Source organism: Brevundimonas sp. PAMC22021 (assembly GCF_019443405.1).
Taxonomy (GTDB): Bacteria; Pseudomonadota; Alphaproteobacteria; order Caulobacterales; family Caulobacteraceae; genus Brevundimonas.
This window is the reverse complement of record NZ_CP080376.1, coordinates 57672-114487: the sequence shown is the minus strand read 5'-3', so window position 1 is coordinate 114487 and position 56816 is coordinate 57672. Positions and strand designations below refer to the sequence as shown.

Genomic DNA, 56816 nt, shown 5'->3' with positions numbered 1-56816 from the left:
AGGTCGAAGAGACGCCGGCCGTCGGGCTGCCGCAGGTAGTAGGTGCGCTTGGGCGTCGCCCAGGCGATCAGTTCAAGCTGACGACGATTGAGGCCGAACATCCGGTAGAGGTCCGCCGAGGCGGGCTCGAGGGCGCGGGGGTTCGGCAGAAAGATTTGTGTCGGGCAGCTCTCGATCAGGGCCGAAGCGATCGATGAGCGGACAATGTCGTCCAGCGACTGGGTGGCGAACACCACCGCCACCGCCCTCTTGCGGAGCGTCTTCAGCCATTCCCGAATACGAGCCGCAAAGGCCGTCTCGCCCAGGAAGAGCCAGGCCTCGTCCAGGATCAGCAGCGTCGGACGCCCGTCAAAGCCCCGTTCGATCTCATGGAAGAGCGCGCCGAGCACCGGGGCGACCGCGGACGGCGTGGCCATCAGGCCCTCCAGTTCGAAGCACTCGAAGGCGCTGGGGACCTCGTCCTCCGTCGCCACGCCATCGACCAGAGCGCCGTGCGGCCCTTTGAGGGTCAGCGGCTCCAGGGCGGCAGCGACCGCCTTGTTCTGGACCAGGGCCGAGAAGACCGTCAGGGTCCGCTGGCTGACAGGAGCCTGAGCCAGGGCGCCCAACGCCGCCCAGAGCTCCTCGCGGATTTGCGGCGTTGGCTCCAGACCCGCCAGGCGGATCGCATCGGCCAGCCATTCGGCGGCCCAGGCCCGCTCCGCATCGTCCTCGATCCGCGCCAGCGGCTGAAGGGCGAGGTCGCCGCCCGGCTGCAGCGGGCGCCACCGGCCGCCCGCTGCAAGCGCGGCGGCCCGCGCGCTTCGGCCCTTGTCAAAGGCCACGACCCGCGCCCCCGGATATCGAAACCACTGCAGCGCCAGAAAGGCGAGAAGCGCGCTTTTCCCCGAACCGGTCGGGCCAACCACCATGGCATGGCCCACGTCGCCGACGTGCAGGGCCAGCCGGAAGGGGGTCGAGCCGCTGGTGCGCGCCACCAGCAGGGGCGCGGATTCCAGCCTGGGATCCGCCGTTGGACCGGCCCAGGCCGCCGACACCGGCAGGAGGTCGGCCAGGTTGAGCGTCGAAACCAGAGGGCGGCGCACATCGGCGTAGGGTTCGCCCGGGAGGGAACCTAGCCACGCCTCGACGGCGTTCAGGTCCTCGATGCGCGCCACAAAGCCTTGGGCGTTGAGCGCGGTCTCCACCGCGCGCGCCTGCTCTGCGACCCGGCCCGGATCACGGGCCATCAGCGTGACCGTGGTTGTCAGATATCCAAAGGCGCAGGCGTCCGACCCAAGGGCTTCCAGAGCGCCGTCGCACTCTTCTGTCTTTGCCGCCGCATCGGTGTCGAGAAGGGGAACCTCTTCCTTGGTGATGGCTTCGCGCAGCAGAACGCCGACCCCCTTGCGCTTGGCGAACCAGCGCTTGCGCAGCTTGATCAGCTCGGTCTCGGCGTCGGCCTTGTCCAGGCCGATCCAGCGCGCACTCCACCGATAGGCGAACGGCAGGGCGCCCAGGGCGTCCAGAAGACCCGGCCGGGTGCTGGACGGGAGCCCGCGCACCGAGACGACCTTGAGCGTTTGTCCGTCCAGCGTGGGAGAAACCCCGCCCAGCAACGGCGCATCCGCCAGCCAGGCGTCAAGGAACATGGGCGTGGCTGGACGCGCCAGCTCAACGTCTCGGGGCGAGACGCAGTCGTGCAGCCAGGTCAGAAGGTCGCTGTCGTCAAGGAGCGCGACCTCGGGGAGGGCGTCGGCGAGCAGATCGATGATCAGCGCGGTTTCGCGCTCAAAGGCGTCCAGGGCGGTGCGCCAGTCCCGATCCGCCGGGGCCGCGCCGTCGAACAGCAGGCGCTCGATGCGGCGCGTCTCATCGGCTGGCGGCAGCCAGGTCAGTGCGGCGCGGTAGTCGGTCTCATACGCGGGCTCGCTGGTCTCGAACAGCGACCGGCGCTCGGCGTCCACCAGCCAGGCGGCGGCGACGTCGAAGTCGCTTCGTGGATAAGCCTGGGCAGGGCGACGCCGTGCGTCGACATGCAGGCACCATCCGCTGCCCAGCCGCTTCAGGGCGTTGTTCAGGCGGGCTCGGACCGACATGAGCTCCAGGTCCGACGCGGATTCCAGGTCGGGACCGCGGAACCGCAGGCCTCGCGTGAAGGAGCCGTCCTTGTTCAGGACCACGCCAGGCGCCACCAGGGCCGCCCAGGGGAGATGGTCGGCCAGGAGCGCGGGCCTGCGGCGATGCTCATCAAGAAAGCGCATGCTCAGACCTCAAGCATCGAGGTGGCCCGGAAGGGCCAGATGGCGCCGCAACACCTCAAAGAACCGCGTGTCCGTGCGAGCGGCGTAGAGGCCGATCGCATGGGCGACCGCCCACCACAGAAGGCCCAGCCACCAGATCCGAAGCGCCAGGCCGAGCACCACGGCGACGGTGCCCATCAGGATGGCGTAGTCGCGCGGCATGCCGGCCAAGGTCATCGGTTCGGTCAGCGCCGCAGCGATGGGGAGCTCCCAGCCCGCGGGACGGACATCGGTCAGGGGCTCCGCCATCACGCGATCTCCGCCCCGCCGGCGAAGCCGAAGAACTGCAGAAAAAACGTCGAGGCGGCAAAGGCGATTGAAAGGCCGAACAGTATGCCCAGGCCCCGCCGCATCGAGGATCCATTCTCGCTCATCGCCACGCCGGCGCCGAAGAGCACAACCGCCACGACGGCCGCTGCCTGGACTACCGGTCCGGTGATCGACTCCACGATCTGCTGGAGCGGCCCCTCCCAGGGCATGCCGGTTCCGCCCGCCAGAGCCGGCGCGGCGAAGGCCAGGCCGCAAATCACCGTCGCAGCCGACAGGCCGCGTTGAAGAAGGCGTTGCATTATCTGTATTCCTGAAGTCGAAGCGCAAGACAAGCGCCAACAGCCATCAGACAACTCAAGTATTCCTAGAGCGTCAACCGGATCGGTGAATATATTCGCTGAGCTGTTTGCTCTTCCCCTGTTCGCCACACACGTGGTGCGATCAGGCCGCCGGATCAGAGGTCATCGCCGACCTTCCGAATGGGGCTTAAGGCGGCGTCGGTACTGGTAAATTTTACGCCTCGCTACGGGATTGCCCGCACTGAGACATCGTCAATGGACGCTCAGCTGCCGTCGAGACCATCCCAGCCGAGACGAAACTCGCGACGTGCGCCCCGCCCCTGTCGTGAGCGAAAATAGGGGAATACACATTTCGTCATGCCTGGATGGCCGGGAAAGACGCCTTGATCGGCTGCGTTCCGAGCTGTTCAGGGGCAGAGGTCACACTGTAATCGCTGGCAGACGATCAAGCGCTCTTTCCTAAACTGAGGCGACGCGCGGCCGCTATCCGTGGCCAGCACATCCCAGGTTGGGCACCCGTGGCGGATGTTTCCAGCGTCTCAGCGGTTGAGGATTGTCGGCACGGGCATGGTGATCATCAGCCTAAGCATGGCTGAGACGAAACCGCCGTTCGGACTCTCTGTATTGACGCATGTACCTTTGACGTCGAAGGCCCACGCGCAAGCGCGCGGTGTAGGCCTCACATAGCCTCTCTGAGAGCGCGTCCATCAACTTGAGCATCAGCCCCAAGCGCATCCCGGCCGGGGCAGTTCCGCCGCTAACCACCTTCCCGACTCAAGGCCCGCCGAGGAGCGCGGCTTTTTTACTCGGCTGTTCCTGCGCAGGAACGTTCGCGTCACCTTCGGTGCGGTCCCGGAACAGCGCCGCGCGGACCAGCAGGATCAGCGTCACGGGCGTGGTCACGGTTAGGAACAGGCCGATCAAGATCTCGCGCGGCATCAACCGCCGCTCGGTCAGGGTGAAATAGACAACGGAGGCGATCAGCACGAGCGCCATGCCAAGCGTGGCGCCGAGGGTTGGCGCGTGCACACGCTCGTAGAACGTCCTGAGCTGGAACAGCCCGATCGTTCCGATCAGCGACAGTCCGGAGCCCGCAACCGCCAGGGCGACCACCGTGAAGGCCGCCCACAGCGGCAGGTCCGCGTCCGTCATTCGATCACCTCGCCGCGCATCATGAATTTGGACAAGGCAACGGTCGCGGCGAAGCCCAACATGCCGATGATCAAGGCCGCTTCGAAATACAGGGGGCTGCTGGTCCGTACCCCGAAAACGACGATCAGCAGCATGCCGTTCAGGTAGAGCGTGTCCATGCCCAGCACCCGATCCTGCGCGCGGGGGCCCCGCACGATCCGCCAGGCGGCCATGCCCATGGCGCAGACCAGCAGCAGCTGCGCAAGGCCCAGCCCCCAGAAGAGAACCGACGCGCTCATTCGAAAACCTCGATCAACCGCCGCTCATATCTGTCCTTGATCAGTCGCACCCAGGTCTCCTCGTCGACCAGATCGAGCACGTGAAGCAGCAAGCGACCGGACGCGGCCTCGTATTCGACCCACAGGGTGCCCGGCGTGCTGGTCAGGATGATCGCCAGAACCGCCAATCCATAGCGGTCACGAAGGTCCAGCGGCACATGGATAAAGCCCGAAACCCGCTTCTTCCGCCGTCCCATCAGGATGATCTGCGCGACCGCGGCATTGGATCTCAGGACATCCACACTCACAAAGGCGGCCAGCGTCAGGATCGTCAACGGCCGACGCACCCTCACCGGCTCGGCGCCCAAGAGCCGCATCGCCTGCGGCGCAAGAATCGCGGCCAGGGCGGCGAGCACCAGCGACGGCGGCGCGACCGAGGCGCTCAGCAAAATCGAGGCCACAAACAGGCTCAGCGACAGCAGGGGGTGGGGCAGGATCGCCCTCACCGGCCGCCTCCCCCCAGCACCGCCTGCACATAGGCTTGCGGACGCCACAGCCAATCCGCCGTCTGCTCGGCGTAAATGAGGGCGGGTCCGCCTGCGATCGCCAGCACCACGCAGGCGCCGAGCAGGCCGGCCAGCGCCGTGAACTCCGCTGCGCCCACCACCAGCGGCGGGGCCTCCGCCTCACGCGTCCAGAGGGCGGCCACGCCTGAACGGGTCAGGCCGATCAGGGCGCCCAGGCTGGACAACGACAGGATCGCTATCACCAACCATCCCGCCAGGCTGCCCGCTCGCGCCAGAGCGTCGATCATGGCCAGCTTGCCAATGAAGCCTGACAGAGGCGGCAGGCCTGCAATCATCAGCACGCAAACCAGATAGGCGCCGGCGACCCCGGCGACCGCCGCCGGGATGATCAAGCCTGGTTCGTTGCGTTCCTGATCAGCGAACGGGTCCCGGTATTCGTCATCAAACACCGCGCGGTGCGCGCCGACGTCCGGCTCGGCGCCGCGCTGGAGAATTTCGGCCAGCAGGAACAGGGCGGCGCAGGCCAGGGTCGAGCCGACCAGATAGAAGAGTGCGCCGCTCAGCGCCGCCGCGCCTCCGACGCCGACGATCGCAAGAACAGTGCCGGACGACACGATCACCGCATGACCGGCGGCGCGGGCCAGGTCGCGCGATGCGAGCAGACCCGCTGTTCCGAACGCCACCGTGGCCAGTCCACCCGCCAGCAGCCAGCCTTGGCCGAACCCCGCGGACGCGCCGGCCGCAGGGCCGAACAGCAGAAGGCTCAGGCGGATGACCACATAGACGCCGACCTTGGACAGGATCGCAAACACCGCCGCCGCCGGCGCGCTGGCTGCGGCGTAGGTCGGCGTGAGCCAAAAGCCCGTCGGCCACATGGCGCACTTGATCAGAAAGGCCGTTCCCAGCACCGCCGCGCCGACATGGAAAAGCCCTCGGTCGGTTTCGGTGATGGTGGGGATGCGCACGGCCAGGTCGGCCATGTTCAGCGTGCCCGTCACGCCGTAAATCAGGCTGACGCCGATCAGGAACAGCAAGGATGCTGTCAGATTGACGGCGATATAGGCAAGACTGGCGCGAATGCGCGCCTGTCCCGAGCCGTGCAGGACCAGGCCGTAAGACGCCGCCAGCATGATCTCGAAGAAGACAAACAGGTTGAACAGATCGCCCGTCAGGACAGCGCCGTTTACCCCCATGATCAGAAGCAGGAACAGGGAATGGAAACGCGGTCCCGCCCGATCCCACCGCGCCATGGCGAAGATCAGCGCACAGGCCCCCAGCACGCCCGCCAGCGCGATCATCAGCGTCGACAGCCGATCCGCAACCAGCACGATCCCGTAAGGCGCCGCCCAGGCGCCCAGCCGATAGATCCGTGTGACGTCTGCGCTTCCGCCGGCGCCGGTCGCGCTTTCGTGCAGCAGGATCAGCGCCATGACCACCACCGTCGCCATGGCCGCAAGGCTTAACCCGGTCTTCAGCCTGCGTCGCCGCTCGGCAAACAGGAGCATCGCCGCAGCCACCGCTAGCGGCAGTACGATCGGCCCGATGATGAGATGGTCGTGCCAGCCAATCATGCGTCCGGCTCCCGCCCATCTACATGGTCGCTCCCCGTCGCGCCGCGGGCCGCCAACAGCACGACCAGGAACAGGGCTGTCAGGGCGAAGCTGATCACGATAGCCGTCAGCACCAGCGCCTGAGGCGTGGGGTCCGCATACAGCGCCGGGTCGGCGGCGCCTTCCCGAGACACGGGCGGCGTGCCCGACTTCAGCCGCCCCATGGCGAAGATGAAGATGTTCACCGCATAGGACAGCAGCGACAGGCCGATAATGACCTGAAACGTGCGCGGACGCAGCAACAGCCAGACGCCGGAGGCAGCCAGCACGCCGATGGCGATGGCGAGCACCAGCTCCATCATGACTTTTCGCCTTCCCTGGTTGTTTCGCGTGGCTTGCGCAACGATTGGTGCGCCAGCGCGATCAGCGCCAGGACGGTCGCGCCCACCACCAGAACCACCACGCCAAGGTCGAACGCCACTGCGCTGGCCACGGGCACGCGCCCCAGCAGCGGCAAATCGGCATATTGGAACCATGAGGTCAGGAACGGGTAGCCGAACAGCCAGGAGCCTGCTCCGCTCACGACCGCGATCAGCAGGCCCAACCCGACCCACGCCACCGGCCGGATCGCCAGCCTCGCCTCAACCCGACGGGCGCCGGACGCCATGTACTGGAGCACAAAGGCGATCGCAATCGCAACGCCCGCCGCAAAACCGCCGCCGGGCAGGTCGTGACCGCGCAGGAACAGGTGAGCGGCGAACAGGAGGATGAAGGGAAACATCCACTGCATGACCACGCGCGGGACCAGCAGCGTGTCCTTCAGGGTGTCTCCCTCGCTGCGATCATCCCTGCGCCTGTCCGACGCGTCCTGCACCCGCTTCTGGCCAGGATCGGCGAGGGTGTCGCTTGCCGGCCTGAAGCGGCGCAACAGGGCGAACACCGTCAAGCCGACAATGCCCAGGACGGCGATCTCGCCGAAGGTGTCAAAGGCGCGGAAGTCGACCAGGATGACGTTGACGATGTTGCGCCCGCCTGCCTCGGCATAGGCGTTCTCGACAAAGAACCGGGACAGTCCCTCGACGGCCGGCCTCGTCATCACGGCATAGGCGACGATCGCGAGCGCCAGCCCCGCCGCCACCGCGATCCCCAGATCAACGCGCCGCCTGCGGCGCGAGCGTCGTTCCAACGCCGGCGGCAGGCGGATGGCCTCCACACGCTTGGGCAGCCAGCGCAAACCCAGCAGCAGCAGCACGGTGGTGACCACCTCCACCAGCAGCTGCGTCATGGCGAGGTCCGGCGCCGAGAGCCACAGGAACGACAAGCAGCTGGCGATCCCGGCGCCCCCCATCAGCACGACCGCGGCTAGTCGGTGATACTTGGCCTGCCAGGCCGCGCCCACGGCGCACGCGCCGCCGATGAACCACAAGATGGCGAAGCTGGTCTCCATCAGTCCAGGAGGCGAGATGGGCGCGATCGGCCCCATCCCGCCGGCGACCAGCGCCAAGCCGCCAGCCGTCAGCGCCACCAGCACGATGGCGCGAAGCTGCGGCTGCATCTGCGTTGCGCCCGCCAACCGCACAAGGCCCCGCGCGCCGCGAACCAGGCCCGACATGGCCCTTTCAAACAGCCATCCGCCGTTCAGCCGCCGCCAGTTCCAAGGTCCGCCGTGCGAATTGGCGTTAATGCGTGCGCCGAAAGCGACATAGAGCGCGACCCCGCCCAGCAGCGCGATCACGCTGAGCAGCAGCGGCAGGTTGAAGCCATGCCACAGCGCCAAGCTGTAATAAGGCAGGTCGAAGCCCAGGACGGACACCGCCGCGCTCTTCAGGAACGGCCCGACCGTCACCGCCGGAAAGACGCCCACCACCAGGCACAGCGCGACCAGCACCTCGACGGGACGCCGCATCCAGGCGGGTGGTTCGTGAGGGGTGCGATCCAGCTTGGTCGGGGCCGGCCCGAAGAAGGTGTTGTGGATGAAGCGCAGCGAGTAGAGGACGCTGAAGGCGCTGGCGAGCGTCGCCAACACTGGAAGAGCGAAGCTGAACACGTCCGCGTTTGCGCCCGCGACCGCCTCGGCCAGGAACATTTCCTTGGACAGAAAGCCGTTCAGCAGCGGCACGCCGGCCATGGCCGCCGCCGCCACCATGGCCAGCGTCGCGGTAAAGGGCATGAAGCGGAACAGGCCGCTGAGGCGTCGCATGTCGCGCGACCCCGCCTCGTGGTCGATGATGCCGGCCGCCATGAACAGAGACGCCTTGAAGGTGGCGTGGTTGACGGTGTGGAAGATGGCCGCGATCGCTCCCAACGGCGTGCCCAAGCCCAGCAGCAGCACGATCAAACCGAGGTGGCTGATGGTGGAATAGGCAAGCAGGCCCTTGAGATCGTGCTGGAAGATCGCGCACCATGCGCCCAGCAGCAGCGTGGCGAGCCCTGCGCCGCCGACAATCAGATACCAGGCTTCACTTCCCGCCATGACCGGCCAGAAGCGGATTAGCAAAAACACTCCCGCCTTTACCATTGTTGCGGAATGCAGATAGGCGCTGACCGGCGTCGGAGCGGCCATGGCGCGGGGCAGCCAGAAGTGAAACGGGAACTGCGCGCTCTTGGTCATGGCGCCCAGCAGCAGCAGCAGCAGAGCCGGCAGGTACAGCGGACTGGCCTGGATCGCCTCGCGCGAGGCCAGCACGACATCCAGGTCGTAGCTGCCGACAATCCGGCCGATGATGATCATGCCGACCAGCAGCGCCAACCCGCCCGCGGCCGTCATCGTCAGCGCCATGCGCGCGCCTTCCCGCGCCGCGGGGTTCTGGTGCCAGTAGCCGATCAGCAGAAAGGAAAAGAGGCTGGTCAGCTCCCAGAACACCACCAGCTGGATCAGGTTGCCCGACAGCACAACCCCCTGCATCGCCCCCATGAAGGCGAGCAGGAAGGAGAAAAAGCGCGGCACTGGGTCCTTGGGCGACATGTAGTAGCGCGCGTACAGCACCACCAAGGCGCCGATGCCCAGGATTAGGGCGCTGAACAACCAGGACAAACCGTCCAACCGCAGCACGATGTTGACGCCCAGCGACGGCAGCCAGGCGACCTCGTGCCTGAGCGTCTCTCCATCCTGGAACAGCGGCCAAAGCGCCGTCAGACAAGCGAGGCTGAGCAGGGCCACGACCCAGGACAGGATCGCCGCCGCCGTTCGCGCATGACGCGGCAGACACGCCGCAGCGACGGCGCCGCAGAACGGAAGACCAAGAACAACAATCAGCAGCAGACTGATGGACATGGAGACGCCTCGTCTCCTTCTGGAAAACAGCTAGGGAAGGCCAACGCGCTCTCAACCGCGTGGTTCAGCAATGCTTAGCCCTATCACCAGCGTCCGGCCCTGCGTAACCTGCCTGTCAGCGCGGTCTAAGATGTCGCGGCACACCGGCCCCACGCCTAAGTTCATAGCTTACGAGATAGACGGACGCGCGCCCGAAGCTGAATAAGGCGAGGCTCTTGATGAGTCGCATGGGGTCGCCGCCGGATAAACCGACGGCGATCCACGGACCGGTCTGGTGAGGGAATCTTTGATTTCCACGGCCGGCTCGGTGACCTGGCGCGAAGCCCAAGGCACCGGAGAGATGCTGGAACGGTCGGCGCAGAAGCGCTTGGATGGGGTTCCAGAAAGGTGACGCGCTGCCCGTTCCCGACGAGGACGGCGCGGCTATAAGTTGACACCTTCAAGAAGAGCTGTCGGGATTAGCGCCACCCTCGCGCCGTATGTCGAAGAAGATTCGGCGGCGTTGATCACCGAAACGCCTGTTCGCTGATCGCCGCTGCAGGCCCGCCATGCCCCAGTCGCGCACATCAAGGCCCGCGCGATATCCGGACGTTTCAACTTCATCTTCCGAGATGGTCGCAGGGTGTTCGAGGTTGGTGCGGATGCACCTACAGGTCCTCATCTCCGCCATCCGCCAGGTCGGACGCGTCGTACAGGTAGTCGAGCAGTTCGCCCCGCTTGCGGTCGAGGGCGGCGCAAAGGCGCGCAAGGGTGCGGAAGCGGATGCCCTTCACCTTGCCGGAGCGGAACAGCAACAGCTGGGTTTCGCTGAGCCCGACCTGTAGTGCCAGGTCGCGCGCTTTGAGGCCCTTGGCGACGATCAATCCGTCGAGGGTGACGCGAACCGGCATCAGATCATATCGCCCTGTGCGGCCTACATGGCGCCGGCCTGCTCTATACCCGCCCGAAGAGAAACAGCGCACCTCCGATCATGCCGAGCGTTATGCCCGCAACATCGAAGTGAAGATGACCGCCGCGCGTGTGCTCAAGCAGGCGCAGCAGGTTGGTGGCGACGAAGACGCTGAAGACACCGCCGGCGCCCAAGGACAGGCCGACCTGCCTAAGCGCAACCGCCACTGTGGGTGCGAAGAGGCGGCCGCGCGACAGATGCTCAACGGTTCCGTTCCATCCTCACCAACGTCGCCGCAAGACCATGCGTTAATCTCCACTGCCGAGCCAGCGATCACGGTCCTGCAAGCCTTGATCGCCCTGACCTTTGTTCGAACCCGCCATGGCTTGACCGCTTTCGCCCTTTTATTCGCCGCCGCCTTCATGCGGGTCGTCGCTCAGGGCCTCAGCTTCATCCTGCCGAACGACGAGGCGCGCGTCAGCACGTGGCTGGGGATTGGCTTTTGGACCCTGCCCATCCTCGTCTCTCTCGCTCTGATCGCCTGCACGATCTGGGCCTCGCAGAGGCTGGGACTGACTTGGCGCTTCAACGCCATGGCCTATCTGGTCGCGAGCCTTGCTGTCAGCGCCATCGTAGGCGCTGACATGGGGATCGGACACTGAGGTCGCGGCCTCAATCCGCGCCGTGGTGCGAACAAAGGCCCTTGGCGCTTGACGTCCCCCCGGGCGCGTTATCGAGGTTGGCGGCAGATTAACCATCAGGGCTGCACTATCGCCTCTGACGTGTCCGCGTCGGGGGCTGACCTATGCGTTCGAACATCCGGGGCTGGCTGTGCTCCGCCTCGTTGGTGGTGCTCGCCGCAGGCCTTTCTGAACCGGTCGCGGCGCAGACCGCTTTCGACGTTGCAGGCGCCCCTCTGAGCTTTGCCGGCAGCGGGACCGGCACGGGCACCGGCGTGGGCTCGTCCCGGGACTACGCCAACGTCATCAACATCGGCGGCGTCCAGATCGACGCCCGCGTCACGCTGACGAACCTCGACCGAGCGACGCTGACGACCTTTGACTCAACAAGCCAGCCCTACGCCCAGTCCTCGTTTCTCCAGCCCAATCTGCAGCTCTCCGCCGCTGGCGGCAGCGCGACCTTCCGCATCGACTTCCTTTCGAACGGACAACCCGTCGAGCTGCAGAACTTCTACACCAACACCTACGATCTGGACGGGTCGGGCGGCAGCGCTGGCGGACGCCAGTATACCGACTTCAATGGGTTCGCCAGCTTCTCGCTGGCCACGGGCACCCAAGTCGTCCGACAGAGCGTAGGTGGAGGCACCCGCTTTATCACCACCATCGGCAGCAACCAGAACTTCGTTGAGGGTAGCGACGACTTCAATAGGATACGCGCCCGGGTCTTCTATACCAGCGCCTCCAGCGTCACCGTTTCGCTCGGCGACACGGGCGCGAGCGGCGCCGCCTACTTCGGCCTCGATTTCAGCATCGGCTACAACTTCAACAATGTGGTGGCCGACACCACGGCTCCGGTCGTGGCTGCCGGCCAGACCTTTTCCTATGTCGAAGATCGACCCGCCAACGCGGCGATCGGGACAGTAGCCGCCTCCGACGCCATCGGGGTCACCGCCTATCGGTTCGCCCCCACCGGAACCCAGACCAGCAGCGACGGCTACTACGCCATCAACTCCGCCGGCCAGGTACGGCTGACCCCGGCGGGCGCGTCGGCTGGCGTTCCTCAGAACGATTACGACACAGCGCCAAACAGCTTCACCTATGCGGTTCAGGCCGGCGACGCAGCGGGCAACTGGTCGAGCGCTATCGATCTCACCTTCAACGTCACGGCCGCTGCGCCGATCATCACAGGGCCCAGCGCCGGCGCCGGCGCGGCGTCGTCCTCGGTGTCGGTCAACGAGAACCAGACAACGGCGGCGGCCTTTGGCGCCAACCGATCCGTGACCTGGTCGATCACCGGCGGCGCTGACGCCGCCAAATTCGCAATCAACAGCACGGGCGGTGCGCTGACCTTTGTCGCAGCGCCAGACTTTGAAGACCCCTCCGACGCCAACACCGACAACATCTATGCTCTGGTGGTTACAGCGACCGATGCGGGCGGGCTCACCGCAAGTCAGACGGTAGCCGTCACAGTCCTCGACGTCATGGACGCCGCACCCGTCATCACCGGCCCCAGCGGCGACGCAGGGGCAGCTGCCGCGGCGACCTCGGTGGACGAAAACCAGACGGCGGTCGCCACGCTGAACGCGGATCAGACGGTCACCTGGTCGATCACCGGAGGGGCGGACGCGAGCCGCTTCGCGATCGATCCCGCAACCGGCGTCGTCACCTTTGTCGCCGCACCCGACTACGAAGCTCCCACAGATGCGAATGTGGACAACGCCTACGTGCTGGCCGTCACCGCGACCGGCGCCGGCGGGCTGACCGCGACCCAGACGGTGACCGTCACGGTTCGCGATCTGCTCGACACCGCGCCCATCATCACCGGCCCCAGCGGCGGTGCGGGGGCAGCTGCCGCGGCGACCTTGGTCGACGAAAACCAGACGGCGGTCGCCGCGCTGAGCGCGGATCAGACGGTCACCTGGTCGATCACCGGAGGAGCGGACGCGAGCCGCTTCGCCATCGATGCCGCAACCGGCGTCATCACCTTTGTTGCGGCGCCTGACTACGAAGCGCCGACAGACGCGAATGTGGACAACGCCTATGTGCTGGCCGTCACCGCGACCGGAACCGGCGGATTGACCACAAGCCAGACGCTGACCGTCACGGTTCGCGATCTCCTCGACACCGCACCTGTCATCACCGGCCCCAGCGGCGGCGCGGGCGCCGCGAGCTCAGCGACGTCGGTCAACGAAAACCAGACGGCGGTCGCCACGCTGGGCGCGGATCAGACGGTCACCTGGTCGATCGCCGGCGGCGACGATGATAGCCGGTTCGCCATCGACCCCGCGACGGGAGCCATCACCTTTGTGTCCGCCCCTGATTACGAGGCCCCAACGGACACGGGCGCAAACAACAGCTATCTGCTCGTCGTCACCGCAACAGGAGCAGGCGGACGGACCGGGAGCCAGACGCTGACCGTCTCGGTGGTGGACGTTCTGGACGGCTCTCCCGTCATCACCGGTCCAGGCGGGGGCGCCGGAGCGTCGACGTCGGCCGTGTCGGTCAACGAGAACCAGACGGCGGCGGCGACCCTCAGCGTCGATCGACCGGTCACCTGGTCCATCACCGGAGGCGCTGATGCGGGCAAGTTCACGGTCAACGGCGCGACCGGCGCTCTGACCTTTGTCTCGGCTCCAGACTATGAAGCGCCAACTGATGCAGACGCTGATAATGCCTACGTCGTGATCGTCTCCGCAACGGGCGCGAACGGGGCGACGGCGGCTCAGACCCTGACCGTCACGATTCTCGATCTTCTCGACACCGCACCCGTTCTCACCGGCCCCAGCGGCGGCGCGGGCGCGACGAGCTCGGCCACATCGGTCAACGAGAACCAGGCGACGGTCGCCACGCTGACAGCGGATCAAGCCGTCGCCTGGTCGATCACCGGCGGCGTCGACGCGGCGCGATTTGCGATCGACGCCGCGACAGGCTCCATCACCTTTATCGCGGCAGCCGACTATGAGGCGCCCGCTGATGCTGACGGCGACAACATCTACCGGCTCGCCGTCACCGGCACTGGGGTCGGGGGTTTGACGTCCACCCAGACCGTGACCATCACAGTGCTGGACGTGCTGGAGGGCTCGCCCATTATCACCGGTCCTGGCGGGAGCACGGGAGCGGCGACTTCGGCGGTGTCCGTGAACGAGAACCAGTCGGCCACCACGACCTTCAGCGCCAATCGACCGGTGACCTGGTCGATCTCCGGCGGCGCCGACGCCGGCAAGTTCACCATCGACGCCACCGGCGCGCTGACCTTTGTCTCGGCGCCCGACTACGAAGCGCCGGCAGATGCAAACTCCGACAACGCCTATGTCGTGATCGTCTCCGCGACCGACACCAACGGGGCGACGGCTGCTCAAACCGCCACCGTCACGGTGCTGGACGTGCTGGAGGGCTCGCCCATCATCACCGGCCCAGGGGGGAGCGCCGGCGCGTCGGCGTCGGTGGTGTCCGTGAACGAGAACCAGTCGGCCACCACGACCTTCAGCGCCAATCGACCGGTGACCTGGTCGATCTCCGGCGGCGCCGACGCCGGCAAGTTCACCATCGACGCCACCGGCGCGCTGACCTTTGTCTCGGCGCCCGACTACGAAGCGCCGGCAGATGCAAACTCCGACAACGCCTATGTCGTGACCGTCTCCGCGACCGACACCAACGGGGCGACGGCTGCTCAAACCGCGACCGTCACGGTGCTGGACGTGCTGGAGGGCTCGCCCATCATCACCGGCCCAGGGGGGAGCGCCGGCGCGTCGGCGTCGGTGGTGTCCGTTGATGAGAACCAGACAGCGGCAGCGACCTTCAACGCCAATCGACCGGTGACCTGGTCGATCTCCGGTGGCGCTGACGCCGGCAAGTTCACGATTGACGGGGCGACCGGCGTGCTGAGTTTTGTCTCGACGCCAGACTTTGAAGCACCAGCCGATGCTGACGGCGACAATGCCTACCTCGTGCGTGTGACCGCGACCGACGCCAATGGGACGGCGGCCACGCAAGCGCTCACCGTCACAGTCCTGAACATCATAGACACCGCACCGGTCATAAGCGGCCCCAGCGGCGGCGCAGGCGCGGCCAACGCGGCGACGTCCGTTGATGAGAACCAGACGGCGGTGACCACGCTAAGCGCGGATACGGCTGTGACCTGGTCGATCACCGGGGGCGTCGACGCCAGTGCGTTCGCGATCGATCCGGCGACGGGTGTGATCAGCTTCATGGCGCCGCCGGACTTCGAAGGGCCGACGGACGCTGACGCTGACAACGACTATCTGCTGAACGCCACAGCGACTGGAGCCGGTGGCCAGACGTCGGCTCAGATCGTCACCGTCACCGTTCAGGACGTGCTGGAAGGACTGCCCGTCATCACGGCGCCCGGAGCGGCTCCGGGGGCCTCAGTCGCGTCCCTCTCGATCAAAGAGGGCGTAACGCCGGTGACGACTCTCGGCGCCAGCCGGGCGGTCACATGGTCGATCTCCGGCGGCCCCGACGCCGGACGTTTCGCCATCGAAGCCGCCACGGGCGGGCTGACGTTTGTATCCGCACCGGACTTCGAGGCGCCTGCCGACGACGACGTCGACAACGTCTACGTCGTCGTCGCCAGCGCGACCGACGCCGGAGGCGTCGCCGCCCTGACCCTGAACGTCACGGTTTTGGACGTGATCGACACCCCTCCGGTCATCACCGCTCCCGACGGCGCAGCTGCTCCGTCAAACACCGCAATCCGGGTCGATGAGACCGCGACCACGGTTGCTGCCTTCAACGCCAACCGGCGCGTGACCTGGTCGATCAGCGGCGGTCCGGACGCCGCCAGGTTCCTGATCGACGCTTCGACCGGCGCCTTAGCGTTCGTCGCTGTCCCCGACTTCGAAGCTCCGCAGGACGCCGACGCAGACAACGTCTACCTGATCACCGTCACAGCAACGGACGATGCCGGCCTGAGCACGAGCCAGGCTGTCACCGTCACGGTCGCGGACCTGAACGACAACCCGCCGGAAATCACCACGTCCGAGGGACCGCTCTTGGAAGGCGCGGTGCTCAGCGTGGAAGACGGATCGCTCCGGGTCGTCCTTCTGGGCGCCGACGCATCGGTGCGGTGGTCCATCGCCGGAGGCGCGGACGCTGCGCGCTTCACCATCGACCCGGGCACAGGCGAGTTGAAGTTCATCGCTGCGCCCGACTTCGACGCTCCGGCGGACGCCGACGGCGACAATGACTACACCCTGGTCATCCTGGCTACAGGCGCATCAAGCGGCGTCGCTCGGCGCGGGGTCATCGTTCGCGTCCAGGCCGTGGACATCACCGGACCGGTGATCACGGGACCCGACGGAGCCCTGGGCGCCGCGACATCGGAGATATCGATCCGGGAAGGCACTCAGTCGCTCGGGCGCTTCCTTTCCAACGAGCCCGCCCGTTGGTCGTTAGACGGCGAGGCGGACGCCGCGCTGTTCGCCATGGATCCGACCACAGGCGCGCTCAGCTTCATCGCCGCGCCCGATTACGAGAACCCGGGCGATCTCGATCGCGACAACACCTATCGCCTGGTTGTTCGGGCGACCGATGCGCTCGGCAACGCCAGCCAGCAGACGGTCGCCGTGCGCGTCACCGACGTTGACGAAGTCAGCGCGCGGTTCGCCGCCTTCAGCGGGCAGTTGCGCGGCGAAATCCGCAGCTACGCCTTCCGCAGTCTTGGCGACATGCTGGCGTTCAACGAAGGTCTGGTGCGGCAAGGCTCGGAATGTCACAGCACACCCGAGGCCGGCACGCTCGGTCGCGGGATGCGTGCCGATCAGACCCACCAGGAGACGTGGCTCGACTGGAACCGGACGCGCTGCGACCAAACGTACCGTCTGTTCACCAACGCCGCCGTTTCGGTGAGCCACACAGATGGCGGCTGGAGCCGCCGAGGGTTGGGTTCGGTTCGCGTCGAACGCGCTCTCAAGCCGAACGTCACGGTTGGCGTGGGTCTTCTGGGCAGCTTCGCGAGCGATGAACTTCCCGGCTTCATCGACAGTGAAATCTCCGACCACTCGCTGCAGGCGAACGGCTATGTGGGAGTGCGCCTCGCAGAGAACCTGAGAGCCGGCGCCTTCGCCGGGATCGGGCGGGGTTGGTACGACCTGCAGATGACCGAGGCCGGACTTGCGGTGTCGGGCGAGACGCGCGCGGACCGACGCCTTTACGGCGCGATGCTGAGCGGCGATGTTCACCTTGCCGGCGTCAAGCTGACCACCGACGCCATCCTCTCGCGCGCCAAGGAAGACCTCGGCGTCATGGATGTGGTCGCGTCCGCCGACGGTGAGGCGCGCGACATCGAGTTCGCCCTTGGGGATGTCGATATGACCCGGCTGAGCATCCCCGTCACGAGCGAGTTCGCGCTGCCGCATCGTGAGGGGTCGGACTGGCGGACGCTGTTCAGCCTGAGCCCGGGCCTGCTCTGCGAAGACACCTCCGCCGACGGGTCCGTGCTGGTCTGCGGTTATCAGTTCGGAGGCAGGCTGAACGCCGAAGGCCGCCGAGGCGGGCTGCACTTCGACTACCGCTGGGAGTCCGTGAACGATAGGAACCGCAGCATCTTCGGCCTTGGCTACGGGGCTCGCTTCGGACCTGACAGCACCGCAGAGTGGGGTCTGGATCTCACCAGCGGGATTGCCGAGGACCAGGTCGATCACAGGGCGATGTTCAACCTCCGCCTCAGCCGCTAGACGCGATCAAGCCGCTGCGGCGCCGACTCTGATGCAGTGAGGGTGCGATTGCACGCTCGTCTCAACCGGAGCGCGGCTTGCAAACCGCTCCGAACCGAACATCGGTTCACGCCCTGTCGCGAGACGCATCGACCTAAGTAAAGCTGGCCCCATGGAGACGCCGGAAGACCTCAGGCTCCATCGGGAACATGGAGAACGGAGCCCAGCGGTTCCTCACCATCGCCGTCTACATCCCCTTCCACACAGAACGAGACCTCACGCGCCGACCACCCTCCGCCTCTACCGGAGGCGGCGCAGGCTGCTTGGGCGGCCGCTGCCGGATGGGCTGATGCGGGGGCAGGTTGTGACCTGAGGGCGCCATCGCGACAGGCCTCTGCAGCCTGGGGATCGTCGAGCCTCCGCGGGGTAAGAGCCGGAGGGCGACGCGGCGTTAACTCGTACCTGCTAAGCCTTCGCGACGACCCCACCGCAAAGAGCGTCTATGCCGCGTCGGCGACTGTCATTGCTGCGCCAGGTGCAAGGCGCATGTTCACGAGCCCTTGGCGCAGCGGGAGAGCCTGCGCGCCCGGCCGCGCTCGTCGTCGGCCGCAGATTGCTGCAAGACCGTCGTGGCAACATCGCGCTGAAGTTCGCGCTGGTGGCCCCCGTCGTGGTTCTGCTGACGGTTGGATCGATTGAGTTGGCGAGCGTGCGCGCGGATCAGCAGCGGCTGCAAGGCGTGGCTGACAGCGCGGCTCTGGCGGGCGCCAACGAGCTTCACCTGGGGGTGGCGTCCAGCGCCCCGATCGAACGGGCCCGCGCCTTTGTCGCCGCGCAACTCGCTTCGCTCCCGCGGCCGCCCAAAGCAACGGTGGGAGTCGCGGTGGTCGAACGGGGCTCCGGCGGACGCGGGTTGCGGGTCGAGATCGCCGCCAAGCGAATGTCCTTCTTCGGCAACATGCTTCCACCGGGAGGATGGGACATCGGGGTCCAGGCCACCGCCAGCTCCATGGGCATGGCGCCGCTCTGCGTACTGGGTCACGGCCAGGGCGTAGGCGACGCCCTGAAGATGGAGGGCTCCGCGCAGCTGAAGTCGCCCGCCTGCATGGTGCAGTCGAATGACCGCATCAAGGTGGCCGCCTCCAGCCGCATCTTCGCGGCGATCACGCAGTCCGTCGGACGCGCCACGGGTCAGATCCAGCCCGCCGCGCAGACTGGCGCGCCTCCGATCGCCGACCCGTACCTGGACATGAAGATCACCGTGCCGGGCGCCTGCACCAGTTCCAAGGTCGTGAAGGTCGACAAGAGCCGGTCCCTTGCTCCGGGCATTCACTGCGACGACTACGTCGTCTCCGGCAAGAACGTGGTGCTGACGCTGCAGGCGGGCGACCACTATTTCGTCAACAGCCGCCTTGAGATGAAGTCGGACTCCACGCTAGCGGGACAGGATGTCGCGTTGGTGTTTGATCGTTCCAGCTTCGACTTTCTGGACAAGTCGCAGGTCACCCTCGGCGGCCGTCGCTCCGGGTCTCTGGCGGGCTTTGTCATCGTCGGACTTCGACCGAAGACGGCCTGGTGCAAGCCCAAGCCTGGGGCGGAAGACGATGATGACGACGAAGACGACGATGATGAGGACGACGACGACGATGATGATGGGCCGCCCAAGCCGTCGCGGCCAAAGGACTGTCGCCTCGGCAGCGAGTTCAAGATGGCCAGCGACAACGTCAAGGCGCTGAACGGCGTGATCTACATGCCGTCTTCAAAGTTGATCGTGGAAGGCAAGAACCAGGTTGCCGGGACATCGGACTGGACCGTGATGATCACCGAACAGCTGGAAATCCGCGGCTCCCCGATCCTGGTCATCAATGCGGACTACAGCGGCTCGCTGGTGCCGGTTCCCGACGGCGTCGGATGGCGCTCGAGCGCGGTTCGTCTGGTGGGATGATCCCGCCCTTGGGAGTGCTGTCGGTGATCTAGTCTAAACGCCACGTCGGGATTTTACTTCATCGCACTTCATCGATGACGGTTACCGCCGCAATTGCATCCCCTCTCGCCCTCAGCCTAGCTGAGCCCGAACTTCCGCCGCTTTGAGGATCATCCTTATCATCTATCGCCTCCACGTCCGCCGCGGTCTGTCCAACACGGTCGAACTCTTGCCGGGCGTAGATGATCGGGATGCCATCGAACTTGCGCGCCTGTACGTCCTGTCCGATCCGTCCATCAGCCACGCCGCACTCCACGGCGTCGATGGAAACCACCTGGCTGACCCTTTTGACGATTGATCGGTGGATATGCGGGGGTTTGCGGAACTTCGGGCAAGCGCGCGGCGCCCGACAAACCGCGGTTCAGGCGCTGACCATGGCGCGCCGGACGAGACGTCGCGATCACCAGCGCGCTGGACGCTTGAACGCCCTGATCGACCCCTGATCCAACCCCTCCCCCAATCGGAGACGCGACCCAAGGGTTGAGGAAGACATTACGGAGCACCTTCCATCAGGCGCAGAGGCTGGCCCGCTCACAGACCAACCTTCCGACATTTGCCTCGGACTTCGCTGAAGCATGTAGGTCAGGCTTCATGGTTTCAGCATCTCCAAGCTGGTAGCGAAGAGCCCCTCCCCGTGCATAGCCCGGGAGGGCCTCCGCCATTGAGGCTCCGACTGCGCTGGCGCTGCAAGGCGCCAGTACCCGACATCGGCTTTGGCCCTGAGAGGCCCCAGTTACCTCTGGTGCGCGTGAGTGTTCTCTGGGCGGTCGGGAACCCTATGGCAGCCGGTCGACAACGGAAGCTCTCCCCGCCCGCTTCGCAGGCGCCGTGATGGAGTCCGGGATGCGTCGTTCAGCGTTGGACGGCAGAGATCCTGCGACTCGCCTGCCGAGCTTCACCGTGCGATATTTGGCTTGGAAGGTCGAACGGCAGGCAGGGTGTCAGACCTGTCAGCATGATCCGAGGCAGACTCCATGGACTACAGCCTGCACCTGTACGCCGGCTCGGTTTTATCGGTCGAGATGATCGACGCCGGTTGTGATGAGGACGCTTGCGAACTTGGACGGATGCGGATGCTTCTGACCACGGCTTACAAGCGCGTTGACGTTCGTAAAACCGGCGACCTTCTAGCCAGCTTCACCCGCGACAGTGACGCTTGAGACTGGATATGGGTCTCGACCATTAAACGGCCCGCTTCAGCGGTTCCGGCTTCTTTCCATCGGGCAGTTTTTTCCGGAGATGGCTATGTACAACATGATCGTCGAAGGGCTTGGAAATAAAGGTCGCGCAATCCGGCATCTCGCCTGCTTCCGGTTTCCGACGCCCGCTGGCCACGACAATCTCAAGCTCCGGCCATTTCTCAGCCGCGTACCGCGCAAGGGCGAAGCCGTCGGTTGAACCTGGCATTTCGACGTCCGAAAACAGCAGGATCACATTAGCCCCGAACTCTTCCAAGACGAGCTTCGCCTCGTCACCATCCCCGGCTTCGTAGGTGCGAAAGCCCGCGTCTTGGAGTATCTGCGCGGCATCGATGCGGATGATCGCATCGTCATCAACGACAAGAGCGTACGGGTTCGTCGACAGGACCATGCTGCTCACTCTTGGATGATGGTCATAGCCAAGAGGTCGAAGGCCGTCGCGGTTCCAAAGAAACCATCTAGTCAGCGCAAGGGGGCTTTCTGAGCAGTTACCGCTGGGTCCCGGTTTTGAGCAGCGCGACTTCGTCGCGGATCTCGAGCGTGGCGGCCGCCAGCCACGAGGCGAGATCCGACCATCTTTGGACCAGGCTGTGCGCGGCCTCGACGTAAGTCGCATCGACGTTGGCTCTGACCACAAGCCGCTCCATTTCAGCGGAAAGCTCTTTGAGGGCTTGGGCGCGGCCAGCCAGCACCGCAGCGCGGTAGGCCGTTGAGTCGGTATCCATAGCGGTGGCGCCGGCGACAAGGGGCCATGTCGACGCCTTCAGATCCGGAACAGCGTTAGGCCTCTCTCGAGCGCAGGACAAGCGCGGTGCCACAGAGGACCTATACACAAGCCACCCGTCTCCCTCTATGCAGGATGATCTAGGTCTGTGAGGTCCGGTTCGACCTTGCGCGGACGCGCATGGACAGGCTGCCTTGCTCCTCGTCGAAAGCCTCGTTCACGGGCTGATTGCGCGGCGGGTGATCACTAACGCCGATGCTGTCGAGATCGTGGATGTCGCAGCGGAAGTGACAGCCGACCTCGGAATGGACCAGGGCGACCTGCCTGCGAAGCGGCGACGATCGATGGATCTTCTGGATGCTGTGGGCGCGAGGCTACGTATGGACATCCCGCAAGGGTGACATCCGATTAGCGGCCAGGCGGAAAGCGGCCGACCCTGACCTGATCCTAAGCCTGATGGATGTGCGAGCCCGCCTGCACGCGACTCCTGGGCCAAACATGCCTGCTGAACCGCCTAAGCCTTCGTCGGTCGGCCCCCCCTGAAAGCCCCCCGGTCAACCCGGTCGATCTGCTCAGACCTCTTGAGGGTCTCGTTCAACCGCCTTCGAGATCGCCTGCCAACATGCTCCAGACTCGACGACTGCGGGCTAGGCACGGTCTTGAGCGCGGTTCGCACGTTGGATGGTTGCGCGTGTTTCGCCTCGGGGCCTGCTGGCGGGCGGTTACGGCTGTCCTTCGTCAGGCGCCGGCTACAGCGGCGTCAGGAGCCGCTTCGACCGATCCGGCAGAGGCTGTGGTGGCGCGAATGCGATTGCGGCTCATACCCCGGCCATGACGGCGTGAGGTCGCCGCCACACAACTGGTGAGCGCGAGCGGCTCGCGGGCTCAGACCCGGGCACTAGCAACGGACATTCACCGTCCGTTCAATGCGGACATTCAGCCTGCCGGGCCGATGTCCGTTGCGATGGGACTGTGAGCGTCTTCGCCCCCTGCGCTGACGCCATCTGAACGGCTAGGGGCAGCGCGTCCGAGCTCAACGCGGCGATGTCCGGCCTGACTCCGACCCCTTCCCACCCATGGGCGGCTTTGGGATGACGCCGCCTGAGATGATCGGGATCGGGCAGGTCATGACCTGCGGGCTTTAAGCTGACGGCGCTGCGCATGGTTCAGCAAGCGAGGACCCAGTCATCTGCAGATCGGTCGTCGCAGGGTTTGGCTGTTGATGCTGTTCGGAGCCGCCGCGGTGCTGGCCATCTTGATCCTGCTGCTGACCCTGAATCAGGCCGCCAGCGCCGGCGACTGACCTTGGCGGGCTCTGCCCTCCACCACAGCCTGCCTCGCGCACGGCCCATTCCGGAGGGTCATTAGGTAGGTGGCGGCCCGCTTTGAGCTTACCGGAACAACGCGGGCCGCCGAGGGGAGAGAGCTGTCACACCATCCGACCGCTGACACTCTCGCACAAGCGAAGGCCGATCGCACCCTCAACATGGAGCCCATATTGTCCCAAGGTGAAGATTGCACCAGACCGGCCGAGCGAGCATCGCTGCGCGGGTTTTAGATAGAGGCCGGGCCATGCCTGACGGGAGGAGGACGCTTGTCGCATCCTGCCTGACGCAGGCGGGCGACAAGGACCAAGCGAGCGACTGGACGACGTGGCGGCCGCCCGCTCGATGCGAAAGCTACGGGCCGCCGGCAAGAACTGAATGCTGTGACGGATATGCGGGGGCGGTTCTGGTCAGAGGCTCGACGGCTATTCGCATCTTTGATGAGGTGACGGCCCGGCTGAATCAAGCTTGGGGCGGACAAGCCCGGGCGCGTCGCCGGTGATGATGCAGATCCATCGGCGAGCGGCGAGCGGCGAGCTGAGCACGGCCTGACTGGAGCGTGAAGACTAGAACAACGCAGCGAGACAGCCGGCCAAGCCAACAATCCCGGCGAAGCTCCACAGCCGCAAAGCGCTCTCGCCTCGATGGCGGCGACGGCGACGGGAAACGGCAGTCGGCATAACGCCCTCCTGAGCAGCCCCCCCCCCCCGGCTGAGCGCATGACGCGCCCGACGTGGTTACCCCGACGTTAACGGATGAGTCGCGGCCTTTCGCGCCTTCAGGTTCAGCGAGAGCTCCACGCATTCACGTTCTGCCTCTGCCGATGGTGATGAATTCGAACCCGGAGCTGAGCCCTATCGCCATGGTGTCGATGATGGCGCCGAGGACGATCCCGCCAGCAACCGCGAGCGGGCACGGGATGATCCTGCGGGTCCTGTCGACCCTGTCCGAGACCTGTCCGTTCGGCCAATAAGTTCCGAGCCAACCCTGACACGAAACGTGCGGACGCCTAACGCCCCACGTTTCGCTTCATCCAAGCCATGTAGAGCCGGAACAGCCAACTTCCTTCGCTCACGGGCTTGGACTGGCGCGCAGACAAACGCCGGCGCCGTCTCTTCGACAACAGTCTCAACATAGCCTTCCCGCCCGTCCGACGTGAGTCGCAGGTGCTCGTGAGCACTGTGCGCTCACAACCCATCACCAGACAGTCGGGAGATCAACCACGATCTATGTCCTGGGCGTACCGTCGCGCGCCAATCTCAAAGCTATGAAGCCGTCCTGATCGGTGAAAACCTTCAGGCGGGTCAATCAGGCGACCGAGCCGTCGCGAACGAGACGAACTCAGCGTGAGCATGTCGCTGCTTCGCTGGGAGCGGTCATACAGACCACGCTGTAAATACAACGCTCCACGCGCGAGCCGGAGGTCTGCGTCTGTGCGCGGCGCCTACTTCGCAGACCAAACTGTTGCGGATGTTGGACTTTCGAGCTGTTGCGGCCTTCGAACGTGGTCAACCTCAATCCGAGCCGGGTCCGCGTTATCCGAAGATCGCGAATCTCCTGTCTCCGATGTGATCACTGCTCAAGGGTCGGTTGCCTCATTTGGAACCGACGCCCCAGAGAACATCCGCCCTCTCAGTTGACGCTGGCGTGCCAGGGCTCGCAGGCCACAGAAGCGATCCTGCGGGAAAGGCGAAGGCGCCACTGCAAGGCCCGCTCGGAGCATAGCCGCTCGCGTAGCGATTACGCGCTTCGTCGACATACCCGGCGTCGGAACAATCAGCTGCGATACGGTGTCTCTTGGGCCCGCAGCCACGGTGCTTTTCTGGCTGTGAGCCCTGAGTCCTGAGCCTAGCGATTCGTTGTTCTCGTAGGACGCGGTTCGACACACACGTCCCATCATCAGAATTCCTCCCAGCCGTCCTCGAGCTTGTGGGAAACGACCTGGAGCTGCGGCTTCAGAGCGGTGACGCCGCGGTTGATGGTCTTCATCGCCCGCGCCATGCGGCCTTCAGGCCTGGACGCGGCCGGACGAACCGGGGCGGCCGAGGCGCGCATTGGTGCGGCCGCAGCATGGGTCTGGCCGATGCGGAAGCGGGCGACCGAGGCCTGCAGCGCGTCGGCTTCCTGGGCGAGCGAGTGGCTGGCGGCGGTGGACTGTTCGACCATGGCGGCGTTCTGCTGGGTCACCTGGTCCATCTGGTTGACGGCGGTGTTGACCTGCTGGAGGCCCGTCGCCTGCTCGCTGGCCGAGGCGGCGATCTCGGACACCAGGCTGTCGATCTCGGCCACGCGATCCACGATGCGCTGCAGCGACTGACCGGTCTGACCGACCAGCTTGACGCCCTGATCGACCTGGCCGGTCGAGGCCGAAATCAGAGTTTTGATCTCCTTGGCCGCTTCCGCCGAACGCTGGGCCAGGGCCCGGACCTCGGAGGCGACAACCGCAAAGCCGCGCCCGGCGTCGCCGGCCCGAGCGGCCTCCACCCCGGCGTTCAACGCCAGCAGGTTGGTCTGGAAGGCGATCTCGTCGATCACGCCGATGATCTGGCTGATCTGGGCCGAGGAGCTCTCGATCGCGGTCATGGCGGCGACGGCGTCGCGCACCACATTGCCGCTGGTCTCCGCGTCGCCGCGTGCGGCCTGGACGACGTTGGAGGCCTGCTTGGCGCCCGAGGCCGTCTTGTTCACCGTGGCGGTGATCTGGTCCAGGGCGGCGGCGGTTTCCTCGAGGCTGGCGGCCTGCTGCTCGGTGCGGCGCGACAGGTCGTCGGAGGCCTGGCTGATCTCGCCGGCGCCCGAGCGGATGCCCGCCACGTTCTGCACCACCACGGCGACCGCCTGCTGCAGCTGGGCGATGGCCGAGTTGAAGTCGGCCTTCAGCTGTTCGGCGCGGGGCGCGACCTCCACCGTCATGCGGTGCGTCAGGTCGCCCTCGGCCATGGCCGACAGGCCGGAGGCCAGGGCGCCCAGGGCGACGCGGTCCTCCTCGGCGATCCGGGCCTTTTCGGCCTCGTTGGCGGCCCGCTCCTGCTCGGACAGCGAACGCTGCGACAGAGCCTCGGCCTCGACGCGCTTCTTTTCGATGGCGGCGTCGCGGAAGGCCAGAACGGCCTGTCCCATCAGGCCGAACTCGTCCTTGCGACCGGCCAGCGGCACTTGGATGGAGGTATCCCCATCCTTCAGCTTCTTCATGTCGCCAATGGTCGTCAGGATGGGGCGGGCGATGCCGCGCGTCAGCGCCAGACCGGCGAACAGCGCGATCAGGCACGCCAAGGGGAGGCCAATAGCCAGACTGGTCAAGGCCGCTTGAACGGCTTCATTCGACTTCTCACGGACAATTCCGAGATGTTCTGAGGCCTTGCTCTTGATCACGTCCACGGCTTCTTCGACCGGCACGATGAAGCGGTCGGCCGGGCCGTCAGGCGCGACCATGGCGCGGGCCTGTTCACGCGTGGCGGCGTCACGAGATAGCTGAACCACCGGGTTGCGAACGTTGACCCACCAAGCGTCGGCCGCAGCCTCGGCAGCATCAGCGGCGGCGATCACGTCCGCCGAGCCTTTCTCGCGCACCTCGGCCAACGCCTTCTTGAACTCGGCGCGATGGCCGTCAAGCCGCTCTAAGTAATAAGGATCCTGCGACAGCAGAAAGCCGCGTATAGAGTTTTCCTGCTTCGCCAGCCTTAACTCCGCAATGTCGGCGGCGGCGGAGATCGCATTGGCGGTGGTGCGGGTCTTAGTGGCGCTTCCCACTGTGAACAGGCTCATGCCGATTACGGCGCCCATGATAGCCATGGCGCCAAGCACCACGGCGAAGGCGACAAACAACTTCCGCCCAACGGGCAGGTTGGTCAAGTTATTCACGAACGAGTTCCCCTTACTCCGCCTTCTGCAGGCGCTACATGTTGACGCCAAGCTTCAGTGGCTGCCGGTCCGGCTACGATCGCGTGGCTGTGACAGCCAAAGGAACGCAGATCTGGCGAGCCGCCACTCCCCCTGAAGCTCTGGAGACAAGGCCCGCTAGGGCTTCACGTCCTTCAACGAACGGATGTACACGTACTTAGCTAACGGACATTTACCGCGGAGGATTTGACCGGGCCATTGCGAGTCCGAGCACTCAGGAGTCCAACTGAGTGCTCACCGGCTGCGCTTCCTCGCTGACCCCGCGGTGGCATCTGGACAGCCGATGGGACGTCGATCACATCTGCGCATGACATACGGGCTCTTGAGGCTCGTTTAGGGCGCGCGCTGAAATTTGAGCAGCATATCGATGTGACGTTTTCTTTCCTCCCGTCTCGAACTTTTCATTTGTCCGCTTTCGGCGTGTGCAAGATCGGGAGGGCAAGGCGAGCGCGATCTTGGACGCCGATGCGTCCTCGTCTAGCTTCGGTCGTTTGCGATCCGGAGGTCCCATGACCGCAGACGCCGCGCCTTCTTCCGACTTTGTGGCGCTCACCGCGCACATCGTCAGCGCCTTCGTGGCGAACAACTCGGTGGCCGTCGGCGACCTACCGGACCTGATCGTTTCGACCTATGCGGCTTTCTCCGGCCTTGGCGCCGAGGCCGGAACGGCCAAGCAAGACGTGGGCCCCGCCCCGGCCGTCTCGCTGCGCAAGTCGTTGGCCAGTCGCGAGCACATCATCTCGCTGATCGACGGCAAGCCCTACAAGTCCCTCAAGCGGCATCTCTCCGCCCACGGCCTGACGCTCAAAGCGTACCGCGAACGCTACGGGCTTCCCGCCAGCTATCCTATGGTCGCCCCGGCTTTTTCGGAGCGTCGCCGCGAGGTCGCCAAGCAGCTCGGTCTCGGCCGCAAGCCCCGCGCCGCCGCCGCGCTCGCCGAGGCTCCGCGCAAGCCGCGCACCAAGGCGGCCAAGCCGGAGCCATCAGCATGACTGCCTGGTGTTTCCCGACATCCGGCCCCCTCGCGGGCGCGGCCATGGCTCTCGCTGCGTGCGTCGATCAGCCAGCCAGACCGGCGGACGCCGGCACGCTCCTGCCGGTTCCGCTGCCGACCCCGGCCGTGACGATGGCGGCGGATCCGCCGCCGCCCTTCACCTATTGGGCGCCCGAAGGCGCGACAATCCGAACCCATCCGCGCGAACCGACCATCTGGATCGCAGAAACGCCGGATGGGGACCGCAAATTCTACTTCGGCGATCAATGCCTGGCTTCGGAGCGCCAGGGTTGGATCGGGCAGCCGGTGGACGCCCTGCCCGAACCGGCCGAGGGTTCGGTCTGGCGCATCGGCTGCTCCACCTGCGAGCAGACTTCCGACCTCAGGCGCGACCGGCTGAACATCTCCTTCGACGAGACCTCGCGCCTGATCGTCGACGTGAGCTGCGGCTAACCGGTGAGGTTCTAGATCATGCGGACAAAACTTCCGGCATCCTGCATCGTCGTGGGCGCCGCGACCGCGCTCGGCGCCTGCACCGCGCCCGAAACAGCCGCGACCGCACCGATGCGAGAGCCGGCCCCAGCGACGGCGGCCATTGCGGCTCGCACCCCATCGGCAGATCAGTGCCGTGCGTCGGAACGCCAGGTCTGGGTCGGGCAGTCGGTTCACAGCCTGCCCGAGCAGCCCGAAAGCGAGACCTGGCGCGTCGTCTGCACGACCTGCGACAGGACCGACGACTACCGGCCCGAGCGCCTGAACGTCGAGTTCGATGACGCCACCCGCCGGATCGTCAAGGTGAGCTGCGGCTAGCAATCCCTCAATGGCGGGGCTTCAGCCTAGCGCGCAAGCGCGAGCCAGTCGTTCACTGCTGAACGGCCATCATCCTTCCGATGCCGCGGAAAAGGTCACAGCTTCGATCTTGTTGCCTTCGGGATCCAGGATGAAGGCGCCGTAAGAGTTCGGATCATACTTCGGCCGGAGGCCCAGGACGCCAACATCCGTTCCGCAATGCTCGAGCGCGGTCCGATAGAAGCGGTCTACCATCTCCCGGTCGGCCGCCTCGAAGGCGATGTCGGCGACAACGATCGGCCCCAGAGACTGGGCATGGCTAGAAGAATACCCAGACGGTAAGGAGGTCGAGCGGAACGACTTTTACCTTCGCGCCTCTATCCAGCTCGCTGCGGGATCGTCAGCATTGAGCTGTGCTGGAGTTGGATGGATGCTCCGCCTTGAGGATCGGCCGCCAGCTTCAAAAGCACGATTTCACAGGTATGACTACGCTTGCGTGGAGACCGCTCGGCGTCCAGGTGAGCTTAAGGACGCCGCCGAGTTGCCGTTCGATGATGCTTGCAACCATCCGCAGACCGAAGCTCGGCTGAACCGCTCGCTTGAAGGCCACGCCGGTTTCAAGCCAACTTAGATGGGCGCATTCACCATCGTCCGTTGCAAAACACGTAATCTCCAGCATGCCTCCGGGAAAGGACAGGGCGCCGTGCCGCGCAGCGTTGCTAGCGAGTTCATGAACAACGAGGCTGACGGCCTGAACGATCTCTGCAGGTAGGGGAGTTGCATCACCCGACACTTTGATGCGGTCCTGCGGAAGCAGTGCAAGTTCGGCGTCGATGACAGCCGTCAAGGGCATCGGAGACCAGCCTCCACGCGCGAGCAGGTGATGCGCCCGAGCCAGAGCGCCGACACGCCCTTGCACCGCGAGCGCATATTGCTCCGGGTTTGAGGCGTCGCTTTGCCGCATGAAGCTGTCAACAATCATCAGGGCATTGAGGGCGCGGTGATCCACTTCACGGAGCAGCGCCTTCTCAACCTGGGCGAGATCTTGGGCACGACGCTGCGCGGTCATGTCCATCTGCGATCCCAAATAGTACAGCACATCGCCGTCTTCAGCGAGCACGGGGCTGATGGACAGTCGATTCCAGAATGATGTCCCATCTTTCCGGTAGTTCAGAATGTCGGTTGTGACATGCCCATTGTACGCCAGACATTTCGCGAGCAGCTGTACGTGCGCCGGATCAGTTTCCGGCCCCTGCATGAATCGACCATTCCGCCCGAGCACTTCGTCAGCAGAATAGCCGGTCAAGTCCAAAAACGCCTGATTGGCCCAGACGATCGGATTGTCCGGCAGCCGCGGATCGCTGACGGTCATCGGCATACGCGTACGCTCGACCGCTATCACCGCCAAGTCACTGCGGTCGAAAAGCGCTGCGCTCGTGGCTGCGGCGGGTTCGTCTTTACGAATACAATTCTGATGCATCGAGGCGCGGCTACAGCAACACAGATTTTCTCCAACGGTGGATCGTCCGAAGGGTTCACCTTGGCGTCGCCTTTACGGCGACGTGCTTGCCCATTTTCCATGTCGCGGTAGAGGCGGCTTCTCGATCTATCGAAGCTAAGATTCGGGGGGTCTATTCTGGCAATGACGCCGTTGAGCCTATAGCAGAGCTTGTAGTCGAAGAGGCTCGCCTGCACGAAAGCGTCAGAGCGCGTTTGAAAAGCGCCACGTCACGCTTCCGACGCGGGACTCTGGATGAGGCGCGGCCGAGTTGACGCTTTCGTGCCGAGGGCTTTCGTCAAAGGACTTCGGCCGGGCGTTCACGCCGACCGATCAGGCAACGAACGCGCCGCCGCCTTGGCGTCTTTTCAATGAACAGCCAACCCGCTCTCATAACCGCCAACCCGCTCTCAGCGGTGTGATCGAGGGGGAGGAACCCTGGACGGCGGGACGTGGTTTCAGCCGTGCTGTTGGCTGACCAAAGGAGGAGAAGGCGGGGAAAATCGGCGCAGCGGAACGTGCGTTTCAGCTCGCGCAAACAGGGGCGTACTCGGTTTCAGCCGATGTTCGACAAGCGCTGCTGAAAGAGGGCTATCCGGCGTCGGACGTCGCCGCACTTTCAAGGCCGAACATGCGCCGAGACCTCATCACGGCCTGTCGCTCAGCGGGGGCTGACGGCGCTTCTCGCCTCATAAGAGCCGAGCGTGTTGACCTTAACGCTTAGCAGCGGGGCTCGGCTGGAGCAGGGCGAACCTTCAGCAGCGGGTGAGCTCAGGCGCGTCCCGCTCATTGTTGATCTTAGCTGAAGGTCTGTACGTATGGCCAAGCGCTTGAGCGCATGGTCGTCAACAACCGGGGTCGGCCGACGTTATCCAACCCGTTCGCGGGAGATCGCGGGTCTGCAACTGAGATGGGACAGGTCCGCTTAGTTGGCATGTCCTTGGTCATGTCAGCGGAAGACGCGGTTCTTGATGAGTTCTGGCGCGTGCGCTTCGGCGAGCCCATTCCGATCTTGGGAGCGACTGAAATCGCAGTGCGTATTCTTCAACTCAATGAGCAAGAGCTGCAAGCCTTGCGCTCGACTCGGCAAACAGCCGACTCGTGCGTGTCCGTTGGAGCGCGCGGGGCCAAGCCCTTGCCGTGACCGGGGGGATCTTGCGAGGTCGGGCTGGAGGCGCCGCCCAGGCTGAGGCAAAGCTCAGATCTTGGGGGCTAAGCCCGGTCGGTGTTGGCCTGTATTGATGCCGCATGCTCGGGTGGAGAGCGTCCGCGCAAACCAATCTCGCTAAACGTCGTCGAAGTAGGGGCCGATATCGCAGGCCGTCCCGAAGAGAATAGCGAGGTCTTGGCCTAGCCCTGTCACGCCATCCGGATCGCTGTGATCCGACACCCGCAGCGTCTTGTAGGGCACGCCGCGACAGGGAGTGCGGACGCGCACCGATAGGCTGGAGCCCCCTCCGCCCTTCGCCGGCAGCAGCCGCAACACCTCGAACCCGAGCACGTCCCTTGCTGGCAGCACGAACAGCTGGTGGGAGCATAGGATCAGGGCTTCCCGACCGGGTGGGCAGCTGATTCGGTTCCGGACTTGAGGCAGATAGCCGGCCGGATCACGGGCGTATTCAACTTCCGTCTCTCCGGGGGCTGTGTTCGCCAAGCCGCCGGGATTGGGCGACAGGAAAGGACGCGTTTCGGCGATGGGGCGGGCGTCAGCCACCCATCGCTCTTCCTCGACGCTCAGCGGCAGGCGAAATCCCGTCAGCAGGGAGACGCGGCAGGCCGTGATCAGCTTCGGCTCGCGCGCATGGGCGTCGTTCTGCAGGTTCGGAGATTGCCAGGCATGGGGCCAGGACTGGAGCTCGAGAGAGGCGGTTCCAGCCTGCCAGCGGCCGTAGAGGGTGTTGTACTGCTTGCCGACTGGCGCGGGGCCAAGGCGGGCGGCGAAATAATCTGCGATGCGGTCGATGTTGGCTCCGGCATCGTCGGTGTACCAGGCCAAGCCGGAAAACCTGACAATGGGCGCGTCGGGCGCGTAGCGCTCAAAGAGGCTGGCGGTCCAAGGCTGCAGAAAGCCGGACGGCCGGACGGCGTCGGGAAAGAAGAGGGCGTTCCGTCGGTAGAATGGATCGAGCGACGCTATGACCCTGGCTTCGACCTGCTGGCGCGTCTCCTTCCACGGCAGACCCAACTGATTCAGAAGCTGGTGCAGCGGATTAGAGCCGTCCAGCGCCTTATCGAGCTGGGCAGGCGGCGGCCCCGGTGAATATGTCGGCGAAGGCGGGATCGCAGCGGTCGCGCGGCGCAAGCGTTTGAAGAAATCCAAAACCCGCCGTCCGATGCAAGAGCGAAGGGGCTCGCGATGCCAGAGCTTGAGACCCTTGGTCAATCTCGGTGGTCTGGTTTGACCCTTCGCCGCGTCAGGGCGCTGGGTCATACGCCTCCGAATATCGAGGGGCTCCACATCAGCTCCTAGGGTGCAGCTGTTCAAGAACAACGTGCGCCTAGGTTGCGGTACGAGCTTCAAGCGGGGTGTCTCAGCCACTCGTGTTGCAAAGCTTTCGGAACCGACCTCCGCCGGCGTCGGTCGGATCATCACAAGCGGCCGGTTTTCCGGCATCCTGAAGCCGAGGAACGCTGCGGCCGGAGAGGCGAACCGCGGGGCTGGGAGGGATCTTCCGCATGTCACAAAGGCGACCGGGTCAAGATTCTCTACCTCTGGCCGAGGCGGGCGAATTCGCTTCAAGCTGGATGTCGCCGAGGCTGCGACCGTCGCGGTGAATCAGCGTCGCATGAGTGATGGAGCTGTCGGCCAGCACATAGATGCGCGCGAGCGCCAGAGCGTCGGCGTCATCGATGCCGGCTAAACGTTCTTCGGTCCTGAAGCCGTCGCGGATGAGGTGGAGTCGATAATCGGTCATGCAAAACGACTAGGCAGCCCAACCTGAACTGTTGCTGACAGCGGCCGCGCGTCCGCCTCGAGGGAGCACGTCAGGAACTGTGGCGGTTTCGACGCGACTTCCATCGTGAGCATGGCTCGACCTAGCCGCGCCCAGCGACGCACCGGCTGCGCTGGGAGCTCCGGCCACGAAAGTCATCCCGCACCCGGATGCGCCCCTGATGCACTGAAGCCATGTGCTCGACAGGGCGAGTTGAACGCGCGAGGGGTGCTCCGCCCCTGCCCATTGTCTTGGAGGACCCGCATGACCGACCGCATCGGTTGCGCCACGCTTCGCGCCCGCGTCACGGACGCTGACGCCGCCGCCGGCCTGATCCGACCTGGCGAGACGATCGCGGCCAGCGGCTTTACCGGCTCGGGCTATCCCAAGGCCGTGCCGCAGGCGCTGGCTCAACGCATGGCGGCGGAAGGCGCCGCCGGACGCCCCTTCCGCGTCAATCTCTGGACGGGCGCCTCCACTGGGCCCGAGCTGGACGGGGCGCTGGCCGCAGTCGACGGCGTTGCCCAGCGCCTGCCCTACAGTTCCGATCCCGTCGCGCGAGAGAAGATTAACCGAGGCGAAATCGACTACCTCGACATGCATCTCAGCCAGGTGGCTCCCATGGCCTGGGAAGGCGTGTTGGGGACGCTCGACACGGCCATCATCGAGGTCATTGGGGTGCGCGCCGACGGATCGCTCATCCCCTCGTCGTCGGTCGGCAACAACAAGACCTGGCTGGACCGTGCCAAGCGGGTGATCCTGGAGGTCAACCGCTGGCAGAACCCGGCGCTGGAGGGGATGCACGACATCTATTACGGGACGCGCCTGCCGCCAGAGCGCGTGCCCATCCCGTTGGTGCGGCCAGACGATCGCATCGGCTCGGCCTACTTCGCCTGCGATCCCGACAAGGTGATCGCCGTGGTCGAAACCGATGCCCCCGACCGGAACCTGCCGTTCGCGGCGCCGGACGATACGGCCCGGGCCATCGCCGGGCACATTATCGAGTTCCTGGCGCACGAGGTGTCGCGCGGCCGCCTGCCGCCGGAACTGCTGCCGATCCAATCCGGCGTAGGCAACATCGCCAATGCGGTTCTGTCCGGCCTGATCGACGCCCCGTTCGAGCCGATGACAGCCTACACCGAGGTGATCCAGGACGGCATGATCGACCTGCTGGATGCGGGCAAGCTGCGGATGGCCTCGGCCACCGCCTTTTCGCTCAGCCCCCAAGCTGCGACGCGGCTGAACGCCGATATGAGCGCTTACCGAAACCGCATGATCCTGCGCCCGCAGGAGATGAGCAATCACCCGGAGATTGTTCGCCGCCTCGGCTGCATTGCGATGAACGGGCTGATTGAGGCTGACATCTACGGCAATGTAAACTCCACCCTTGTCATGGGCTCGCGCATCCAAAACGGCATCGGCGGCTCGGGCGACTTTGCGCGCAACGCCTATGTCTCCATCTTCATGACGCCGTCGACGGCCAAGGGCGGCAAGATTTCCGCCATCGTGCCGCAGGTCTCTCACGTCGACCACATCATGCAGGACGTGCAGGTGATCGTGACCGAACAGGGCTTGGCGGACCTGAGAGGTCTCTCGCCTCGGCAACGGGCGAAGCTGGTGATCGAGCGCTGCGCGCATCCCGACTACCGCTCGCTGCTTCGCGACTACGCGGTCCGGGCTCACGGCGGATCATACGGCCTGCACGCCCCATCCCTGCCCGGCGAAGCGCTCTCATGGCACCGACGCTTCATGGAGACGGGAACGATGCTGCCTGCTTGATCAGGGTCAATGCGGAGCCAACCAGGAACGTCCATCGTCGCCTGATGCAAGGAGACCGCGATGAACGATCACGACAGCGAGCAGATAATTACCCGCGCCGGCGTGCGGCTGCATGTCAGGCGGACCCGCGATGAGGACGAGCCCGCTCTGGCCGCCTTCTTCGCTTCAGTTACGCCGGAAGACCTGCGATTCCGCTTTCTCGCGACCCTGCGCGAGGTCGGCCACGACCGTCTGGTGGCGATGATCCGCGCCAACGACGCCCGCAACGAGAGCCTGATCGCCTTTGTCGATGACGGCTCCGTGGCGGCGACTGCGATCCTGGCCAGCGATGGGGCAGGCAAGCGTGCCGAGGCCGCAGTCGTGCTGCGGGGGGATTTGAAAGGACAGGGCGTTGGCTGGTCACTGCTCGATCACTTGGTCAGCCGCGCTCGGGCGCGCGGCTACGCCGTCATCGAGTTCATCGAGGGCCACGCGAACCGCAGCGCCCTTGAGATCGAGCGCGAGATGGGCTTCGAGGAAGAGGTTGTCGACGGCGATCCGTCGCTTGTGCAGGTCAGCAGATTCTTGCGCTGACCGCCTCGCCACCGCGCGGGCGGAGCTCGAAACCGCCTTCTTCAGGCATGCGCGACGATGGCCGGATGTGGATGTTGAACGGCGGAGCCGTTCGGATTTGGGGTCGTCTGAGGCCAGCAGAGTGGACGACCCTCCGCTCCTGCGGAGGGTCGTCCCCCTGTCACCAGCGGATGCGGACGCCTAGGCGCGCGCGCCAGCCCTTCATGTCGCCGAATGCGGCTTCGCCCTGGATGAAGGCCTCCAACCCGTTCCAGGAGGCGTCGGCGCCGGCGGTGACAAGGCCGTAGGTGGCCTCGTCCTGGTCGGCCAACGGCAGATCGGAGCCTCCGCTGGAGAACAGGCCTCTGCCCCCCCCACTCCTGCACCGCATGAGCGCTCACATAGGGTCGGAGGTCGCCGCTGTTCGAGCCTAGCCGAAGACCGAGCCGGCCTTCTCCGGCGTCCACATCGTCCAAAGTTATTGCGGCGCCGAGAGCATCGAAGTCGTCAAGGCGGGTGTGAACATAGGCGAGCTGAGCCTGGGGTTCGACATAGATGCGTTGGTCCCCGAGCCGCCGGGCCACCTGGGTTTGAACGCCGGTGCTAAGCCCGTCGAAGGTTTCAAGGAACGGCGCCGTTGGGTTGGTCAGGCGCAGTTCGAGCGCGTCCGCCTTCGCCAAGACTTCCGCGCGCAGCCCGTTGCCGCTCCATCCGGCGTAGGCGCCGAGGTTGGCCGCCTGCACGTCCACCGACGTGCGGCTGGTTTGGAATAGGTACTCGGATCGGCTGACGCCGCTGGTGAGGCCCCAGTAGCTTCCTCCACGCAGCCAATCGACGCCGGTCTGGAAACCAGTGCGATCGGCATCGAACGCCAGATCGCGCGTCTGCTCGCCGTCGAACCCTGTGACCGTTTCGCCGCCTTCGCCCCACCTCAAGCTCGAGCCGAAGGCCTGGCCTCAAATTTCGCCGGACACGCGACGCCTGCGGTCGCCCGCCTCGGCGTCGGCGATCTGCCTTGCGCGATAGGACCAGGCGTCCGCCCCGGCCTGCCACGACTGCTGGTCGAAGCGGGCGATCTTGGCCAGTTCGAAGACCGCGGGCGACGCGAGCAGCCGGACTTCGTCGTCCTCGACGAAGAGGCTGTAGTCGATGAAGCCGGAATAATCGGCGTCGTCGGCCAGCGCGAAGGCCCCGGCCGCTCCTCCGGCCGCGCGGACAATTACCACGCCGGCCGGATCCGGCGATTTTAACGGGAGGCTTCACGTGTCTAAACGCGTCAAAGGTATCCTCGCAGCCGCTGCCCTGGTCTCGGCGGCTGGCGCCACTGCGGTCGTCGCTCAGTCGTATGAGTATCCGCTTATGGCCTACAGCTACGTCTACTACGCCGACGCCGCCAAAGACGCAGGTGCTCGGCGAAACAGCCGACCGCGGCTGCGGCGGTTTCGGCAACAACGTCTACGTGCTGCGCGCCTACAGCCCTTCCGCCTACTACAACGCCACGCCAATCTACCGGTGTGGTGGTCAAGGTCCGGAGCTTCCCACCGACTGGTGAGCCTCGCTGATCAACAAGCGGCTCTGCCCAGGTCGTGGGACAGAGCCTCGGCTCAGGGTTAGTTGACCTGTGCGTCCAGCATACGAGTGAGGTGCTCGGCTTCAGCGGGGCTGAGGAGACGATCGCAGAAGGCGTCGTCGATCGTGAGGTAAGCCGATAACTCCGCGCCATTGGCCTGACCACCGGGGTGGATGTCGAACAAAGCGGCGGAAAGGATCGCGAGCTCAAGCGAGACGGCGCGCGTCACCACAACGCCGAGGAAGCGCTCCGCAGGCGCCGCGTCGGGATCCGAAAAGTGGATCCAGAACCTCGGTGGCTGCAAGGCCAGCAGCATACGGTCTGTGCTGAGGATGGTGGTGATCTGCACTGCGAGATCATGACAGAGCGCCTGGCCCTTCAGCGGCGCCATCAACTCGGCGACGCGGCGGCGCATCGGCTCTTCGACTTGAGCAGAGACATCCACCCCGCCCCTGTCCACCAGGCGCTGGATGATCCCGTCGATGGATTGCGGCACGGCCTCACCCCTGCTGCTGAAAGTCCCGATGATAGACGGCGCGACTTACCGCTTCCTTGCCGGGCTTGAAAGCGCCCTCGAGGAGGCCTTAGTTCGGCGTCACAGGCTCGATCTGGCGCAGAAGGTGCTGGCGATCTAAGGGCTTGGAGACGAAGGTTGTCCGTGTCGGAAGGGCGCTCTGATCCGGCGCCTGGCGCGTCGACATCACAAACAAGGTCGTAGGCGGATGCCGCGTTCGAACCATGTGCGCGAGCTCCAGGCCGGTCATTTCGCCATGCAGTTCCATGTCCGTTAGCACCACACGAACGCCGACATCGTGGGCGAGGATGTTGATCGCCTGATCGGCTGTGTCGGCTTCAAGGACGCGAAACCCTTCCTCCCGGAAGAAGTCCATCAGCTCCATGCGGATGATGTACTGATCCTCGACGATCAGGATCGAGCGATCTCCATAAGGCTGCGACTGTCCCATCACGAGCCCACCCTGACGACCGACGCCGTCGGTGAAGTGATCTCGAACACTAGGCCGTCTGATCGGTAATCCACGACCACTGCACCTCCGAAGTGCCGCTTCAAAGACTCCTCGATCAGCTTGGTTCCAAAGCCGTTTTGGGTCGGTTTGACGACTTCGGGCCCGCCATGCTCCCTCCACTGCAGCTGGAAGTGCGGTTCCCCTTCTGCGGAAGGCTCGACCTTCCACGATAGGTCGATCAGGCCCGTCGCATTGGACAGGGCGCCGTACTTCACCGCGTTCGTAGCCAACTCGTGCAGCACCAGTGCGAGCGGCATCACGACGTGCTGAACCAACAGGGCGGGGTCCCCCTGAATCCGTACACGGCCTTCCTCCGCCACATGCTCAAGGACTCCTCGACAAAGCGCTTCGAGGTCAGCCGCCTCCCACGAGGATCGGGTCAGCACGTCCGAGGCCTTGCCGAGCGCTCTGAGACGCTGCTCGAGGACAATCCGCGCGGCCTTATCGACGTCCGAGCCGCGGAGCGTCTGGCTCACGATCGACTGGACCACAGCGAGCTGGTTCTTCAGGCGATGGGAGAGTTCGTCGTTGAGCAGACGCTGCTGGCGCTGCGCCTCCGCCAGCTGCCCAGCTTCCGCTAACAGCGCCGCTTGCTTGGCCTCTTCGGCGCGCTTGAGCTCCGCCTCCCTCGCCTCCCGATCAAGATCGATGAGGTCGCGTCGGTCGGCGACCGCATGAAGATTCCTGATGATCCGCCGCAGGGTGTAGGCCACGCCGATCAGCATGAGCATGACCAAGCTGTAGAGGATCGTCGCCGTCCATCGTTCAGCATCGATGCGGCCCTGCTCCATCTGATAGGAGACGAGCGTCGCGGCCACGGACAGGAAGGCGCCAAACAGCCCCGGCGCCGCGCCCAGCATCAGGGTCACACCCAGCACGGCTGGGATGTAGAACAGGAACGGCAGAAAGAGCGCGCCGAGCGCAGCCCGCGCGACGGCGACCATCAGAATGATCAGCGCCGCCGACAGCAATCGGCGCGGCATGGACATCCGGAGCTTCAGCGACCAGACAAGAGCCTGCTCGAGAGCCGAGGACGTGACGAGGAACGGCATAGGGTTGCGGAGATGAAGGGCGCCCTTCCACGGGCCAGCCGCAGGTATCAGATCGTGGACGCTAAGCCCATGGGGACCGATCGCGTATTCCAGATCGAAGCTGCTGTGGTCTCCGGCTCATCAGCCGACGCTGTCCTCGCCGCCTCGCATGCCCGGACGAGGCGGCCGGGGAGAGCGTCGGCCGGCTGCGAGGCTCGGGTACCGATGATCGAGCCAGGCTCCTGGCCTTCTGCCTAGAAGCGGCGGCCAATCCCCACCGACACCACCCACGGGTCGAGGTGCACATCGGAGCGCAGCGCTCCGTCGTTGACGTTCGCATCGGTATTGAACCAGACGCGCTTGACGTCGACGTTGACGCTCCACGGGCCTTTCAGGCCGATGTCCGCGCCCGCCTGCAGCGCGTAGCCGAAGCCGTCATCCAGATCGACATCGAAGCCATTCTTGTTGTCCCCGCTGTGAAAGACCATGGCGTTCACCCCCGCGCCGACATAGGGGCTGATCGTTCCTTGCGTCAGCGGACGATACTGCAGCGTCACGACCGGCGGCAGCACCCAGGTCTTGTGGACCGCCACGTCTGTGTCGCCGCCCTGCGCGCGGATCTCGTGCCGCGTCGTACCCAGGATCGCCTCGACCGCCAGGTGGTCTGTCAGGAAGTAGGTGAAGCCCAGGGTCGGCATGATGCTATCGCTGACGTCCACATGCAGGCCGCTGTCGGCCCCGGCGGCGGTGACGATGGCGTCATCGGCGGTGGGCGCCACGTCGGTCACCCGCCCGATCACGTTCCAGTCGCCGGCGCGCGGCAGGGTCCAGTCGGCTTGCGTCTGCGCCATGGCCGGCGCGGCCAGTCCGGCCGCGGCGACGGCCAGGAGCAGGGTCTTGATGGTCATCTCAGTATATCCTGACGCCCGGCGCCGCGAATGCGGCCATGAAGTTCAGGCGTCGAAAGAGGTGATGCGCAGGATCAGGAAGCTTCGCCTTGATCCAGCGCAAACCGTTGTCTCAAACCACGCGGGCGTGACGCTTGGCCGTCGGCTGCACCAGCGGGTCGAAGGCGGCGCAGACCGCCCGAACGAACGGCCGCCCCGCCTCGGTGACGCGCACAGCGCCGCCATCGATGCGGACCAGACCGTCCGCGACGAAAACGTCCAGCGCCTCACGCACGCGGCTGGCCGCGCACAGGCCTTGGCCATGCCGTGCGGCGACCGCCGTCACATCCACGGCGAAGTCGCACATCAGCCGCTCGATCAGTTCGGCAATGAAAGCGTCGCGCGGCGTGATCTCCACCCCGCGCGCGACTGACAGCCGCCCCTTGCCCACCGCCGCGCGCCAGTCGCGCTCGACCGTCAGGTTCTGGGCGTAGCCCTGCGGCGACCGGCTGATGGCCGAGGCGCCCAGGCCGATCAGCAGCGGCGCCGCATCGTCGGTGTAGCCCTGGAAGTTGCGCTTCAGCCGGCCGCTCCGCGCCGCGAGCGCCAGGCTGTCGGTGCGCAGGGCGAAATGGTCGATGCCGATCGCCTGCCAGCCGTGGGCGATCAGGAAGCGGCGCGCGGCTTCGCTCTGGGCGAAGCGCAGGTCGGGGCCGGGCAGGTCCTCGTCATGGATCAGCTTCTGGTGCGGCTTCATCCACGGCACATGGGCGTAGCCGAACAGGGCGATGCGCTCCGGCCGCAAGGTCGCGACCTGCTCCAGCGTCGCCAGCACCTCCTCCACGCCTTGCAGAGGCAGGCCGTACATGAGGTCGAGGTTCAGCGAGGTGACGCCGCAGGCCCGAAGCATGGTCGCTGAATTCGCGATGCTGTCGAAGCTCTCGGGCCGGTTCACCGCCGCCTGCACCACCGGCGACAGGTCCTGCACACCCAGGCTGGCGCGCGTCAGGCCGAGCGCGCCGGCCGCCGCGATCCAATTGTCGGTCAGCACTTCCGGATCCAGTTCGGCGGCGAACTCGTGGAGGCCCGACAGGTCGAAGACGTCCGACAGCCCCGCCATCAGTCGGCTCAGGTCGCCGGGCGAAAGCATGTTGGGCGTGCCGCCGCCCAGGTGCAGCCGCTCGATCCTGATCCGGCGTCCCGCCGCCTCGGCGGCCAGCGCCGCCTCCTTCAGCACCAGCTCCACATAGGCGGAGATCGCTTCCGCCCGGTTCATCGCCCGGGTGTTGCAGCCGCAGTACCAGCACAGCCGCTTGCAGAAGGGAATGTGGACATAGAGCGAGGCGGGCTGATCCGGCGCAGACCGGAGCCAGCCGACCCAGTTCGCGGCCCCGACGGCGGGCGTGAACTGCGCCGCCGTCGGATAGGAGGTGTAGCGCGGCGCGCGGGCGTCGTAGCGGGCGATCAGCTCGCCTGTCGACGGCGCCGCGCCGGGGTCACAGCGGGACATCGGTCTGTGCATCCTGATCCGGGATCGACAGGCCGGGATCGCCTTCGTCGAACAGGTGGAACTCGTGCCAGACGCCGTTCAGGACGCCGAAGCCGACGGCGAGGCCAAGCCCCAGAACCCAAGTAAAATACCACATGGCTTTGCGCCTTCCTGATCAGTAGAGGTCGGGGTTGGTGCGCAGCGCGGCGGTGGTCGAGCGACCCCACAGCACCCTGTAGACCCACGAGGTGTAGAGAAGAATCAGCGGCAGGAAGATGATCGTCACCACCAGCATGATGAACAGGGTCACATGGCTGGAGGAGGCGTTCCATGCCGTGAGGCTGGACTGCGGATCGATCGAACTGGGCAGGATGAACGGGAACATCGACAGGCCCGCCGTCGAGATGATGCCCAGCGTGCCCACGGACGATCCGCCGAACGCCAGCGGCTCGGAGCGACGCCACAGGCCGATCAGCGCCGCCGCCGTACCAAGGAAGCCCAGCACCGGTGCGATCGCCATCCACGGATAGCGTCCGTAGTTGTCCAGCCAGGCGCCAGGCGCAGCCTGGACCGCCGTGCGCAGCGGATTGGACCATCCGTTCGGATCGACCTCGCCGACGATTCGGAAGCCCAGCGGCCCGAAGGCGACATACAGGCCTCCGGCGGCGAACAGCACCAGGCTGAGGATCGCCGCGATCGTGCCGAAGCGACGGGCGCGGTCGCCAATCACGCCGCGCTCGGCCTTGAGGCCTAGCCAGGCCGCGCCGTGCAGCACCAGCATCGAGACCGACAGCAGGCCGCAGATCAGGCTGAAGGGCGTGAACAGACCCAGCAGATGACCTTCGTAGAAGGACCGCAGGTTGCTGTCCAACCGGAAGGGCGCGCCCAAGAGCACATTGCCCACCGCCACGCCGAACACCAGGGCCGGCACGAAGCCGCCGATAAACAGGGCCCAGTCCCAGGCCGTGCGCCATTTCCCGTGCGGCCGCTTGGATCGGTATTTGAAGGCGACGGGACGCAGGATCAGCGCCGACAGCACCAGGAACATGGCCAGGTAGAAGCCCGAGAAGCTGACGGCGTAGACAAAGGGCCAGGCGGCGAAGATCGCGCCGCCGCCGAGGATGAACCAAACCTGGTTGCCTTCCCAGGTTGCGCCGATGGTGTTGATCACGGCGCGGCGTTCTTCATCGGTCCGAGCCACAAAGGGCAGCAGGGCGCCGACGCCGAGATCAAAGCCGTCGGTCAGGGCGAAGCCGATCAGAAGCACGCCCAGCAATCCCCACCAGATCAGGCGAAGGGTGGCGTAGTCGAGAGGAAGTTCCATTGGAGGATGTCCTAGGGGATGTCGGTCAGGCGGTGGCCGGAACGGGCACGCCGTCCTGGGTTCCGGTCAGGTCGGGGCCGCCCGCCGGCGCGGGGCGATCCAGTTCCTGCTGCTCGTGGAACGGGCCCTTCTTGATCGCGTGCAGGATCAGGCCGACCTCGACCACGGCCAGGGCGCCGTAGAAGACGGTGAAGCCGATGATGGTGGTCCACAGCTGCGGGACCGTCAGGCTGGACGCGCCCATGAAGGTCGGCAGCACGCCTTCCACCGCCCAGGGCTGGCGGCCGTATTCGGCCACCACCCAGCCCAGCTCGGCCGCGATCCACGGCAGCGGGATCGCCAGGACGCACAGCCGCAGGAACCAGCGCGTCTCGTGCCTGCGCAGCGTGCACAGCACAAAGGCTGTGGCGAACAGGGCGATCATGGCGAAGCCGATAAAGGCCATGAAGCGGAACGACCAGAACATCACCGGGACGTTCGGCACGGTGTTCCAGGCGGCGACCACGACCTGGTCCGGGGTCGCCTGTCGCGGATCGGCGACATAGCGGGTCAGCATCAGACCGTAGCCAAGGTCGCGCCGGTGTTCCTCGAACTGGGCGCGGGCGGCGACGTTGTTCGGATCGGCCTTGATCGTCTCCAGGGCGTCGTAAGCGATCACGCCGCTTTCGATGCGGGTCTGCGCCAGCGCCACCAGCTGCACGATGCCGTCCACGCTGCCGTCCAGACTGCGGGTCGAGATCAGGCCCAGGACCCACGGCACCTGCACTTCAAAGCGGGTTTCGCGCGTTTTCATGTCCGGCATGCCGAACAGGGACAGGCTGGCCGGGGCCGGCTGGGTGTTCCACATGGCCTCGATGGCGGCCAGCTTCATCTTCTGGTTGTCGGTCAGCGCATAGCCGCTCTCGTCGCCCAGAACGACCACCGACAGAGAGGCCAGCAGGCCAAAGGCCGCCGCCACCGTCATGGACCGCTTAGCGAAGCCCTTGTGCCGGCCTTTCAGCAAATAAAAGGCCGAGATCCCCAATACGAACACCGCCGCGATCACGTAGCCGGCCGAGACCGTGTGGACGAACTTGGCCTGGGCCACCGGGTTGAACAGCACGGCCATGAAGTCCACGACCTCCATCCGCATCGTCTCGGGATTGAAGGCCGAGCCCACGGGATTCTGCATCCAGCCGTTGGCGATCAGAATCCACAGGGCTGACAGGTTGGTGCCCAGCGCCACCATGAAGGTCACGAACAGATGGACGTGCCGGCTCAGCTTGTCCCAGCCGAAGAACATCAGCCCCACGAACGTCGCCTCCAGGAAGAAGGCCATCAGGCCCTCAATGGCGAGCGGGGCGCCGAAGATGTCGCCGACGTAATGCGAGAAGTAGCTCCAGTTCATGCCGAACTGGAACTCCATGGTCAGGCCGGTGGCGACCCCCAGCACGAAGTTGATGCCGAACAGGACGCCCCAGAAACGGGTGATGGTTCGCCAGATCGGCCGGCGGGTCATCACATAGATGCTCTCCATGATGACCAGCATGAAGGACAGGCCGAGCGTCAGCGGCACGAACAGGAAATGGTAAAGGGCTGTCAGCGCGAACTGCAGCCTTGATAGGTCGACGACCGCAAGGTCGATCATGGCGAGGCTCCATGGCGCCGGCCCCCACGACCTGCGCCCTATGAGAGACGCCCTAAGGCCCGCGACCGCATCGCGCCTTGATCGAGATCAAAGAGAAGCGCGCGTGGATCGGCGTATCGGGCGTCCATGACCGCACAGCCCCTCGTCTCTTCCCTCTCGCCGCGTCCGTGGTTGTCCCACGTCGCCCGGCCGCATCGTCGTCTCGCCGGCATGGCCGCCCTGGCGACGATCGCCGACGTGGCGCTGGCCGTGGGCTTTGCAGCCGGCCTGGCGCTGGCGGTGCATCATCTGCCGCAATCCCTGAACGCCGCCGCTCCGTGGATCGCCCTGGCCATGGTCGCCCTGCCGGCGCGTGGCCTGCTCGGCCAGGGCGCGCTGGCGCTGTCGGCCCGGCTGGCGCGACGGGTAAAGGCAGACGTCCGGACCGGCGCCCTGAAGGCCCTGTTCGCCTCGCATGGATCGGCCGACAGGCGGCTGACGGCGGCCGTGGAGGGCGTGGAGGCGCTGGATGGCTACTACGCCCGCTTCGCGCCTGCGCGCACGGCCGCGGCCCTGTCGCCGCTGCTGCTGATTGCAACCGCTGCGCTGGCCAGCCCGATGTCGGCCGCCATCCTGCTTTTCACCCTTCTTCCCTTTGTCGCCGGGATGGCGCTGGCCGGCACGGCCGCCGCCGCCGAAAGTCGTCGGCAGTTCGACGCCTTGGAACGCCTCAGCGGCCTGTTCCTGGACCGCGTGCGGGCGCTTCCCGCCCTGCTGGCCTTTGACGCCGAGGCGCGCGCGGCGGCGGAGATCGAGCATGCCGCGACCAGTCTGGCGGCGCGCACCTCCAGGGTGCTGCGGGTCGCCTTTTTGTCGTCCGGGGTGCTTGAGTTCTTTTCGGCTCTCTCGGTGGCGCTTGTGGCCGTCTACTGCGGCTTCAACCTCCTGCGGCTTCTGCCCTTCCCGGCGCCGGAGACCCTGGACCTGCCCCGCGCCCTTTTCGTGCTGGCGCTGGCCCCCGAGGTCTATGCGCCCATGCGCCGGCTGGCCGCCGCCTACCACGACCGTCAGGCGGCCGAGGCGGCCGTGTCCGCGCTTCAGACGCCCCCCGTCCGCGATCCGACGCCGACGCCCCTTGGCCGCCACGCGGGGTCGATCGCCTTCCGATCCGTCGCCATCGGCTATGGCCTAGCGCCCGTGATCCAGGATTTCGACCTCGACATCCGCCCCGGGCAGATCGTCGCCCTGACCGGAGCGAGCGGGTCGGGCAAGAGCAGCCTGCTGCACTTGCTGCTGGGACTGGTCCCCCTCGCCGACGGCGAGGTGGAGGTCGGCGGCGTGCGCATGCCGCCCGAGGGCTTCGCCGGACAGATTGCCTGGGCCAGCCAGAACCCGGTCGTGCTGCCCGGCACGCTGTTCGACAACATCGTTCTGGCCCACCCGCGGGCCAGCCGGCGCGACGTCATGCGCGCCGCGGGCCTGGCCGGCTTGCACGGCGATCTCGAGCGCCCCTTGGACGAGCGCGGCGGCGGCCTGTCCGGCGGCGAACGCCGTCGGCTGGGTCTGGCGCGCGCCCTGCTGAAGCCGGCGCCGCTGCTGCTGCTGGACGAACCCACCGCCAACCTCGATCCCGAATCCGAGGCCCGGATCATCGCCGTGATCCGCCGGGCCGCTGAGGGCCGCACGACCCTAGTCGCCACCCATTCCCCGGCCGTCACGGCCCTGGCCGATCGCGTGGTGCGGCTGTGAACGCCTCTGGAAGACCGTCCCCCGTCCGGCGCCTGCTGGTCGCCGAGTTCCGGCTGCAGCGCCCCCGGCTGGCCGCCGCCGCAGTCACCGGCGGTCTCGTCTCAATGGCCTCCGTGGCGCTGCTGGGCCTGTCCGGCTGGTTCATCACCGCCGCAGCGCTGGCGGGCCTGGCGGGCAGCGCCGTCGCCCAAGCCTTCAACTACCTTCTGCCCAGTGCCTTTATCCGGTTGCTGGCGATCGTCCGAACGGCCGCGCGCTATGGCGAGCGGCTGACGGGGCATGAAGCGGGGCTTCAAGGGTTGGCGGCGCTGCGCCCTCGGCTGTTCGCCGCCTTGGCCTCGAGCCGGCCCGACCGGGCGCTGGCCCTGGCGTCCGGCGAGGCCTCGGCGCGGATGGTCCAGGACGTGGACAACCTGCTGACGTTGTTTATCCGTCGCTCGGCCCCTTGGAGCGCGGGCGCGGGCGTAGCGGCCGCCGCCGCCATGGCGCTGCTGGCCGGCCCCCCCGCCGCCTTCGTGACCCTGGCGGCGATGGGCCTGAGCGCGTTCGGAGCGATCGTGATTGCGCGGCGTTGGGTTGAGCCTGTCGCCGCGGCGGTCCCATCGACCATGGGAGCGCTGAAGACCCGCCTGTCGGCGCTGTCCGCCGCCGCGCCCGAACTGCGCGCCTATGGCCTGGACGGCTGGGCTCTGGCGGAAGGGCAGGCCGCCGGGCGGGATCTGGACGCCGCCAATCAGAAGACCGCCACGGTCGCGGGGTGGCTGATGGTCTGGCAATCCGCGATCACTGCGGCGGGCCTCGCTGTGGTATTGCTGTCCGCCCGCGACGCATCCCAGCCGCTGGCGGCGCTGGCGGCTCTGGCCCTGGTCATGGGAATGGAGTCCGCCTCCGGCCTCGTCGCCGCCCTGCGTCAGGCTGGCGCGGCCGAGGCGACATTGGACCGTCTGGACGCCCTGTTCGACGCCGGTCCCGACGCCCCCGCCTGGGACCTGACCTCCGACACCCTCTCCATCGACGGCCTCGTCTCCGTCTCGCCGTCCGCACGACTGGCGCTCACAGGTCCGTCAGGCGTCGGCAAGACCACGCTGCTGGAGCAGATCATCGGCCTGCGTTCGGCCACGGCGGGAGTCACGCTCGGCGGGGTGCCTGTCAGCGACCTTGCGCCGAAGCAGCGCCGCGCTCTGTTCGCCTACGCCGCCCAGGACATACGGCTCATCGACGGCTCCGTTCGGGACAACCTGCGGCTTGCGGACCCCGACGCCACCGACGAAGCGCTCTGGGCGGTGCTGGAGGACGCGGCGCTGTCCGTACGCTTCAAGAGTTCCCCGCTCGGCCTGAACACGCCGGTCAAAGCCGGCGGTCAGGCGCTGTCAGGCGGCGAGCGGCGGCGGCTCGGCCTTGCACGGGCCTATCTGCGGCCGGCGCCTTGGCTGGTGCTGGACGAGCCCACCGAAGGGCTCGACTTCGCCACGGAGGCGCAGGTGCTATGGCGGCTTCAGCAGAGACTGGCCCGCACCGGTCAAGGCCTCCTGCTGGTCAGCCACCGCCCTTCGCCCGCCGCCCTTTGCGAACAGGTCGTCTGGATCGAAGGGGGGGACGGGAATCGTCGAGTGCGGCTGGCGCCGGGACGCCACGCGCTTCAGCCCTCGCCGCTGGCGATGGCCTGAAGCTGGTCGGGCCGCAGAACCTGCAGTTCGTGCAAGGACACCAGGCGCACCACGCCGGACGCCTTCAGCCGGCTCAGCACGCGGCTGACCGTCTCAATGGTCAGGCCCAGATAATCTGCGATCTCGGCCCGCGTCATGGGCAAGCGGACGTGGTTCTCGGGGGCGGAGCGGCTGGGATCGTGCGACGGCAGGTCGAGCAGGAACGAGGCCACCCGTTCCTGCGCCGTTTTGCGGCCGAGCAGCAGCATCTGGTTCTGCGCCGCCGCCAGTTCATGCGAGGTGCGGGTCAGCAGCGTTCGCTCCAGCGCGGGCGTGTCGCGCACCAGCGCCTGATACTCGGCTCGGCGGAACCGGCAAAGTCGCGAGGCCTCCATCGCCTCGGCCGTAAAGCCAAAGGTCTCGCCGCCCGCTAGGCCGAGAAAGTCGCCGGCGAAAAGGAATCCGGTGATCTGGCGCCTGCCGTCAGGCAGCAGCTTGTAGACCCTGAGTGAGCCCGCCGTGACGTTGAACAGGTGGCGAGCCGGTTCGCCCTCCAGAGCCAGCACCTCGCCGGCTGCAAGCGCCACCGTGTCAGCCAGCGCATTCAAGCGCTCAAGGGCGGCGCCGGCTACGTCGCTGCACACGCTGTATGCTCTCGCACCGCAGCGCAGGCAGCTGTCAGCGGCGGAACGGCTCACGCAACCCTCAGACCCATTTAACCCTGAGACCATGGCGGCTCGATACAACGCAAGTTGACGCAATCAAAGGGGAACCATCCTGAGGTCGTGAGTTCGATGATGGAACAGCTGCGGAACGCCGGAGTTTTCGCGGCCTGACGGACTTCGAGAGATCGGAAGGGCCTAGGTGTGTCGAGTGCAGAGTGTTGTACCATGGTGGTCGCAGCTAAATTCGAACAACAGGCGCTATTCCCCTACTAGCGATTAAACGGAGAGCGAAGCCACCTCGTTGCCTTGCCAGGGCCGGGAAGCACCAAGAGCGGCCATGCAGACCAAGCCGCAGATTCCGCACTCAGCGCGTGAGCAATATGTCCGTTGCTGCAAGCAATGACTACTTCGCCTTACCACCCTTAGGCGACGTTGGCCGGACCCGCTTTGGAGCCCGGCTCGACTTCAGAGATCGATCTGCTCCGACATTTCCAAGACGTCGTCCACCTCGATGCCGAGGTATCGCACTGTGCTCTCCAGCTTTCGGTGACCGAGCAGCAGCTGACATGCGCGCAGGTCGCCGGTCTTCTTGTATATCAGCGAGACCTTCGTCCGCCTGAGGCTGTGCGTGCCGTAGCACTGCGGCTCGAGTTCAATCATGCACATCCAGCGGTCGACCAGTCGGGCGTACCGTCCAGTCCCGATGTGCTGAACGGGCCGGCTGCGGCTCGGGAACAGCCAGCCGTCGTGACGTCGTCCACGGACCTGCAGCCAAGTGGCGACGGCGTCACGCGCAGGCTCTGTGATCTCGAACGGCACTGGCCTGCCGGTCTTCTGCCGAACCTCGATCGATCGTTGGCGGAGTACGCCGCCTGGAGCCAAGTCGCTGACCCGAAGCCGCACGAGGTCACAAGCTCGCAGCTTGGAATCGAGAGCGCAGTTGAACATCGCCAGGTCGCGAACGCGCCTTGCGGCCTTCAACTGTTGTCGGATAACCCAGATGTGCTTGGGCTTGAGCGGCGCCTTTGGGCCGATCAAACGTCCGGCGTTCCAAGGGCGCTTGGGTTGGATGAACAGGTCAGACTGGCGCATCGCCAACCTCCTTCGAGGATGCCGCCTCCCTGCGCGCCCAAGATGCCCCAGACGCGGCTGCTGCGCGCCGGCCGCGGACACTGGTTGGTTGCCGGTAAACGGACATTCTTCGAGCCGGGCGGCAGCACTGCTTTCGACCCGGACGGCGCCGCGTCTTGCACCACCCGCCAACGTGCTTCATCTCACTGACAGGCCCTCCAGCGAGATCTTGTGATAAGTAACTGCCGAAGTTCCGCTGTCGCGCACGGGATCGCGGCGGGCGCGGTCGCCGTAGCGGCATACATCATGGCCGCCTTGTGCGTAGGCTGGCCAGTTTCGATCCTGCTCGAGCCCATGGGCTACGACCGGCCCCGCTTCGCAGCCGAAGCCGCGATTTCCACCTGCCTTGGCACGATCGCCAGTTGGCGACTGACCAACGCCCTGTTCCCCAGCCGACCGGGCAAGTGGATCTTCGCGGCGTTCGCGGGAGTGGTTGCGCTCGTCTCGCTCGCGGGCGGAAACAATTCAGCGAACTGGCTTCATACGGGTCAGGCGCTGCTCCTCGTCGGGCTAGCCTACGCTTTGTTCTGGCCGCATCGAAGGCCTGCTCGCTGACGGCAAACGTCTGCTCATCGTGCAGGCGTTCAGCTGCCTGGCTCAGATCGAGACTAACACGAGTCCGGAACATCCGTCTCGGCGTTGAATGCCGAAACGATGCGGACGAAACATCCGGGCGCCGCGAAGGTCAGCATGTGAGCCCCGGACACGACGGTGGCGAATGTCACCTCGCCGACCTCGGACAATTTCGCGGCATGGGCGACGGCGCGCTCGTAGGGCGTGTTGGGGTCAAGCGTGCCATGGATCGCCAGGGTGCCTGGCATTGAGACCGGGCTCCGGCCGGACCGGGCATCCCGGTCGTACAGCGGCGCGGACGGAGCGACGAGCAATCCGGGCAACGGACTGGTGAACACGGCGTCGCGGGCTTCGGCCTCAACCACTTCAGCCGTCAGATCACGACAGCCGTTGTTCTCGGCGTTGAGGCGCCCGCACCTTCCAATAAGCTGCGCAGAACAACAGGGCTGGAGACAGCCGATCGGACAAAGCCCCTCCAGCTTCCGAGCGTCTTCGCCGATGGCCTTTGGCCTTGAACCACGATAAGATCTGACCGTTTGCAGAACGTCGAGGCTTGCCCCCACCCTAGTGACGTCAAAAGGACCTTGCCTTGCTCGACCTCAACTCAGCGACCGCCTCCGAACTCGACGGGGTTGAAGCACTCTCGGAACACGGCTTCGAGATCGTGCGCTATCGCGAAGAGCGCGGCCGGTTCGACGAGGTGCGCCAGCTGGAGGAGGCGCCTGGCTTGGCCGGCAAGTGGTCAGGCGCCGAGCACAGCGTGCAAGTCGGCGCATAGTCTGGCCCCTACCCTTCCTCGTCCGGATCGACCGCCAGGTCGGCCGTGGCGTACAGGTAGTCGAGCAGGTCTCCGGGTTTGCAATCCAGGGCCGCGCAAAGGCGAGCAAGCGTGCGGAAGCGGATGCCCTTGACCTTGCCGGACCGGAACAGAGACAGCTGCGTCTCGCTCAGTCCGACCTGCTGCGCCAGATCGCGCGCCTTGAGCCCCTTTGCGACGATTAACGCATCCAGCGTGACCTGCACCGGCATCAGATCATCTCGTCCAGTTCGGCCTGCACGGCGCCCGCCTGGTCCAGCACACGCCCGAAGAGGAACAGCGCGCCGCCGATCATGCCGAGCGTCATCCCTGCCACATCAAAATGCAGATAGCCGCCGCGTGACTGTTCTATGATCCGGAGCAAGTTCGTGGCGACAAAGACGCTGAACACGCCGCCTAGCCCCAATGACAGTCCGACGCGCCTGAGGGCGTTAGCCACCGTTGGCGCGAACAGTTGGCCTTGGGACAGATTACCCATGGCCTGACCGATGGACCAGACGCCGTAGAGGTAGAAGAGCGGCGAAATCGCGTGAACGACCCCACCCCAGACCCTTCTGTCGTCATCCGGCGATCGGCCGATCCCGCTGACGAGCGGGACTACGATCGTCGTCGCCACAACCACCAGCCCGACCGTCACGGTCATCAAGACGGCCAGCCATCGAAAGCGGCCGCACATACGCCGGAAGCGGGAAAGGTCCGAAGGTGTCATGGCGGCTCCTGAAGCTGTCCAAACTTTAATCTTGACTTAAAGTCGCGAGCTTCGCAACTTTAGCTTGGACTTAAAGAGATGGCGAGGGGCGGCATGGCGGATCTGGCGATCGAGACACTGCGGTTGACAAGACGGTTCGGCGATCGATCGGTGGTTGACGCCGTGTCGCTGTCTGCGCCCCGGGGGTCCATCTACGGGTTTCTGGGCCGCAACGGCGCGGGCAAGACGACCACGATCCGGATGCTGCTGGGCCTGCTGAAGCCCACCTCCGGCGCCGCCGTCATCGGCGGCGTGGATGTCGGAGCCGACCGGATCGCAGCCGCCCGCAAGGTAGGGTCGTTGCTGGAGGCGCACGGCTTCTACGCCAATCTGACCGGACGCGAGAACCTGTCGCTGACCTGCACCCTGCGAGGGTTCGCTAGGAGCGAGATCGACCGGGTCCTCGATGTCGTCGAGATGCGCCGCGACGCTAACCGTCGCGTCTCGGATTACTCGCTCGGCATGCGCCAGAGGATCGGACTGGCGCGGGCGCTTCTGGGGGCGCCCGCCGTTCTGATCCTCGACGAGCCGACCAACGGCCTCGACCCTGAAGGCATCGCCGACATGCGTCGGCTCCTGCGAGGCCTGCCCGACGCCGCCGGAGCCACCGTTCTCGTATCCAGCCACCTTCTCAGCGAGATCGAACAGGTCGCCACCCACGTCGGGATTCTGAGCCAGGGCCGGCTGGTGCTTGAAGACGCGCTCACACGACTAAAGGCCGAGCAGGCGCCGGAACTGGAGCTCCGCATCGATGATCCGCAACGCGCCGCCGGGGTGCTGCGGGATCGTGACCTCTCGGTGTCGATGCGTGATGCGGCCCTAACTGTTCGCCTGCGCCCCGGGCACGATCACGACGCCGCCTGCGCGGCCCTCAACGTCGCCCTGGTCGAGGCCGGCGTCGGCGTCTTCTCCCTGGGCGCCAGACCTCCCTCGCTCGAGGGCATCTATGAGTGCGTATCCAGATCAAACGAGACGGCCATGCCCCCGCAGAATGAGGCCGCCCGATGATCCGAATTCTGATCGTAGAGGCCCGCAAGCTCAACCGGTCGCTGGTGCTGCTCCTGGCGGCGGCGGCGCCCACGCTGGTGGCCGTCTTCGCCTTCTTCAACATGCTGCGTTTCGAAGAGGCCCAGCCCTGGGCGATGTGGCTGCAAGGCGCGGCCGCCATCTGGGCCTTCTTCATGTTGCCGATGAGCGTGACGGCGCTCACCGCCCTGGTCGCGCACATGGAGCACGGACCGCGCGCCTGGGATCAGCTGCGAGCCCTGCCAATCGCCCGGTGGAGGATCTACGCCGCCAAGGCAATTTGCGTCCTCGTCCTGATCGCCGGCATGAGCCTGGCCAACCTGGTGCTGACGATAGGGGCGATCCATCTCGCGACGGCGGTGAAGCCTGAGCTCGCCCCAACCGGTACGCTGGACCTGGCCGAAAACCTGATCACGACGGGCAAGGTTGCGGCCGCAGCGTTGCTGCTCACCGCGATCCAGTTCTGGACAGCCATGCGCTGGAGCAGCTTCGTTCCCGCCCTGGCGCTCGGCATCGGCGGGACCTTCTTTGCGGTCGTCGCCACCGCCGCGAAACAAGGCGTCTTCTTTCCCTGGCAGATGCCCATCAACATGCTGGCGACGGACGCCTGGCGTGTTCAGACGGCCCTTGTGCTGGGCGCTGGCCTCGGCCTGTGCGTCTTCGTCGCCGCCATCATCCATCTGGCTGGACGAGAGCCGGCCTGATCGCTTTCGACTCTCTTATTTCCGAACCAGAGGAGGACAGAAGATGCCGCAACCCTTCCGTACCGGTCTCAGACCGCTTGCGCCCGCCCCGATATGCCTGGCGGCCGGCATCCTCATCGGCATCCTGGCCGACGATCTCGGCCTGTGGATCTGTGTCGGCGTCGCCGTTGGGGCCGTTCTGACAGGGCGCCTTGCGTCGGAGACTGGCCGATGATCCACCAATCCACGCTCTCTGCCGACGTTGCGCCATCCGGTCCGAGGCCCAGGTTCACCGCGCGATACGCCGTCCTTCTGGCGACGGTGCTGCTCGCCACCTTCGTGGTTCATGAGGCGGCGCACTGGGCCATGGGCACCCTGCTCGGCCATCAGATGTCCTACGGCCTGAACGGCTCCGTCCCCTCGGCGGCGACACCGCCGCAAGATCACGCTCTGATCTCGACTGCGGGTCCCGCGGTGACCGTGCTGCAGGCGCTCATCGCCCTGGCCTTTGTTCGAGCAAAGCGGAGTGTGAACGCCTATGCCGTGCTGTATGCGGCCGCCTTTATGCGCGTGGTGGCGCAGGGTCTCAGCTTCATCCTGCCGAACGATGAGGCGCGCGTGAGCGCCTGGCTAGGGATCGGCTTTTGGACCCTGCCGATTCTCTTGGCCCTCGCCCTCGTCGCCTGCACGATCTGGGCCTCCAGGCGCCTGCGTCTGTCGTGGCGGTTCAACGCCATGGCCTACCTGGTCTCCAGCCTGGCGGTGAGCGCGATCGTAGGCGCAGACATGGTGATCGGGCACTAAGGCCGGCGGCGACAGGCCAGCGTGAGAGCGCGCATCCATCCGCACTAGTGAACCGTGCGTGGGCGCGACCGCGTGTCCCACTTATCGCCCACGCGATGCTCGCCCATCTCACGGTCATGAAGTCAGTGATGCTCGCCCTCGCCGCCTCCGCCCTGCTGCTGGGCGCGTGCGACCCGATCGACACCTCCGCCCTTCGGGAGGTGGAGGAGACGGTGGCTAGCACGAGGCGGACGGTCGAGCTGGCGAACCAACATGGCGCCCAGATCCAGCAGGCGGTCCAGGATCCCGCTGGTGCGCTTCGCTCCATCGCTGGCGCCCAGCTGGCGCGGACGCCGACCGACCAGCCCGGCGTGTTCGTGCTGACCGATCTCGCGACCGGGTGTCAGTTCCTGGCGACCTACGCCGACGACGGGCGGACGGTCAGCTCTATCGCCCCACGAACGCAGGTAGGCGCGGCGGTGCAGCGGTGCGTGGGTGTGGCGGATGGCGCGACCGAGGACGGCTGACCCGGTCGCGAGCTTTGCCGCGTGCTGAAGAACTGCCGACCAGACGGACGAGGAAGGTCGCTTCGAAAGGTCCACACGCGCCAGACGTGGAGTCGAGACCTTGGCCCTGGAGGCGGCGCGCTCCTCGGTTGCGACACCCTGCCCTGACCGCCCCCATCAACGGCCCGCAGTAGCCGCGGCTTGGGCCGCCTCGCCAGACGAGGAGCGCTTGCTCCACAGGTCTATATCCGCTTCGCGACCAATCAGAGCCAGTCCCGAGGCTATGGACTCGAACTCGCCTCCGGTCTCGACCCGGGCAGGATCGAAACGCCGATGAAAGATCTCGCGGACCGCGGGGACAAAGGAGGTGCCGCCCGTCAGGAAAACGCGGTCGATCTGGCTGGGCTCCAAGCCTGACCGTCGGATCGCCTCGTCCACGGCGGTCTGGATGGCGGCGAGCTCCGGAGCGATCCAGGCCTCGAATTCGGACCGCTTGACCGACCGCTCGATACGGACCGAGCCCGCGACAAAGGAGAAGCTCGCAACCTCGTCGCGCGACAGATCGAACTTCAGTCGGGAGACCGCCTGGTAGAGGGCATGGCCATGATTGTCGTCGAGAACCTCGATCAGCCGCTCGATCTTGTCCGGCTCCAGCGCGCTCCGGGAAAGCGCCCACTGTACGATGCGGCTCTTCGCCCTGAGCGGACATCTGCCCAGGGTCGCAGACTGGTCTTTCGTGCTAGCCTCGCTGCAGCACCTGGCGACGATTGAGAAGAAGTACGGCCGACCGATCTCTCATTGGCAATAGATCATCCGCGCCGAATACAATGCCAAGCACATGGAACTAGTGACACTTCTCAAGAACGACCAAGACCTAGGCCATGGTCACCGCTAGCGCCTTGGTGGCGCACACTACGGCGAGTGACGGCCTGAAGTAGCAGCCGTCGGCTCTGGTGAGGAAGGACGCATAAGCGCCAGAGAGGTCATTGCCACACCCTCCAAGGAGTGGACGCTAGATCGTTTTCTCCCGCGTAGAGAGACACCGCCTACTCTGAGTTCAGGTCGGACTACACACCGCGTCGCGCTATCTGGTTTCGATCCAGCCCGCTTGGCGCAGGCGGGCCACACTCGCTCGAGACACCGGCGCTTCCAAACCGCCTCTGAGTCGAAGGCGAAGGTTGCGCCCATCCTTGATCACTCCGGTCACGGCGTCACGCGCGACCCACCATGATCGATGCACCTGAAGGCCATCGATGTCGCCCAGTTCGGCAAGGGCCTGGCTCAGCGACATCAGCACCAGCACCGAGCCCCCGCCCGTGTGCAGGCGGACGTAATGATCCTCCATCGACAGACACAGAAGGTCGCTGCCGAGGCGCAGGGGCAGATGTCGCAGGATGCGCGGATCACCGGACCCTGATTTGTCGAGTCGTGGCTCAGGCCGCTCGGTGCTGCGAGCGACGACAGCGTGCAGCGTCAAGTAGACCAGGCACATCAGCAGTGTCTGACCATACCAGTCCGCCACGCTCACACGATCGCCGATCCCCGCCCAGAAGGCCACCGCGACCAGGCGGGTGAACGCGGCTAAGGGCAAGGCGATCGCCAGAACCACGGCCGGCGCCCAAGCCCAGATCGGAACGCCGGCCTTTCGGGCGCGCGGCGTCACGATCCGGATCGTCAGGCCCACAGCCAGGCCGCAGGACAGGAAGACGATCACCCAGTAGGCGACCCTGATGATAAGGACGTCATTGAGGAAACTGCCGAACGGGCCGATCGCGCCGAGCAGGGCGCCGGTCGCCAGACAGGCTGCCAGTTCGATCGCCCATTGTCTTGCCTTGGCTGACGCGTCGGTCATCGAATCCCCTTTTGACCTGACGATACAGCTCCAGCGGTCGCCCTAACCAGTGGCCGGGCTGCGAACCCGTTCGCCCAGTCACGAAGGCGCCCTGGCGGAAGCCCCGTTGATCGCGGATTGGGCCGTATCCCCGATCACTGGTCTACGCCCATGTCTCTTCTTCGCGCCTTTATC

At 65.9% G+C, this 56816-nt stretch carries 53 protein-coding genes and 2 pseudogenes (2 of these 55 cut by a window edge); 20 read left to right on the top strand and 35 right to left on the bottom strand.

Going from position 1 to position 56816, the window contains the following annotated elements; translation table 11 throughout:
- The 10 genes from trbE to KY493_RS00450 form a co-directional block, all read right to left on the bottom strand.
- A protein-coding gene (gene trbE / locus KY493_RS00495) for a conjugal transfer protein TrbE (protein WP_219897072.1) crosses the window boundary here: on the bottom strand, positions 1–2243 show its 5' portion. 223 nt of this gene lie to the left of the window's left edge; only the first 2243 of its 2466 coding nucleotides appear in the window; its start codon is at positions 2241–2243; its stop codon lies beyond the left edge, outside the window.
- A 9-nt stretch (positions 2244–2252) separates the two neighbouring features.
- Complete coding sequence (locus KY493_RS00490) at positions 2253–2531, bottom strand: VirB3 family type IV secretion system protein (RefSeq protein ID WP_219897071.1); 279 nt, start codon at positions 2529–2531, stop codon at positions 2253–2255.
- Positions 2531–2851, bottom strand: coding sequence for a TrbC/VirB2 family protein (locus KY493_RS00485; RefSeq protein ID WP_219897070.1), 321 nt, complete (start codon positions 2849–2851; stop codon positions 2531–2533). The genes KY493_RS00490 and KY493_RS00485 overlap by 1 nt, the downstream gene beginning before the upstream one ends.
- A gap of 774 nt (positions 2852–3625) precedes the next feature.
- Entirely contained in the window at positions 3626–4003 is a 378-nt protein-coding gene (gene mnhG / locus KY493_RS00480; RefSeq protein ID WP_219897069.1) for a monovalent cation/H(+) antiporter subunit G, read from the bottom strand.
- Entirely contained in the window at positions 4000–4281 is a 282-nt protein-coding gene (locus tag KY493_RS00475) for a K+/H+ antiporter subunit F (RefSeq protein WP_219897068.1), read from the bottom strand. The genes mnhG and KY493_RS00475 overlap by 4 nt, the downstream gene beginning before the upstream one ends.
- On the bottom strand, positions 4278–4766 hold the full coding sequence (locus KY493_RS00470) for a Na+/H+ antiporter subunit E (protein WP_219897067.1): 489 nt from the start codon (positions 4764–4766) through the stop codon (positions 4278–4280). Before KY493_RS00470 ends, KY493_RS00475 begins: the two co-directional genes overlap by 4 nt.
- A complete protein-coding gene (locus KY493_RS00465; protein ID WP_219897066.1) occupies positions 4763–6358 on the bottom strand; it encodes a monovalent cation/H+ antiporter subunit D in 1596 nt (531 codons plus the stop codon). Before KY493_RS00465 ends, KY493_RS00470 begins: the two co-directional genes overlap by 4 nt.
- Positions 6355–6696: a Na+/H+ antiporter subunit C gene (locus KY493_RS00460; protein ID WP_370627388.1), complete on the bottom strand. Its 342-nt coding sequence runs from the start codon at positions 6694–6696 to the stop codon at positions 6355–6357. Before KY493_RS00460 ends, KY493_RS00465 begins: the two co-directional genes overlap by 4 nt.
- On the bottom strand, positions 6696–9611 hold the full coding sequence (locus KY493_RS00455; RefSeq protein WP_219897064.1) for a monovalent cation/H+ antiporter subunit A: 2916 nt from the start codon (positions 9609–9611) through the stop codon (positions 6696–6698). Before KY493_RS00455 ends, KY493_RS00460 begins: the two co-directional genes overlap by 1 nt.
- Positions 9612–10258: 647 nt before the next feature.
- Positions 10259–10501 (bottom strand): helix-turn-helix transcriptional regulator, encoded by a 243-nt coding sequence (locus KY493_RS00450; RefSeq protein WP_219897063.1) that lies wholly within the window; start codon positions 10499–10501, stop codon positions 10259–10261.
- A gap of 115 nt (positions 10502–10616) precedes the next feature.
- Here KY493_RS00450 and KY493_RS00445 point away from each other — a divergent pair, with 115 nt between their 5' ends.
- From KY493_RS00445 to KY493_RS00435, 3 genes are all read left to right on the top strand, one after another.
- The gene (locus KY493_RS00445; RefSeq protein ID WP_219897062.1) at positions 10617–11162 is read left to right on the top strand and encodes a hypothetical protein; all 546 of its coding nucleotides are present in this window, start codon (positions 10617–10619) and stop codon (positions 11160–11162) included.
- A 143-nt stretch (positions 11163–11305) separates the two neighbouring features.
- Complete coding sequence (locus KY493_RS00440) at positions 11306–17875, top strand: cadherin repeat domain-containing protein (RefSeq protein WP_219897061.1); 6570 nt, start codon at positions 11306–11308, stop codon at positions 17873–17875.
- A 592-nt stretch (positions 17876–18467) separates the two neighbouring features.
- A complete protein-coding gene (locus tag KY493_RS00435; protein ID WP_219897060.1) occupies positions 18468–19799 on the top strand; it encodes a TadE/TadG family type IV pilus assembly protein in 1332 nt (443 codons plus the stop codon).
- A gap of 58 nt (positions 19800–19857) precedes the next feature.
- Here KY493_RS00435 and KY493_RS00430 read toward each other — a convergent pair whose 3' ends face one another.
- Positions 19858–20112, bottom strand: coding sequence for a hypothetical protein (locus KY493_RS00430; protein WP_219897059.1), 255 nt, complete (start codon positions 20110–20112; stop codon positions 19858–19860).
- Between the two features lie 700 nt (positions 20113–20812).
- Between KY493_RS00430 and KY493_RS00425 the strand changes: the two genes are divergently transcribed.
- The gene (locus KY493_RS00425; RefSeq protein WP_219897058.1) at positions 20813–20998 is read left to right on the top strand and encodes a hypothetical protein; all 186 of its coding nucleotides are present in this window, start codon (positions 20813–20815) and stop codon (positions 20996–20998) included.
- A 22-nt stretch (positions 20999–21020) separates the two neighbouring features.
- Here the strand turns inward: KY493_RS00425 and KY493_RS00420 are convergent, their stop codons facing one another.
- Together KY493_RS00420 and KY493_RS00415 are read right to left on the bottom strand one after the other, a co-directional pair.
- Positions 21021–21428: a response regulator gene (locus KY493_RS00420; RefSeq protein WP_219897057.1), complete on the bottom strand. Its 408-nt coding sequence runs from the start codon at positions 21426–21428 to the stop codon at positions 21021–21023.
- 97 nt (positions 21429–21525) lie between these two features.
- Positions 21526–21762, bottom strand: coding sequence for a hypothetical protein (locus tag KY493_RS00415; RefSeq protein ID WP_219897056.1), 237 nt, complete (start codon positions 21760–21762; stop codon positions 21526–21528).
- A gap of 193 nt (positions 21763–21955) precedes the next feature.
- Between KY493_RS00415 and KY493_RS00410 the strand changes: the two genes are divergently transcribed.
- Complete coding sequence (locus KY493_RS00410) at positions 21956–22162, top strand: hypothetical protein (protein WP_219897055.1); 207 nt, start codon at positions 21956–21958, stop codon at positions 22160–22162.
- A 2823-nt stretch (positions 22163–24985) separates the two neighbouring features.
- On the opposite strand, the gene KY493_RS00405 is transcribed toward KY493_RS00410, so the two are convergent.
- Positions 24986–26947: a methyl-accepting chemotaxis protein gene (locus KY493_RS00405; RefSeq protein WP_255567938.1), complete on the bottom strand. Its 1962-nt coding sequence runs from the start codon at positions 26945–26947 to the stop codon at positions 24986–24988.
- A 548-nt stretch (positions 26948–27495) separates the two neighbouring features.
- Between KY493_RS00405 and KY493_RS00400 the strand changes: the two genes are divergently transcribed.
- From KY493_RS00400 to KY493_RS00390, 3 genes are read left to right on the top strand one after another with little or no spacing between them, the layout of a single operon-like run.
- The gene (locus KY493_RS00400) at positions 27496–27978 is read left to right on the top strand and encodes a MucR family transcriptional regulator (protein WP_219897054.1); all 483 of its coding nucleotides are present in this window, start codon (positions 27496–27498) and stop codon (positions 27976–27978) included.
- A gap of 44 nt (positions 27979–28022) precedes the next feature.
- Positions 28023–28433, top strand: coding sequence for a hypothetical protein (locus KY493_RS00395; RefSeq protein ID WP_219897053.1), 411 nt, complete (start codon positions 28023–28025; stop codon positions 28431–28433).
- An 18-nt stretch (positions 28434–28451) separates the two neighbouring features.
- Positions 28452–28790 carry a peptidase inhibitor I78 gene (locus tag KY493_RS00390; protein WP_219897052.1) on the top strand — a complete coding sequence of 113 codons (339 nt, stop codon included), beginning with the start codon at positions 28452–28454 and terminating at the stop codon, positions 28788–28790.
- Positions 28791–29229: 439 nt separating this feature from the next.
- Here the strand turns inward: KY493_RS00390 and KY493_RS00385 are convergent, their stop codons facing one another.
- From KY493_RS00385 to KY493_RS00375, 3 genes are all read right to left on the bottom strand, one after another.
- Positions 29230–30141 carry a PAS domain-containing protein gene (locus KY493_RS00385; protein ID WP_219897051.1) on the bottom strand — a complete coding sequence of 304 codons (912 nt, stop codon included), beginning with the start codon at positions 30139–30141 and terminating at the stop codon, positions 29230–29232.
- 1411 nt (positions 30142–31552) lie between these two features.
- Positions 31553–32725, bottom strand: a complete 1173-nt coding sequence (locus KY493_RS00380; RefSeq protein WP_219897050.1) for a hypothetical protein — start codon at positions 32723–32725, stop codon at positions 31553–31555.
- Between the two features lie 238 nt (positions 32726–32963).
- Positions 32964–33182 (bottom strand): hypothetical protein, encoded by a 219-nt coding sequence (locus KY493_RS00375; RefSeq protein WP_219897049.1) that lies wholly within the window; start codon positions 33180–33182, stop codon positions 32964–32966.
- A gap of 282 nt (positions 33183–33464) precedes the next feature.
- Here KY493_RS00375 and KY493_RS00370 point away from each other — a divergent pair, with 282 nt between their 5' ends.
- Both KY493_RS00370 and KY493_RS00365 read left to right on the top strand, forming a co-directional pair.
- Complete coding sequence (locus KY493_RS00370) at positions 33465–34979, top strand: acetyl-CoA hydrolase/transferase family protein (protein WP_219897048.1); 1515 nt, start codon at positions 33465–33467, stop codon at positions 34977–34979.
- A gap of 60 nt (positions 34980–35039) precedes the next feature.
- Entirely contained in the window at positions 35040–35552 is a 513-nt protein-coding gene (locus KY493_RS00365; RefSeq protein ID WP_219897047.1) for a GNAT family N-acetyltransferase, read from the top strand.
- 160 nt (positions 35553–35712) lie between these two features.
- Here KY493_RS00365 and KY493_RS14360 read toward each other — a convergent pair whose 3' ends face one another.
- The 3 genes and pseudogenes from KY493_RS14360 to KY493_RS00355 form a co-directional block, all read right to left on the bottom strand.
- Entirely contained in the window at positions 35713–35862 is a 150-nt protein-coding gene (locus KY493_RS14360) for a hypothetical protein (RefSeq protein ID WP_255567932.1), read from the bottom strand.
- Between the two features lie 16 nt (positions 35863–35878).
- Positions 35879–36466 (bottom strand): annotated as a pseudogene (locus KY493_RS14575) (autotransporter outer membrane beta-barrel domain-containing protein); the annotation flags it as partial.
- Positions 36467–36487: 21 nt separating this feature from the next.
- On the bottom strand, positions 36488–36757 hold the full coding sequence (locus KY493_RS00355; protein ID WP_219897045.1) for a hypothetical protein: 270 nt from the start codon (positions 36755–36757) through the stop codon (positions 36488–36490).
- A gap of 179 nt (positions 36758–36936) precedes the next feature.
- Between KY493_RS00355 and KY493_RS00350 the strand changes: the two genes are divergently transcribed.
- Positions 36937–37083, top strand: coding sequence for a hypothetical protein (locus tag KY493_RS00350; RefSeq protein WP_219897044.1), 147 nt, complete (start codon positions 36937–36939; stop codon positions 37081–37083).
- A 58-nt stretch (positions 37084–37141) separates the two neighbouring features.
- On the opposite strand, the gene KY493_RS00345 is transcribed toward KY493_RS00350, so the two are convergent.
- The 8 genes from KY493_RS00345 to KY493_RS00310 form a co-directional block, all read right to left on the bottom strand.
- Positions 37142–37597 carry a hypothetical protein gene (locus tag KY493_RS00345; RefSeq protein WP_219897043.1) on the bottom strand — a complete coding sequence of 152 codons (456 nt, stop codon included), beginning with the start codon at positions 37595–37597 and terminating at the stop codon, positions 37142–37144.
- Between the two features lie 88 nt (positions 37598–37685).
- A complete protein-coding gene (locus KY493_RS00340) occupies positions 37686–38066 on the bottom strand; it encodes a response regulator (protein ID WP_219897042.1) in 381 nt (126 codons plus the stop codon).
- On the bottom strand, positions 38066–39178 hold the full coding sequence (locus KY493_RS00335; RefSeq protein ID WP_219897041.1) for an HWE histidine kinase domain-containing protein: 1113 nt from the start codon (positions 39176–39178) through the stop codon (positions 38066–38068). Before KY493_RS00335 ends, KY493_RS00340 begins: the two co-directional genes overlap by 1 nt.
- Positions 39179–39411: 233 nt before the next feature.
- Complete coding sequence (locus KY493_RS00330) at positions 39412–40065, bottom strand: OmpW family protein (protein ID WP_219897040.1); 654 nt, start codon at positions 40063–40065, stop codon at positions 39412–39414.
- 112 nt (positions 40066–40177) lie between these two features.
- Positions 40178–41554: an oxygen-independent coproporphyrinogen III oxidase gene (gene hemN / locus KY493_RS00325; protein WP_219897039.1), complete on the bottom strand. Its 1377-nt coding sequence runs from the start codon at positions 41552–41554 to the stop codon at positions 40178–40180.
- Positions 41541–41690: a cytochrome bd-I oxidase subunit CydX gene (cydX, locus tag KY493_RS00320; protein ID WP_219897038.1), complete on the bottom strand. Its 150-nt coding sequence runs from the start codon at positions 41688–41690 to the stop codon at positions 41541–41543. Before cydX ends, hemN begins: the two co-directional genes overlap by 14 nt.
- Before the next feature lie 18 nt (positions 41691–41708).
- On the bottom strand, positions 41709–42857 hold the full coding sequence (cydB, locus tag KY493_RS00315) for a cytochrome d ubiquinol oxidase subunit II (RefSeq protein WP_219897037.1): 1149 nt from the start codon (positions 42855–42857) through the stop codon (positions 41709–41711).
- Between the two features lie 25 nt (positions 42858–42882).
- Positions 42883–44481 carry a cytochrome ubiquinol oxidase subunit I gene (locus tag KY493_RS00310; protein WP_219898235.1) on the bottom strand — a complete coding sequence of 533 codons (1599 nt, stop codon included), beginning with the start codon at positions 44479–44481 and terminating at the stop codon, positions 42883–42885.
- A gap of 129 nt (positions 44482–44610) precedes the next feature.
- On the opposite strand from KY493_RS00310, the gene cydD reads away from it, so the two are divergent.
- Both cydD and KY493_RS00300 read left to right on the top strand, forming a co-directional pair.
- Positions 44611–46212 (top strand): thiol reductant ABC exporter subunit CydD, encoded by a 1602-nt coding sequence (gene cydD / locus KY493_RS00305; RefSeq protein ID WP_219897036.1) that lies wholly within the window; start codon positions 44611–44613, stop codon positions 46210–46212.
- A complete protein-coding gene (locus KY493_RS00300; RefSeq protein WP_219897035.1) occupies positions 46209–47879 on the top strand; it encodes an amino acid ABC transporter ATP-binding/permease protein in 1671 nt (556 codons plus the stop codon). The genes cydD and KY493_RS00300 overlap by 4 nt, the downstream gene beginning before the upstream one ends.
- Here KY493_RS00300 and KY493_RS00295 read toward each other — a convergent pair.
- Together KY493_RS00295 and KY493_RS00290 are read right to left on the bottom strand one after the other, a co-directional pair.
- Complete coding sequence (locus KY493_RS00295) at positions 47852–48502, bottom strand: helix-turn-helix domain-containing protein (RefSeq protein WP_255567931.1); 651 nt, start codon at positions 48500–48502, stop codon at positions 47852–47854. The genes KY493_RS00300 and KY493_RS00295 overlap by 28 nt on opposite strands.
- Before the next feature lie 486 nt (positions 48503–48988).
- A complete protein-coding gene (locus KY493_RS00290; RefSeq protein WP_219898234.1) occupies positions 48989–49615 on the bottom strand; it encodes a tyrosine-type recombinase/integrase in 627 nt (208 codons plus the stop codon).
- A 285-nt stretch (positions 49616–49900) separates the two neighbouring features.
- On the opposite strand from KY493_RS00290, the gene KY493_RS00285 reads away from it, so the two are divergent.
- Positions 49901–50209: a hypothetical protein gene (locus KY493_RS00285; RefSeq protein ID WP_219897033.1), complete on the top strand. Its 309-nt coding sequence runs from the start codon at positions 49901–49903 to the stop codon at positions 50207–50209.
- Between the two features lie 53 nt (positions 50210–50262).
- Here KY493_RS00285 and KY493_RS00280 read toward each other — a convergent pair whose 3' ends face one another.
- Entirely contained in the window at positions 50263–50592 is a 330-nt protein-coding gene (locus KY493_RS00280; protein ID WP_219897032.1) for a S9 family peptidase, read from the bottom strand.
- A 224-nt stretch (positions 50593–50816) separates the two neighbouring features.
- On the opposite strand from KY493_RS00280, the gene KY493_RS00275 reads away from it, so the two are divergent.
- A complete protein-coding gene (locus KY493_RS00275) occupies positions 50817–51005 on the top strand; it encodes a helix-hairpin-helix domain-containing protein (RefSeq protein WP_219897031.1) in 189 nt (62 codons plus the stop codon).
- Positions 51006–51013: 8 nt separating this feature from the next.
- Here KY493_RS00275 and KY493_RS00270 read toward each other — a convergent pair whose 3' ends face one another.
- Both KY493_RS00270 and KY493_RS00265 read right to left on the bottom strand, forming a co-directional pair.
- The gene (locus tag KY493_RS00270) at positions 51014–51256 is read right to left on the bottom strand and encodes a helix-turn-helix transcriptional regulator (protein WP_219897030.1); all 243 of its coding nucleotides are present in this window, start codon (positions 51254–51256) and stop codon (positions 51014–51016) included.
- Positions 51256–51753 (bottom strand): DUF2975 domain-containing protein, encoded by a 498-nt coding sequence (locus KY493_RS00265; RefSeq protein ID WP_219897029.1) that lies wholly within the window; start codon positions 51751–51753, stop codon positions 51256–51258. The genes KY493_RS00270 and KY493_RS00265 overlap by 1 nt, the downstream gene beginning before the upstream one ends.
- 93 nt (positions 51754–51846) lie before the next feature.
- Here KY493_RS00265 and KY493_RS00260 point away from each other — a divergent pair, with 93 nt between their 5' ends.
- The 4 genes from KY493_RS00260 (at position 51847) to KY493_RS00245 (ending at position 54811) form a co-directional block, all read left to right on the top strand.
- Entirely contained in the window at positions 51847–52800 is a 954-nt protein-coding gene (locus KY493_RS00260; RefSeq protein WP_219897028.1) for an ABC transporter ATP-binding protein, read from the top strand.
- Positions 52797–53522, top strand: coding sequence for an ABC transporter permease (locus KY493_RS00255; protein WP_219897027.1), 726 nt, complete (start codon positions 52797–52799; stop codon positions 53520–53522). The genes KY493_RS00260 and KY493_RS00255 overlap by 4 nt, the downstream gene beginning before the upstream one ends.
- 210 nt (positions 53523–53732) lie before the next feature.
- Positions 53733–54305: a hypothetical protein gene (locus KY493_RS00250; RefSeq protein ID WP_219897026.1), complete on the top strand. Its 573-nt coding sequence runs from the start codon at positions 53733–53735 to the stop codon at positions 54303–54305.
- Positions 54306–54433: 128 nt separating this feature from the next.
- Complete coding sequence (locus KY493_RS00245; protein ID WP_219897025.1) at positions 54434–54811, top strand: hypothetical protein; 378 nt, start codon at positions 54434–54436, stop codon at positions 54809–54811.
- A gap of 156 nt (positions 54812–54967) precedes the next feature.
- Here KY493_RS00245 and KY493_RS00240 read toward each other — a convergent pair.
- Both KY493_RS00240 and KY493_RS00235 read right to left on the bottom strand, forming a co-directional pair.
- Positions 54968–55462, bottom strand: a pseudogene (locus tag KY493_RS00240) (Hsp70 family protein); the annotation flags it as partial.
- A gap of 412 nt (positions 55463–55874) precedes the next feature.
- Positions 55875–56642 carry a LytTR family DNA-binding domain-containing protein gene (locus KY493_RS00235; protein WP_219897024.1) on the bottom strand — a complete coding sequence of 256 codons (768 nt, stop codon included), beginning with the start codon at positions 56640–56642 and terminating at the stop codon, positions 55875–55877.
- Positions 56643–56792: 150 nt separating this feature from the next.
- Here KY493_RS00235 and KY493_RS00230 point away from each other — a divergent pair, with 150 nt between their 5' ends.
- On the top strand, positions 56793–56816 hold the 5' portion of the coding sequence (locus tag KY493_RS00230; RefSeq protein WP_219897023.1) for a dienelactone hydrolase. It continues 906 nt past the right edge of the window; 24 of the gene's 930 nt are visible here — the first part of the coding sequence; its start codon is at positions 56793–56795; its stop codon lies off the right edge, out of view.

Excerpts from the sequence above, each read along its gene's own strand:
- cydX (WP_219897038.1), bottom strand. The coding sequence starts at position 41,690 with ATGTGGTATTTTACTTGGGTTCTGGGGCTTGGCCTCGCCGTCGGCTTC.
- KY493_RS00475 (WP_219897068.1), bottom strand. The coding sequence starts at position 4,281 with ATGAGCGCGTCGGTTCTCTTCTGGGGGCTGGGCCTTGCGCAGCTGCTG.
- KY493_RS00460 (WP_370627388.1), bottom strand. The coding sequence starts at position 6,696 with ATGGAGCTGGTGCTCGCCATCGCCATCGGCGTGCTGGCTGCCTCCGGC.
- KY493_RS00455 (WP_219897064.1), bottom strand. The coding sequence starts at position 9,611 with ATGTCCATCAGTCTGCTGCTGATTGTTGTTCTTGGTCTTCCGTTCTGC.
- KY493_RS00330 (WP_219897040.1), bottom strand. The coding sequence starts at position 40,065 with ATGACCATCAAGACCCTGCTCCTGGCCGTCGCCGCGGCCGGACTGGCC.
- KY493_RS00425 (WP_219897058.1), top strand. The coding sequence starts at position 20,813 with ATGGACTACAGCCTGCACCTGTACGCCGGCTCGGTTTTATCGGTCGAG.
- KY493_RS00415 (WP_219897056.1), bottom strand. The coding sequence starts at position 21,762 with ATGGATACCGACTCAACGGCCTACCGCGCTGCGGTGCTGGCTGGCCGC.
- KY493_RS00370 (WP_219897048.1), top strand. The coding sequence starts at position 33,465 with ATGACCGACCGCATCGGTTGCGCCACGCTTCGCGCCCGCGTCACGGAC.
- KY493_RS00385 (WP_219897051.1), bottom strand. The coding sequence starts at position 30,141 with ATGACCGTCAGCGATCCGCGGCTGCCGGACAATCCGATCGTCTGGGCC.
- KY493_RS00365 (WP_219897047.1), top strand. The coding sequence starts at position 35,040 with ATGAACGATCACGACAGCGAGCAGATAATTACCCGCGCCGGCGTGCGG.
- KY493_RS00245 (WP_219897025.1), top strand. The coding sequence starts at position 54,434 with ATGCTCGCCCTCGCCGCCTCCGCCCTGCTGCTGGGCGCGTGCGACCCG.
- KY493_RS00450 (WP_219897063.1), bottom strand. The coding sequence starts at position 10,501 with ATGCCGGTTCGCGTCACCCTCGACGGATTGATCGTCGCCAAGGGCCTC.
- KY493_RS00465 (WP_219897066.1), bottom strand. The coding sequence starts at position 6,358 with ATGATTGGCTGGCACGACCATCTCATCATCGGGCCGATCGTACTGCCG.
- KY493_RS00395 (WP_219897053.1), top strand. The coding sequence starts at position 28,023 with ATGGCTCTCGCTGCGTGCGTCGATCAGCCAGCCAGACCGGCGGACGCC.
- cydD (WP_219897036.1), top strand. The coding sequence starts at position 44,611 with ATGACCGCACAGCCCCTCGTCTCTTCCCTCTCGCCGCGTCCGTGGTTG.
- KY493_RS00340 (WP_219897042.1), bottom strand. The coding sequence starts at position 38,066 with ATGGGACAGTCGCAGCCTTATGGAGATCGCTCGATCCTGATCGTCGAG.
- KY493_RS00270 (WP_219897030.1), bottom strand. The coding sequence starts at position 51,256 with ATGCCGGTGCAGGTCACGCTGGATGCGTTAATCGTCGCAAAGGGGCTC.
- KY493_RS00260 (WP_219897028.1), top strand. The coding sequence starts at position 51,847 with ATGGCGGATCTGGCGATCGAGACACTGCGGTTGACAAGACGGTTCGGC.
- KY493_RS00400 (WP_219897054.1), top strand. The coding sequence starts at position 27,496 with ATGACCGCAGACGCCGCGCCTTCTTCCGACTTTGTGGCGCTCACCGCG.
- KY493_RS00490 (WP_219897071.1), bottom strand. The coding sequence starts at position 2,531 with ATGGCGGAGCCCCTGACCGATGTCCGTCCCGCGGGCTGGGAGCTCCCC.
- KY493_RS00265 (WP_219897029.1), bottom strand. The coding sequence starts at position 51,753 with ATGACACCTTCGGACCTTTCCCGCTTCCGGCGTATGTGCGGCCGCTTT.
- KY493_RS00420 (WP_219897057.1), bottom strand. The coding sequence starts at position 21,428 with ATGGTCCTGTCGACGAACCCGTACGCTCTTGTCGTTGATGACGATGCG.
- cydB (WP_219897037.1), bottom strand. The coding sequence starts at position 42,857 with ATGGAACTTCCTCTCGACTACGCCACCCTTCGCCTGATCTGGTGGGGA.
- hemN (WP_219897039.1), bottom strand. The coding sequence starts at position 41,554 with ATGTCCCGCTGTGACCCCGGCGCGGCGCCGTCGACAGGCGAGCTGATC.
- KY493_RS00390 (WP_219897052.1), top strand. The coding sequence starts at position 28,452 with ATGCGGACAAAACTTCCGGCATCCTGCATCGTCGTGGGCGCCGCGACC.
- KY493_RS00445 (WP_219897062.1), top strand. The coding sequence starts at position 10,617 with ATGACCGCCGCGCGTGTGCTCAAGCAGGCGCAGCAGGTTGGTGGCGAC.
- KY493_RS00255 (WP_219897027.1), top strand. The coding sequence starts at position 52,797 with ATGATCCGAATTCTGATCGTAGAGGCCCGCAAGCTCAACCGGTCGCTG.
- mnhG (WP_219897069.1), bottom strand. The coding sequence starts at position 4,003 with ATGACGGACGCGGACCTGCCGCTGTGGGCGGCCTTCACGGTGGTCGCC.
- KY493_RS00290 (WP_219898234.1), bottom strand. The coding sequence starts at position 49,615 with ATGCGCCAGTCTGACCTGTTCATCCAACCCAAGCGCCCTTGGAACGCC.
- KY493_RS00235 (WP_219897024.1), bottom strand. The coding sequence starts at position 56,642 with ATGACCGACGCGTCAGCCAAGGCAAGACAATGGGCGATCGAACTGGCA.
- KY493_RS00335 (WP_219897041.1), bottom strand. The coding sequence starts at position 39,178 with ATGCCGTTCCTCGTCACGTCCTCGGCTCTCGAGCAGGCTCTTGTCTGG.
- KY493_RS00485 (WP_219897070.1), bottom strand. The coding sequence starts at position 2,851 with ATGCAACGCCTTCTTCAACGCGGCCTGTCGGCTGCGACGGTGATTTGC.
- KY493_RS00285 (WP_219897033.1), top strand. The coding sequence starts at position 49,901 with ATGGCCGCCTTGTGCGTAGGCTGGCCAGTTTCGATCCTGCTCGAGCCC.
- KY493_RS00440 (WP_219897061.1), top strand. The coding sequence starts at position 11,306 with ATGCGTTCGAACATCCGGGGCTGGCTGTGCTCCGCCTCGTTGGTGGTG.
- KY493_RS00375 (WP_219897049.1), bottom strand. The coding sequence starts at position 33,182 with ATGACCGATTATCGACTCCACCTCATCCGCGACGGCTTCAGGACCGAA.
- KY493_RS00250 (WP_219897026.1), top strand. The coding sequence starts at position 53,733 with ATGATCCACCAATCCACGCTCTCTGCCGACGTTGCGCCATCCGGTCCG.